47 protein-coding genes, 2 tRNA genes and 1 pseudogene (1 of these 50 running past the window's edge) are annotated in these 56981 nt (G+C 65.0%); 37 read left to right on the forward strand and 13 right to left on the reverse strand.

Features of this window, described 5'->3' with window-relative positions:
- Nucleotides 1-143 precede the first annotated feature (143 nt).
- Both ACTHJ1_RS09370 and ACTHJ1_RS09375 read right to left on the reverse strand, forming a co-directional pair.
- The gene (locus ACTHJ1_RS09370) at nt 144-767 is read right to left on the reverse strand and encodes a response regulator transcription factor (RefSeq protein ID WP_440191092.1); all 624 of its coding nucleotides are present in this window, start codon (nt 765-767) and stop codon (nt 144-146) included.
- Complete coding sequence (locus tag ACTHJ1_RS09375) at nt 764-2515, reverse strand: PAS domain-containing sensor histidine kinase (protein WP_440191095.1); 1752 nt, start codon at nt 2513-2515, stop codon at nt 764-766. The genes ACTHJ1_RS09370 and ACTHJ1_RS09375 overlap by 4 nt, the downstream gene beginning before the upstream one ends.
- Nucleotides 2516-2733: 218 nt before the next feature.
- Between ACTHJ1_RS09375 and aceE the strand changes: the two genes are divergently transcribed.
- The 3 genes from aceE to lpdA are packed head-to-tail and all read left to right on the forward strand — an operon-like array spanning nt 2734 to nt 8869.
- Nucleotides 2734-5418 (forward strand): pyruvate dehydrogenase (acetyl-transferring), homodimeric type, encoded by a 2685-nt coding sequence (gene aceE, locus ACTHJ1_RS09380; RefSeq protein WP_440191098.1) that lies wholly within the window; start codon nt 2734-2736, stop codon nt 5416-5418.
- A gap of 27 nt (nt 5419-5445) precedes the next feature.
- Nucleotides 5446-7098 carry a dihydrolipoyllysine-residue acetyltransferase gene (aceF, locus tag ACTHJ1_RS09385; RefSeq protein WP_440191101.1) on the forward strand — a complete coding sequence of 551 codons (1653 nt, stop codon included), beginning with the start codon at nt 5446-5448 and terminating at the stop codon, nt 7096-7098.
- Nucleotides 7099-7108: 10 nt separating this feature from the next.
- The gene (gene lpdA, locus ACTHJ1_RS09390) at nt 7109-8869 is read left to right on the forward strand and encodes a dihydrolipoyl dehydrogenase (protein ID WP_440191104.1); all 1761 of its coding nucleotides are present in this window, start codon (nt 7109-7111) and stop codon (nt 8867-8869) included.
- 105 nt (nt 8870-8974) lie between these two features.
- Here lpdA and ACTHJ1_RS09395 read toward each other — a convergent pair whose 3' ends face one another.
- Complete coding sequence (locus tag ACTHJ1_RS09395) at nt 8975-9541, reverse strand: DNA-3-methyladenine glycosylase I (RefSeq protein ID WP_440191107.1); 567 nt, start codon at nt 9539-9541, stop codon at nt 8975-8977.
- A gap of 107 nt (nt 9542-9648) precedes the next feature.
- Here ACTHJ1_RS09395 and murI point away from each other — a divergent pair, with 107 nt between their 5' ends.
- Genes murI through ACTHJ1_RS09415 form a run of 4 tightly spaced genes read left to right on the forward strand, consistent with a single transcriptional unit; the run spans nt 9649 to nt 12899 of the window.
- Nucleotides 9649-10461 carry a glutamate racemase gene (murI, locus tag ACTHJ1_RS09400; protein WP_440191110.1) on the forward strand — a complete coding sequence of 271 codons (813 nt, stop codon included), beginning with the start codon at nt 9649-9651 and terminating at the stop codon, nt 10459-10461.
- 59 nt (nt 10462-10520) lie between these two features.
- A complete protein-coding gene (locus tag ACTHJ1_RS09405; RefSeq protein ID WP_440191113.1) occupies nt 10521-11045 on the forward strand; it encodes a hypothetical protein in 525 nt (174 codons plus the stop codon).
- Between the two features lie 2 nt (nt 11046-11047).
- Nucleotides 11048-12298, forward strand: coding sequence for a kynureninase (kynU, locus tag ACTHJ1_RS09410; RefSeq protein WP_440191116.1), 1251 nt, complete (start codon nt 11048-11050; stop codon nt 12296-12298).
- 40 nt (nt 12299-12338) lie between these two features.
- Nucleotides 12339-12899 (forward strand): hypothetical protein, encoded by a 561-nt coding sequence (locus ACTHJ1_RS09415; protein ID WP_440191119.1) that lies wholly within the window; start codon nt 12339-12341, stop codon nt 12897-12899.
- A gap of 22 nt (nt 12900-12921) precedes the next feature.
- On the opposite strand, the gene ACTHJ1_RS09420 is transcribed toward ACTHJ1_RS09415, so the two are convergent.
- The 3 genes from ACTHJ1_RS09420 to ACTHJ1_RS09430 all read right to left on the reverse strand — a co-directional run bounded on the left by ACTHJ1_RS09420 (nt 12922) and on the right by ACTHJ1_RS09430 (nt 14919).
- Entirely contained in the window at nt 12922-14454 is a 1533-nt protein-coding gene (locus ACTHJ1_RS09420; protein WP_440191122.1) for a sensor domain-containing diguanylate cyclase, read from the reverse strand.
- A gap of 278 nt (nt 14455-14732) precedes the next feature.
- Nucleotides 14733-14809 (reverse strand) — tRNA-Val (locus tag ACTHJ1_RS09425).
- A gap of 25 nt (nt 14810-14834) precedes the next feature.
- Nucleotides 14835-14919 (reverse strand) — tRNA-Leu (locus tag ACTHJ1_RS09430).
- A gap of 265 nt (nt 14920-15184) precedes the next feature.
- Here ACTHJ1_RS09430 and rnr point away from each other — a divergent pair.
- Nucleotides 15185-17698, forward strand: a complete 2514-nt coding sequence (rnr, locus tag ACTHJ1_RS09435; RefSeq protein WP_440191125.1) for a ribonuclease R — start codon at nt 15185-15187, stop codon at nt 17696-17698.
- Between the two features lie 56 nt (nt 17699-17754).
- On the opposite strand, the gene ACTHJ1_RS09440 is transcribed toward rnr, so the two are convergent.
- Genes ACTHJ1_RS09440 through ACTHJ1_RS09455 form a run of 4 tightly spaced genes read right to left on the reverse strand, consistent with a single transcriptional unit; the run spans nt 17755 to nt 21644 of the window.
- Nucleotides 17755-18516: a GntR family transcriptional regulator gene (locus tag ACTHJ1_RS09440; protein WP_440191128.1), complete on the reverse strand. Its 762-nt coding sequence runs from the start codon at nt 18514-18516 to the stop codon at nt 17755-17757.
- Nucleotides 18513-19547 (reverse strand): carbon-nitrogen hydrolase family protein, encoded by a 1035-nt coding sequence (locus tag ACTHJ1_RS09445; protein ID WP_440191131.1) that lies wholly within the window; start codon nt 19545-19547, stop codon nt 18513-18515. The genes ACTHJ1_RS09440 and ACTHJ1_RS09445 overlap by 4 nt, the downstream gene beginning before the upstream one ends.
- A 48-nt stretch (nt 19548-19595) precedes the next feature.
- Nucleotides 19596-20507, reverse strand: a complete 912-nt coding sequence (locus ACTHJ1_RS09450) for a fumarylacetoacetate hydrolase family protein (RefSeq protein ID WP_440191134.1) — start codon at nt 20505-20507, stop codon at nt 19596-19598.
- 15 nt (nt 20508-20522) lie between these two features.
- Entirely contained in the window at nt 20523-21644 is a 1122-nt protein-coding gene (locus ACTHJ1_RS09455) for a cupin domain-containing protein (protein WP_440191137.1), read from the reverse strand.
- Between the two features lie 135 nt (nt 21645-21779).
- Here ACTHJ1_RS09455 and pabB point away from each other — a divergent pair, with 135 nt between their 5' ends.
- The 14 genes from pabB to trmD all read left to right on the forward strand — a co-directional run bounded on the left by pabB (nt 21780) and on the right by trmD (nt 37480).
- Nucleotides 21780-23648, forward strand: coding sequence for an aminodeoxychorismate synthase component I (gene pabB / locus ACTHJ1_RS09460; RefSeq protein WP_440191140.1), 1869 nt, complete (start codon nt 21780-21782; stop codon nt 23646-23648).
- An 88-nt stretch (nt 23649-23736) separates the two neighbouring features.
- Nucleotides 23737-24660 carry a TcpQ domain-containing protein gene (locus ACTHJ1_RS09465; RefSeq protein ID WP_440191143.1) on the forward strand — a complete coding sequence of 308 codons (924 nt, stop codon included), beginning with the start codon at nt 23737-23739 and terminating at the stop codon, nt 24658-24660.
- Entirely contained in the window at nt 24657-26252 is a 1596-nt protein-coding gene (locus tag ACTHJ1_RS09470) for a hypothetical protein (protein ID WP_440191146.1), read from the forward strand. The genes ACTHJ1_RS09465 and ACTHJ1_RS09470 overlap by 4 nt, the downstream gene beginning before the upstream one ends.
- An 8-nt stretch (nt 26253-26260) precedes the next feature.
- Nucleotides 26261-27526: a hypothetical protein gene (locus ACTHJ1_RS09475; protein ID WP_440191149.1), complete on the forward strand. Its 1266-nt coding sequence runs from the start codon at nt 26261-26263 to the stop codon at nt 27524-27526.
- The gene (locus ACTHJ1_RS09480; protein ID WP_440191152.1) at nt 27489-28079 is read left to right on the forward strand and encodes a hypothetical protein; all 591 of its coding nucleotides are present in this window, start codon (nt 27489-27491) and stop codon (nt 28077-28079) included. The genes ACTHJ1_RS09475 and ACTHJ1_RS09480 overlap by 38 nt, the downstream gene beginning before the upstream one ends.
- Nucleotides 28072-29826: a GspE/PulE family protein gene (locus ACTHJ1_RS09485; RefSeq protein ID WP_440191155.1), complete on the forward strand. Its 1755-nt coding sequence runs from the start codon at nt 28072-28074 to the stop codon at nt 29824-29826. Before ACTHJ1_RS09480 ends, ACTHJ1_RS09485 begins: the two co-directional genes overlap by 8 nt.
- 20 nt (nt 29827-29846) lie before the next feature.
- Nucleotides 29847-30974, forward strand: coding sequence for a hypothetical protein (locus ACTHJ1_RS09490; RefSeq protein ID WP_440191158.1), 1128 nt, complete (start codon nt 29847-29849; stop codon nt 30972-30974).
- Nucleotides 30975-31022: 48 nt separating this feature from the next.
- Nucleotides 31023-31634 carry a type 4 pilus major pilin gene (locus ACTHJ1_RS09495; RefSeq protein ID WP_440191161.1) on the forward strand — a complete coding sequence of 204 codons (612 nt, stop codon included), beginning with the start codon at nt 31023-31025 and terminating at the stop codon, nt 31632-31634.
- An 18-nt stretch (nt 31635-31652) separates the two neighbouring features.
- Complete coding sequence (gene pilV / locus ACTHJ1_RS09500; RefSeq protein WP_440191164.1) at nt 31653-32684, forward strand: shufflon system plasmid conjugative transfer pilus tip adhesin PilV; 1032 nt, start codon at nt 31653-31655, stop codon at nt 32682-32684.
- 58 nt (nt 32685-32742) lie between these two features.
- Nucleotides 32743-35361 (forward strand): alanine--tRNA ligase, encoded by a 2619-nt coding sequence (gene alaS / locus ACTHJ1_RS09505; RefSeq protein ID WP_440191167.1) that lies wholly within the window; start codon nt 32743-32745, stop codon nt 35359-35361.
- On the forward strand, nt 35348-35617 hold the full coding sequence (locus tag ACTHJ1_RS09510; protein WP_440191170.1) for a sulfurtransferase TusA family protein: 270 nt from the start codon (nt 35348-35350) through the stop codon (nt 35615-35617). Before alaS ends, ACTHJ1_RS09510 begins: the two co-directional genes overlap by 14 nt.
- Before the next feature lie 160 nt (nt 35618-35777).
- Complete coding sequence (gene rpsP / locus ACTHJ1_RS09515; RefSeq protein WP_440191173.1) at nt 35778-36032, forward strand: 30S ribosomal protein S16; 255 nt, start codon at nt 35778-35780, stop codon at nt 36030-36032.
- Nucleotides 36025-36660, forward strand: coding sequence for a ribosome maturation factor RimM (gene rimM, locus ACTHJ1_RS09520; protein ID WP_440191370.1), 636 nt, complete (start codon nt 36025-36027; stop codon nt 36658-36660). The genes rpsP and rimM overlap by 8 nt, the downstream gene beginning before the upstream one ends.
- A gap of 46 nt (nt 36661-36706) precedes the next feature.
- Nucleotides 36707-37480: a tRNA (guanosine(37)-N1)-methyltransferase TrmD gene (gene trmD, locus ACTHJ1_RS09525; RefSeq protein WP_440191176.1), complete on the forward strand. Its 774-nt coding sequence runs from the start codon at nt 36707-36709 to the stop codon at nt 37478-37480.
- A gap of 21 nt (nt 37481-37501) precedes the next feature.
- Here trmD and ACTHJ1_RS09530 read toward each other — a convergent pair whose 3' ends face one another.
- Nucleotides 37502-37756, reverse strand: coding sequence for a hypothetical protein (locus ACTHJ1_RS09530; protein WP_440191179.1), 255 nt, complete (start codon nt 37754-37756; stop codon nt 37502-37504).
- 116 nt (nt 37757-37872) lie between these two features.
- On the opposite strand from ACTHJ1_RS09530, the gene ACTHJ1_RS09535 reads away from it, so the two are divergent.
- The 5 genes from ACTHJ1_RS09535 to ACTHJ1_RS09555 are packed head-to-tail and all read left to right on the forward strand — an operon-like array spanning nt 37873 to nt 42006.
- On the forward strand, nt 37873-38493 hold the full coding sequence (locus ACTHJ1_RS09535) for a helix-turn-helix domain-containing protein (protein WP_440191182.1): 621 nt from the start codon (nt 37873-37875) through the stop codon (nt 38491-38493).
- Between the two features lie 46 nt (nt 38494-38539).
- Nucleotides 38540-39295 carry an ABC transporter substrate-binding protein gene (locus ACTHJ1_RS09540; protein WP_440191185.1) on the forward strand — a complete coding sequence of 252 codons (756 nt, stop codon included), beginning with the start codon at nt 38540-38542 and terminating at the stop codon, nt 39293-39295.
- 15 nt (nt 39296-39310) lie between these two features.
- A complete protein-coding gene (locus ACTHJ1_RS09545) occupies nt 39311-39964 on the forward strand; it encodes an amino acid ABC transporter permease (RefSeq protein ID WP_440191187.1) in 654 nt (217 codons plus the stop codon).
- Nucleotides 39965-39972: 8 nt separating this feature from the next.
- Nucleotides 39973-40704, forward strand: coding sequence for an amino acid ABC transporter ATP-binding protein (locus ACTHJ1_RS09550; protein WP_440191373.1), 732 nt, complete (start codon nt 39973-39975; stop codon nt 40702-40704).
- 9 nt (nt 40705-40713) lie between these two features.
- Complete coding sequence (locus ACTHJ1_RS09555; RefSeq protein WP_440191190.1) at nt 40714-42006, forward strand: NAD(P)/FAD-dependent oxidoreductase; 1293 nt, start codon at nt 40714-40716, stop codon at nt 42004-42006.
- Between the two features lie 15 nt (nt 42007-42021).
- On the opposite strand, the gene ACTHJ1_RS09560 is transcribed toward ACTHJ1_RS09555, so the two are convergent.
- The gene (locus ACTHJ1_RS09560) at nt 42022-43413 is read right to left on the reverse strand and encodes a CoA transferase (RefSeq protein ID WP_440191193.1); all 1392 of its coding nucleotides are present in this window, start codon (nt 43411-43413) and stop codon (nt 42022-42024) included.
- A 124-nt stretch (nt 43414-43537) separates the two neighbouring features.
- Here ACTHJ1_RS09560 and ACTHJ1_RS09565 point away from each other — a divergent pair, with 124 nt between their 5' ends.
- Nucleotides 43538-44683 carry a citrate synthase gene (locus ACTHJ1_RS09565; protein ID WP_440191196.1) on the forward strand — a complete coding sequence of 382 codons (1146 nt, stop codon included), beginning with the start codon at nt 43538-43540 and terminating at the stop codon, nt 44681-44683.
- A 92-nt stretch (nt 44684-44775) separates the two neighbouring features.
- On the opposite strand, the gene ACTHJ1_RS09570 is transcribed toward ACTHJ1_RS09565, so the two are convergent.
- Nucleotides 44776-47682 carry a valine--tRNA ligase gene (locus ACTHJ1_RS09570; RefSeq protein WP_440191199.1) on the reverse strand — a complete coding sequence of 969 codons (2907 nt, stop codon included), beginning with the start codon at nt 47680-47682 and terminating at the stop codon, nt 44776-44778.
- 142 nt (nt 47683-47824) lie between these two features.
- On the opposite strand from ACTHJ1_RS09570, the gene ndk reads away from it, so the two are divergent.
- The 9 genes and pseudogenes from ndk to ACTHJ1_RS09615 form a co-directional block, all read left to right on the forward strand.
- A complete protein-coding gene (ndk, locus tag ACTHJ1_RS09575; protein WP_440191202.1) occupies nt 47825-48250 on the forward strand; it encodes a nucleoside-diphosphate kinase in 426 nt (141 codons plus the stop codon).
- Between the two features lie 62 nt (nt 48251-48312).
- Nucleotides 48313-49473, forward strand: coding sequence for a 23S rRNA (adenine(2503)-C(2))-methyltransferase RlmN (rlmN, locus tag ACTHJ1_RS09580; RefSeq protein WP_440191376.1), 1161 nt, complete (start codon nt 48313-48315; stop codon nt 49471-49473).
- On the forward strand, nt 49470-49955 hold the full coding sequence (locus ACTHJ1_RS09585; protein ID WP_440191205.1) for a helix-turn-helix domain-containing protein: 486 nt from the start codon (nt 49470-49472) through the stop codon (nt 49953-49955). The genes rlmN and ACTHJ1_RS09585 overlap by 4 nt, the downstream gene beginning before the upstream one ends.
- Before the next feature lie 13 nt (nt 49956-49968).
- A pseudogene (ispG, locus tag ACTHJ1_RS09590) lies at nt 49969-51258 on the forward strand (flavodoxin-dependent (E)-4-hydroxy-3-methylbut-2-enyl-diphosphate synthase).
- A 60-nt stretch (nt 51259-51318) separates the two neighbouring features.
- On the forward strand, nt 51319-52629 hold the full coding sequence (gene hisS / locus ACTHJ1_RS09595; RefSeq protein WP_440191208.1) for a histidine--tRNA ligase: 1311 nt from the start codon (nt 51319-51321) through the stop codon (nt 52627-52629).
- A gap of 47 nt (nt 52630-52676) precedes the next feature.
- The gene (locus ACTHJ1_RS09600) at nt 52677-53327 is read left to right on the forward strand and encodes a YfgM family protein (RefSeq protein WP_440191211.1); all 651 of its coding nucleotides are present in this window, start codon (nt 52677-52679) and stop codon (nt 53325-53327) included.
- Nucleotides 53328-53329: 2 nt separating this feature from the next.
- The gene (gene bamB / locus ACTHJ1_RS09605; protein WP_440191214.1) at nt 53330-54484 is read left to right on the forward strand and encodes an outer membrane protein assembly factor BamB; all 1155 of its coding nucleotides are present in this window, start codon (nt 53330-53332) and stop codon (nt 54482-54484) included.
- A 99-nt stretch (nt 54485-54583) separates the two neighbouring features.
- Nucleotides 54584-55954 (forward strand): ribosome biogenesis GTPase Der, encoded by a 1371-nt coding sequence (gene der, locus ACTHJ1_RS09610; protein ID WP_440191217.1) that lies wholly within the window; start codon nt 54584-54586, stop codon nt 55952-55954.
- 11 nt (nt 55955-55965) lie between these two features.
- Nucleotides 55966-56981: the 5' portion of a pyridoxal phosphate-dependent aminotransferase gene (locus ACTHJ1_RS09615; protein ID WP_440191220.1), read on the forward strand. Its footprint extends 58 nt past the window's final position; 1016 of the gene's 1074 nt are visible here — the first part of the coding sequence; its start codon is at nt 55966-55968; its stop codon lies off the right edge, out of view.

Below are 56981 nucleotides of genomic sequence, written 5' to 3' on the forward strand. Positions count from 1 at the left end.
CCCGCAGGGACTTCGGCCGCCTAAGGCGGCGGCCGAACCCAACTCAGCGAAGCGGACACGAGGGCACCCGGACCGCTGCGGACTTGCTGCTCAAGAACCAAAAAAAACAGCGATTTGCGTCGATGCTGCTCAAGAACTCAAAATCAAGCCGTCTCGGGCTTGGCCAGCGCCACCTTCATCAAGTCGGCCACCGTCGTCACCTCGAGCTTTTCCATGATGTTGGCGCGGTGCGCCTCGACGGTCTTGATGCTGATGCCCAGGTCGTCGGCGATCTGCTTGTTCAGGCGGCCCGCGACGATGCGTCCCAGCACCTGCTGCTCGCGCGCCGTGAGGCGCGCCAGCATGGCTTCGTGGTCGCGCTGCGCCTGGTACTGGCTGATGCGCTGCACCGCCTGTTCGAGCATGCGGGCCACGGTGTCGCGCAGATCGGCCTCGTTGAAAGGCTTTTCGAGAAAATCGACTGCGCCTTTCTTGATGGTGGTCACCGCCATGGGCACGTCGCCGTGACCGGTGATGAAGACGATGGGCAGCGGCGCCTTGCGCGCGATCAACTGCTCCTGCAGCTCCAGGCCGCTCATGCCGGGCATGCGCACGTCGGCGATCAGCACACCGATCTGGCCGGGATCGTACTCGTCGAGAAATGTCTCGGCGCTGGCGTAGGGCCGCACCCGGTAGCCATTGGCTTCGAGCAGCCAGCGCAGCGAATCGCGCACGGCCTCGTCGTCGTCGACGATGAAGACGGTACTGGGCGTGGAGGGGGAGGTCATGCGTGCAACTCCTCGGACTGGTCGTTCTGCAGCGGGGTTTTAGGATCGACGGTCGGCAGGGTAAACCTGAAAATCGTGCCGCCGGCCGGGTTCGGGTCCGCCCAGAGGCGGCCATGGTGGGATTCGATAATGGTACGGCAAATATTCAAACCCATGCCCAAGCCCTGGGTTTTGGTGCTGAAGAAGGGTTCGAACAAGCGTTCGGGATCGGAAATGCCGTGGCCGCGGTCGACCACCGCCACCTCGAGTTGCTGCTCGTGCAGGATCACGGCCACCTTGAGTTCGTCCGGCTCCCGGTTCTCCATGGCTTCCATGCCGTTTTTGATCAGGTTGAGCAGCACCTGCTCGATGAGGATCGGGTCGGCGAGCACGTCGGGCGCATCCGAAGGAACGAAGCTCTCGATGCGGATGCGGCGTTTGCGGGCGTCGATCTCGGCAAAGCCGATGGCATTGTCGACGATGCGGCGGATCGGCACGGCCTGGCGGCGCGGTTCGCTGCGCTTTACGAACTCGCGGATGCGGCTGATGATCTTGCCGGCGCGCTCGGCCTGGGCGGCGGCCTTCTCCAGCGCCGGCAGCAGCATGTTGGGGCTGGTATGTCCTGCCTTGACCAGAGCCACCGCGCCCATGCTGTAGTTGTAGATGGCAGTGAGCGGCTGGTTCAGCTCGTGCGCCAGCGACGAGGCCATTTCGCCCATGGTGGTCAGGCGGCTGGTGATCTGGATTTTTTCCTGCTGCACGCGCGAGGCCTCTTCGTGCTTGCGGCGCTCGGTGATGTCGCGCGCCACCTGCATGCGCACGCGACGTCCGTCGGTCCAGGCCAGCATGCGGTGATGCACTTCGAACCACCGCTGCACCGACGGGGCGAACACCTCTACCGATTCGTCGGTGAAACGGCCGCGGCGGCCGGCCAGCAGTTCGTCGTGGCCGCCCGTCTGCGCGCCGAAGATGCGCCGGTACGTGCGGTTGGCAAAGAGCAGTTCCAGACTGTCGTGCGTGTCGGCCGTGACTGAAATGGCGTCGTCCAGACCTTCCAGCACCGTCATGAAGCGCTCGTGCGCGGCGGTCAAGGCCTCGCGGATGCGCTTGGGCTCGGTGATGTCGGTCATGGAGGTCATCCAGCCGATCTGGTTGCCGTTCGGATCCAGCAGCGGCGAGACATAGAGTCGCGCGGCAAAGCGCGAGCCGTCGCGGCGCTGGGCTTCCAGTTCCAGGCCGCTGTTTGGCGCCTTGCCCGACATCAGCAAATCCAGCGTATGCTGGTGCTGCTCATGACGGCCCGGCACCCAATAGGGGAAAGGCGCGGAGCGGCCGACCAGGTCGGCTTCGTTCCAGCCGATCATGCGGCAAAACGCCGGATTGACGTAGGCGATGCGCGCTTCCATATCGAGCACGCGCATGCCGGTGGACATGGAGTTCTCCATGGCGCGGCGAAAAGCGGTCTCGGCGATCAGCGCGGCCTCCGCTTTGGAGCGAAAGCGCGTGTAGCGCCATAGCATCAGCAGGCTCACCACGATCACGCAGGACAGCGCGATCACCACCCACGTCAGGCGCTGCTGGCGCATCTCCTGGTCGATGGTGACGAACATGACGCTGTCGTCGCGGATGCGCTGCAGCCAGAAGAACGCGCCCATCACGCACAGGTACAGTACCAGCACGAGGGCGGGCGTGAGCCAGTACAGGCCGCGTCGGCGCTTGCGGGCCTGATCGTGGAACGGAGTAGGGATGAGGGATTTGGGGTTGGACATGGCGTCTGGCCGGGAATCGCGTGATTTTAATGCGTGCCGGATTCCCGCGGGCCCGCCGCGAGCGTGATCATGACGTGGCGTTGAATTTCATATTGCAAAATGCCGTACCGCAACATGAAATTTTCTGTATCTCGGGGTAAGCTTGCGACCCAGTAAGCTCAAGTCGCCATGTCTAGGCCCTGTCTGGCTCGGCATTTACTTTATAACGGAGACAGCACATGTCCGCTTCGCTTCCCCAAGACGACGATACTCTAGAAACCCAGGAATGGCTTGAGGCTTTGGCGGCGGTCCTCGATCGCGAAGGCCCGGACCGGGCTCATTTCCTCATTGAAAAGCTGATCGACGAAGCGCGCCGCTCCGGGACGCACATCCCGTATTCGCCCAACACGGCCTACGTCAACACGATTCCGACCGCGATGGAGCCGCCGCATCCGGGCAACCTCGAGCTCGAGGCCCGCATTCGCGCCTATATCCGCTGGAACGCCATGGCCATGGTGGTCAAGGCGAACAAGCACAATCCGCCCGACGGCGGCGATCTGGGCGGGCACATTGCCTCCTTCGCTTCGCTGGCCACCATGATCTCGGTGGGCCAGAACCATTTCTGGCACGCCGAAACCGAGGACCACGGCGGCGACCTGGTCTACTTCCAGGGCCACACTTCGCCCGGCATGTATGCGCGCGGCTTCCTGGAAGGGCGCTTCACCGCCGAGCAGCTCGATCACTTCCGCCAGGAAGTCGACGGCAAGGGTCTGTCCTCGTACCCGCATCCCAAGCTGATGCCGGACTTCTGGCAGTTCCCCACCGTGTCCATGGGTCTGGGCCCGCTGATGGCCATCTACCAGGCGCGCTTTCTCAAGTATCTTGAGGCACGCGGCATCGCCAAGACTGCCGGCCGCAAGGTCTGGGTCTTCTGCGGCGACGGCGAGATGGACGAGCCTGAATCCCTGGGCGCCATCGCCCTGGCCGCGCGCGAAAAGCTCGATAATCTGATCTTCGTCGTCAATTGCAATCTGCAGCGCCTGGACGGGCCGGTGCGCGGCAACGGCAAGATCATCCAGGAACTGGAAGGCGATTTCCGCGGCTCGGGCTGGAACGTCATCAAGCTGATCTGGGGCGGCTACTGGGATCCCCTCCTGGCCGCCGACAAGGAAGGCATCCTGCGCAAGGTCATGGAAGAGACCGTCGACGGCGAATACCAGGCCTACAAAGCCAACGACGGCAAGTTCGTGCGCGACCACTTCTTCGGCAAGCATCCCAAACTGCTGGAAATGGTCGCCCGCATGAGCGACGAGGACATCTGGCGCCTGAACCGCGGCGGTCACGATCCGCACAAGGTCTACGCGGCTTTCGACGCGGCCAGCAAGCATGTCGGTCGTCCCACGGTTATCCTGGCCAAGACCATCAAGGGCTACGGCATGGGCCAGGTCGGCCAGGCCAAGAACCCCACCCACCAGCAAAAGAAGATGGAGCTCGAATCCATTCGCGAGTTCCGCGACCGCTTCGGCATTCCCATTCCCGACGACCAGCTCGAAAAGATCCCGTACTTCAAGCCGGCCGAGGATTCGGCCGAGATGAAGTACCTGCACGAGCGCCGCAAGGCCCTGGGCGGCTATCTTCCCCGCCGCCGCATGAAGGCCGACGAGAAACTCACGGTGCCCAAGCTGGACGCCTTCAAGGCCGTGCTCGACCCCACGGCCGAAGGCCGCGAGATCTCGACCACGCAATCCTTCGTGCGCGTGCTCAACCAGCTGCTGCGCGACAAGGAAATCGGTCCGCGCGTGGTGCCGATCCTGGTCGACGAGTCGCGCACCTTCGGCATGGAAGGCCTGTTCCGCCAGATCGGCATCTACGCGCCCGAGGGCCAGAAGTACATCCCGGTCGACAAGGACCAGGTGATGTACTACCGCGAAACGGTCGACGGCCAGTTGCTGCAGGAAGGCATCAACGAAGCGGGCGGCATGAGCTCCTGGATCGCGGCGGCCACGTCGTATTCGAGCAATAACCGCATCATGGTGCCGTTCTACGTCTACTACTCGATGTTCGGCTTCCAGCGCATCGGCGACCTGGCCTGGGCCGCCGGCGACATGCAGGCGCGCGGCTTCCTGCTGGGCGGCACCGCCGGGCGCACCACGCTCAACGGCGAAGGCCTGCAGCACGAAGACGGCCACAGCCACATCCTGGCCGCGACCATTCCGAACTGCGTGGCCTACGACCCGACCTTCGCGCACGAAGTCGCGGTCATCATCCAGCACGGCATGAAGCGCATGGTGGAGGATCAGGAGAACGTCTACTACTACCTGACCCTGATGAACGAGAACTATCCCCAGCCGGGCCTGACCGCCGGCGACGAGGAAGGCATCATCAAAGGTATGTACAAGCTCAAGTCCCACGGCAAGGGCAAGCTGCGCGTGCAGCTCATGGGTTCGGGCACCATCCTGCGCGAAGTCATGGCCGCCCAGGAACTGCTCGAGGCCGACTGGGGCGTGGCCTCCGACATCTGGAGCGTGACCAGCTTTACCGAGTTGCGCCGCGAAGGCCTGGACGTCGAGCGCCACAACCTGCTCAACCCCGAGGCCAAACAGCAGGTGGCCTACGTCACTCGGCAATTGGCGGGCACGGAAGGCCCCATCGTCGCCTCGACCGACTACATGAAGTTGCTGGCCGACCAGATCCGTCCTTACATGCCGGCCGGCCGCACCTATAAGGTGCTGGGCACCGACGGCTTCGGCCGCTCGGACTTCCGCAGCAAGCTGCGCGAGCACTTCGAGATCGACCGCCACTTCGTGGTGCTGGGCGCCCTGCGCGCGCTGGCCGACGAGGGCAAGCTGCCCCTGTCCAAGGTGAGCGAAGCGATCAAGAAGTACGGCATCAATCCGGCCAAGGCCAATCCCCAACACGCCTGAGCCCGGCACAGATAGGATGGTGAGACGATGAGCAATACTGTGGAAATCAAGGTTCCCGATATCGGCGACTTCAAGGAAGTCGAAGTCATCGAAGTGCTGGTGAAGGTGGGCGACACGATCAAGGCCGAACAGAGCCTGATCACGGTCGAATCCGACAAGGCCTCGATGGAGATCCCGGCGTCGCAGGGCGGCGTGGTCAAGTCGATTGCGATCAAGGTGGGCGACAAGGTGTCCGAAGGCGCCGTGGTCCTGGTGGTTGAGGACGCCGGCGCGGGCGCCGCCGCTGCGCCTGCCGCCGCACCCGCACCCACACCGGCTCCCGTGGCGTCGGCGCCTGCGCCCGCTCCCGCCGCTGCCCCGGCCGCAAGCGGCGGTTCGGCCGATCTGCTCGTGCCCGATATCGGCGACTTCAAGGAGGTCGAAGTCATCGAAGTGATGGTCGCCGTGGGCGATACCGTCAAGGCCGAGCAGAGCCTGATCACGGTCGAATCCGACAAGGCTTCGATGGAGATCCCTGCTACGCAGGGCGGCGTCATCACGGCGCTCAAGGTCAAGGTGGGCGACAAGGTATCCAAGGGCTCTCTGGTGGCCGTGGTGCAAGTTGCCGGCGCCGCGCCGGCGGCAGCTTCTGCCCCCGCCGCTTCTGCCCCGGTCGCAGCCGCGCCCGCGCCTGCGCCGGCCGCTGCGCCGGCGATGGCTGCCGCCTCTCAGGCCGCTCAGGCTTCTGCCGTGGTGGAAGATCCGGGCCTGGCTCCCGGCAAGCTGCCGCATGCCTCGCCTTCGGTGCGCAAGTTCGCGCGCGAACTGGGCGTCAACCTCAGCCGCGTCACGGGCACCGGTCCCAAGAGCCGCATCCTGTTCGACGATGTGCGCAATTTCGTCAAACAGGCTCTGGCCGGGGGCGCGGGTTCGCCCGCGGCTTCGTCCGGTTCGGCTGACGGCGCCGCGCTGGGCCTGTTGCCCTGGCCCAAGGTCGATTTCGCCAAGTTGGGTCCGATCGATCCCAAGCCGCTGTCGCGCATCAAGAAGATCTCGGGTGCCAACCTGCATCGCAATTGGGTCATGATCCCGCATGTCACCAACAACGACGAAGCGGACATTACCGACCTGGAAGCGCTGCGCGTCACGCTCAATAAAGAGCACGAGAAGGCGGGCGTCAAGTTCACCATGCTCGCCTTTGTCATCAAGGCCGTGGTCGCCGCGCTGAAAAAATTCCCCGAGTTCAATGCCTCGCTCGACGGCGACACCCTGGTCTACAAGCAGTACTACAACGTCGGCTTCGCGGCGGACACGCCCAACGGGCTGGTGGTGCCGGTGCTCAAAGACGCCGACAAGAAGGGCATCATCGACATCGCCAAGGAAATGAGCGAACTGGCCAAGAAGGCGCGCGACGGCAAGCTTTCGCCCGCCGAAATGCAGGGCGGCTGCTTCTCGATCTCGTCCCTGGGCGGCATCGGCGGCACGCACTTCACGCCCATCATCAATGCGCCCGAAGTGGCCATCCTGGGCCTGTCGCGCTCATACCAGAAGCCTGTATGGGACGGCAAGCAATTCGTGCCGCGCCTGACCATGCCCATGTCGCTGTCGTACGACCGCCGCGTCATCGACGGCGCCTCGGCCGCGCGCTTCAACGCCTACCTGGCCGCGCTGTTGGCCGATTTCCGCCGCGTCGCGCTGTAAGGGAGCCGCCATGAGCAATGTGCAAATCAAGGTTCCCGACATCGGCGACTTCAAGGAAGTCGAGGTCATCGAAGTGCTGGTGAAGGTGGGCGACACGATCAAGGCCGAGCAGAGCCTGATCACGGTCGAATCCGACAAGGCGTCGATGGAGATTCCCGCCTCGCAGGGCGGGGTGGTCAAGTCGATCGCGATCAAGGTCGGCGACAAGGTGTCCGAGGGCAGCGTCGTTCTCGAGGTCGAAGCCGCGGCAGCAGGCGCTGCCCCTGTTGCGGCAGCGCCTGCTGCCGCGCCGACGCCTGCCGTCGCGGCAGTCGCGGTGCCGGCGCCTCAGGCCGCCAATTACTCGGGCTCGGCCGATCTCGAATGCGACGTGCTGGTGCTGGGCGCCGGCCCCGGCGGCTATTCGGCCGCCTTCCGCGCTGCCGACCTGGGCTTGAACACCGTGCTGGTCGAGCGCTATTCGACGCTGGGCGGCGTGTGCCTGAACGTAGGCTGCATTCCGTCCAAGGCGTTGCTGCACAACGCCGCCGTGATCGACGAGGCCAAGGCCTTGGCCGCGCATGGCGTGGACTTCGGCACGCCCAAGATCGACCTGGACAAGTTGCGCGGCTACAAGGACAGCGTGGTGGGCAAGCTCACCGGCGGCCTGGCCGGCATGGCCAAGGCGCGCAAGGTCACCGTGGCGACGGGCGTGGGCGAGTTCGCCGACCCCAACCATATGACGGTCAAGTCGGCCGACGGCAAGACGCAAACCATCCGTTTCAAGAACGCCATCATCGCCGCCGGCAGCCAGTCGGCCAGGCTGCCGTTCCTGCCCGCCGACGAACGCATCGTCGACTCGACCGGCGCGCTGGAACTGAAAAGCGTGCCCAAGAGAATGCTGCTCATCGGCGGCGGCATCATCGGCCTGGAAATGGGCACGGTGTATTCCACGCTGGGCGCCCGTCTGGATGTGGTCGAGATGCTGGACGGCCTGATGCAGGGCGCGGACCGCGACCTGGTCAAGGTATGGCAGAAGGTCAACGCCCACCGCTTCGACAACATCATGCTCAATACCAAGACGGTGGCGGCCGAGGCCAAGCCCGACGGTATTTACGTGACCTTCGAAGGCGAGGGCGCGCCGAAGGAGCCGCAGCGCTACGACCTGGTGCTGCAGGCTGTGGGCCGCACGCCCAACGGCAAGAAGATCGGCGCCGACAAGGCCGGCGTGGCCGTGTCCGACCGCGGCTTCATCGCGGTGGACAAGCAGATGCGCACCAATGTGCCGCACATCTATGCCATCGGCGACATCGTGGGCCAGCCCATGCTGGCCCATAAGGCCGTGCACGAAGGGCACGTGGCCGCCGAAGCCATCGCCGGCGAAAAATCTTTCTTCGACGCACGCGTCATCCCGGGCGTCGCCTACACCGATCCCGAAGTGGCCTGGGTGGGCCTGACCGAAGACGAAGCCAAGAAGCAGGGCGTCAAGATCGAAAAAGGCGTGTTTCCCTGGGCGGCCTCGGGCCGGGCTATCGCCAACGGTCGCGACGAGGGCTTTACCAAGCTGATCTTCGATGCCGAGACCCATCGTATCCTGGGCGGCGGCATCGTCGGCACGCATGCCGGCGACATGATCAGCGAAGTGGTGCTGGCCATCGAAATGGGCGCCGATATGGTCGACATCGCCAAGACTATCCACCCGCATCCCACGCTGGGCGAATCGGTCGGCATGGCGGCCGAGGTGGCCGAGGGCGTGTGCACCGATCTGCCGCCGGTGCGACGCAAGAAGTAACAGGTCGTCCGGCGCGCTGCAAAAAGCGGCCGTTCAATCGAACGGCCGCTTTTTTTGCGCAATGCGGATGACGCGGCGCACACCGGCCCGCGCCGGCGCTGGCGATCAGCCTGCCTCGCAGACGTCGCGGCGAAAGCAGTCCGCCGCGTGGTCGTTGACCATGCCTATGGCTTGCATCCATGCATAGGCGATGGTCGGACCGACGAATTTGAAGCCGCGGCGCTTGAGCTCTTTTGAAATCTGTTCGGACAGCGGTGTGCTGACCACGCGCGCATGACCGTCGTTGCGCAACACCTTGCCTTGCGTGAACGACCAGCAGAAATCGCTGAATTTTTCTCCACGCGCTTGCATCTCGCAATAGATTTGCGCGCCGCGCAGAGTCGCCTCGATCTTGGCGCGCGAGCGGATGATGCCGGGATCTTGCAGCAGGCGCAGCACGTCGTCCTCGCCATATCGGGCTACCGCCTGCGGATCGAAATCGGCAAAGGCGGCGCGCAGGGCCTGGCGTTTGCGCAGCACCACCAGCCACGACAGGCCCGCCTGGAAGCTCTCGAGCATCAAGCATTCCCACAAGGCGCGGCTGTCGCGCATGGGCACGCCCCATTCGCGGTCGTGATAGTCGCGCATGAGCGGGTCGTCGCCAGCCCATGCGCAGCGGTGTATTTCGGCCATGCCAGTCTCCGTGTAAGCGATGCACGGGATATTGGACCATAATGGAATCCTGCCGGGCCGCAGCCCGGTGCTCCCACCGTCACCTCCCAGCACCAGCACACAGACTCATGTTCAACGGGACCGCGCCCATCGGTGTTTTCGATTCAGGCCTGGGGGGCATGTCCGTGGCCGCCGCCATCCGCAAACGCCTGCCGGACGAAGCCATCCTCTACGTCGCCGATTCCGGGTTCGCACCCTATGGCGAAAAGACAGACGCCTTTATCAAGGCGCGTAGCCGCCTGTTGGCGCACTGGCTGCTGCAGCGCGGCGCAAAAGCGCTGGTCGTCGCATGCAACACGGCGACGACGCACGCCATTACGCAGCTTCGGGGCGAGTTCGCCGTTCCGGTCATCGGCGTCGAGCCCGGCGTCAAGCCCGCGGTGCAATTCTCAAAGGCAAAAGTCGTCGGCGTGCTGGCCACGGCCGCGACGCTGCGCAGTAAACGGCTGCAAGAACTGTTGACTCATCACGGCCAGGACTGCCGCTTCGTATGCCAGGCCGGGCATGGTCTGGTGGAGCTGATCGAGCAGGGCATCGTAGCGGGGGCGTCCGTCTACGCGCTGCTCGAAAAAGCCCTCAGGCCCATGGCGGACGCGGGCGCAGATACCCTGGTGCTAGGGTCGACCCATTACGCGTTTCTCATGCCGAGCATTGCGCGTCTGTTCGGCGAACGATTCCAGGTGATCGAAACCGGCGGCGCCGTTGCCCGTCGGGTCGACGACAGACTGACCGCATGCGGATTGCGTGCCCAGACGCAGAGCGCCGATCCGGCGCTGCATCTTTATTCGACCGCCGCTCACACGTACCCCTTGCAGCGCCTGGCTCAGGCGCTGTCGTTGACCGCAAGCCAGGTCGCCACTGTCAGCGTGGCGTTGTCGTGACTGCGCCTGCCGGCGAGCGGCTGCAAACGGCGACAACCAGAAAGAACGGAGACCAGACCATGCCGCATCCGCCTAGACACGACAATCATCTCATCCGGTTGGGAACGTGCCTGCTGGCTGGCATGGCGCTGGTTCTGGCTTGCCAGTGCGCGAGCGCCGCGTCCGGTGACATGCGGCAGTGCGGGGCCTCCGGTGGCGCCTTGCTGGTCGGGCAAGTCGTGTCCGCGCCCAAGTTCAAACATGGCATGCATCGCAAGGGAGTCGAGCTCTCGCATACGCACCTGAAGGTCAGGGGTGGAGATGGGAAAATCTACGATGTTGCGATAGACAATGTCTTCGCATCGGGCTATCGGCCGGGCATCAAGGCCGTGCCTGCTCCGCTGGACGCCATCGCCGTGGGCGACAAGATCGAGGCATGCGGCATTCCGTATCGCGGCGGTATGCATTGGGTGCACAATAATTGCGGCGACACGCCTACCCGCTCGGACCCCGACGGCTGGCTCAAGGTGATCCAGCCCGACGGCCGCATCGGCCGGAATCTCGAAGCCAACCAAACCTACTGCCACCTTTGGCCGAGACGCTGACCATGCAAACCCGTGAATCCTGCCTGCAAGCCGATCGATGCGATTCGCTGGCGCGGCTCAAGGCGCTTTTCTCATTGCCGCCGGGGGTGATCTACCTGGACGGCAACTCGCTGGGCGCGATGCCCAAGTCCGCCCATGCCCGAGGCACCCAGGTCATCGAACAGGAATGGGGCACAGGCCTGATCCGCAGCTGGAACACCGCCAACTGGTTCGACCTGCCCGTGCGCCTGGGCAACAAGCTGGGCCGGCTGATCGGCGCGGGCGACGACGAGGTGGTCGTCACCGATACGACCTCGCTGAACCTCTTCAAGTCGCTGGCGGCCTCCCTGCGCATCCAGAGCCAGGCCCAACCCGGACGCCGCGTGATCGTGTCCGAGCGCGACAATTTTCCGACCGATCTCTACATGATCCAGGGCATGATCGATCTGCTGCAGCAAGGCTATGCGCTGCGGCTGATCGACGAACCGACCCAGCTGGAGCCGTCGCTCGACGACGATGTCGCCGTGCTGTTGCTGTCCCACGTCAACTACCGCACCGGCCATATGCACGCCATGGCCGAGGTCACCGCGACGGCTCGCCGGCGCGGCATCCTGACAATTTGGGATCTGGCGCATTCCGTGGGTGCGGTCCCGGTCGATCTGACCGGTGCGCAGGCCGACTTCGCGGTGGGCTGCACCTATAAATATTTGAACGGCGGCCCTGGCGCGCCGGCCTTCATCTGGGTCGCGCCGCAGCATCGGGATCGTTTCTGGCAGCCGCTGTCGGGCTGGTGGGGGCATAGCCGCCCTTTCGACATGGCGGCCGAATATCAGCCGGCCGAGGGCATACGCCGTTATCTCTGCGGCACGCAGCCTGTGGTGTCGATGGCGCTGGTCGAATGCGGTCTGGATATCGCGCTGCAGGCCGACATGAACCACGTGCGTGCAAAATCGCTGGCGCTGACGGATTTGTTCATCGACCTGGTCGAGGCGCGTTGCGCGGGCCACCCGCTCACGCTGGTCACGCCCCGCGACCATCGCGTGCGCGGCAGCCACGTCAGCTTCAGCCATCCGCAAGGCTACGCCGTGATGCAGGCGCTGATTGCCCGCGGGGTTATCGGCGACTACCGTGAGCCCGACGTGCTGCGCTTTGGCATCACGCCTTTGTACCTGGGCTTTGCCGATATCTGGGATGCCGTCGAAATCCTGAAAGACATCCTGGACGCCGGTTCCTGGGATCAGCCTGTCTTTCATCAACGTACTGCGGTCACGTAAATCGCCGTATGCTGTGCCGTGTACGAAGCCGAAAGGTCGCATGATGTTTAAAAGAATCGCGTCGATTCTGGGATTGACGATGGGATTGTGCCTCGGGCATGCCGCCGTGGCGGCTGATGCGGCGGCCACGGTCCCGGATCAGCCCGACCCTGCGTTCGCCCAGCAAGGCGCAGCGCTCCTGGACCGCATGATGCCGCCGGAGTTCAAAGCCCTATGGCTGGAGAACACCGCAGGCGTGGCGTCGCTGCATACCTGCGAGGCCTATGTGTCTTCTGCGGCGCTTCAGGCATGGCCCGGTCTGATCGATTTTCCGTACACCACACAACCCGCGGCGATCGTGGCCTATCTGCCGAGCGATACGCCGTACGGCCAGGATGTCTTCCAGGCCGTGCGGCAGGACGACGGCAAGTGGAAGGTGACCCGCGCCCGCGGTTCCATCGCGACGGCAGCCCCGTTCGCCGATGGCCTGGCGAACATGATCCAATCCTGTCTGGCGCATTTTGGCGCGATCGCCCCGAAGCTGGTGTACCCGACCGTGTATCCGCCGCAAATCTGGCCGCCGCCGCAGCAGCAGCGCATGACGCAAGCGGCGGCGCAATAAAGGCAATCGCGAGACTGCCTGCTCAGGCGTGCGCCGCGAGGTCTCTCATGTTGCAGACGCGATTGCGGCCCTTATTCTTCGCCAGATAGAGCGCTTCATCGGCTGTCGTCAACAAGCGGTCCAGCGCATCGGTTTCCCGAGCAGGGGTCAGCGCGCTGACCCCTGCGCTAAGCGTGACGATGCCCACTGGATTGACCGCGTGCGCGATGGCCAGTTCCCGCACTGCGGCGAGGGCCCGCTCGGCAACCTTGACGGCGCCTTTCATATCGGTGCCTGGCAATATCACCGAAAACTCTTCTCCGCCATATCGGGCGACGACGTCGCCGGGCCGCAGGGCCGCCACCGAGTCGATCGCGTGCGCGACGCGCTTGAGGCATTCGTCGCCGGCAAGGTGGCCATAGCGATCGTTGTATTGCTTGAAATAATCGATATCGAACATGATGACGGCCAGCGCGTAGCCATGTCGCTTCGCCAGGCTGAATTTTTCCGCGGCGGCAATGTCGAAATACCGACGATTCGAAATGCCCGTCAGGCCGTCGTGCATCGCCATGTTCTCCAGCCGCTGGTTGGCCTGGTGCAGCTCGATTTCGATCCGATCGCGCAGCGCGATCTGTTGCATCAGCCGCACGCCGAACCAGCTGATCAGCGAGGCGACCAGCAGGTAAAACACCGCATGTGCGAGTGTGTCGCTCCACCACGTGGCGTAGGCTTCCCCTACAGAGGAGCCCACCAGCACATAGATCGGATAAGCGCCGAGTTTACGGATGCTGTAGTGCCGAACCACGCCATCGATCGGCGATCCGATCGTCATGGATCCCTGGTCGCCTAGCCGCAGAACGGCTGCGAACAGCGCCGACCTGGAGAAGTCCTTGCCGTAGGCCTGGGTCGAGGCCGGCCAGCGCAACAGCAACGTTCCGTCGCCGAGAAATACATCGATGGCGCTGTCGGCCCAGAGGTTCAGGCGGCTGTAGAACTCCGCCAAAAAGTCGTAATTGACGTCGACCTCGGCAACCCCGGCAAAACTGCCGTCCGGACGATTGATGCGCAGGGTCACGGGCAGGACCCAGCGATGCGATATGGGGCTGAACAAGGGGGTATCGATACGTATGCCCGGATCGGGATGGGTCTGGTGATAAGCGAAGTATTCGCGGTCGGCGATATCGATTCCGTACCCAGGCTGTTTGATCGACTGAGCCACCAGACTGCCCAGATCGTCGAAAAGCACCAGATTATCCAGTTGGGGCAGGGCGACATCCTCGATGCGTATCTCCTGGGTGATCTCCTGGATCAGGCGAGCGTTCATGGTGTGGCTGGCCGCCTGGTTGCGCATGATCTGCACGGTCACGCCGGCCACCTGCACGGTGTCCTGCAATTGCTGAGCTACGATATCCGCCGCGTTGGCCGTGGTTTGTGCCAGCGTCTGCGTCTGATGCTGGTAGGTGTTCCAGCTATACCAAGCGCCCAGGCCTATCAGGGCCGCCCAGATCGAAAATATGGGAAGTGCGATACGCCAGTTAAGCGAGCGCCAGAGTCGATCAACCCGTATCTTCAGCATCGCTTTACCGTTCTTGTCGATTGATGACTGTTCTTATTGAACGTAAGGCATAGGCATAAAGCCTGATACTTGCTTTGAATCCCTCGATTAATGGTGTTCCTGAGCCCCGCCCATTGTCAATGGCGACCGGCCATTGCGCCGGCTGCCGATGCCGGCTCGTCGGGCCGGCTTTTGCCGTAAAAGGCAGGCAAGGGGCGATACAAAAAAGCCCCAGGCGATCAGGCCTGGGGCTTTTTGCGTCTCGAGTAGCCCGAAGGCGTCTCGCAGACTGTATTTGCTGGTAGGCAGTATTGGATTCGAACCAACGACCCCCACCATGTCAAGGTGGTGCTCTAACCAACTGAGCTAACTGCCTAGGGTCTGGAAAACCAGAGTTTCTGTGGTGCCCAGGAGAGGACTCGAACCTCCACACCTTGCGGCACATGGACCTGAACCATGCGCGTCTACCAATTCCGCCACCTGGGCACTGCTAGTACGTTACGCCGAGTTGTCTGATACAGGTTGTGTGATACGCTTCGCAGCATTCACGGCCGGTAAAAAACGGTCTTTATCAGCGGTACATCTATTCAGTGTCTAGCCTTGGGCTGGCCACAGAAGCTGCGCATTATATACGGGATTTCTAGCTTTGGCAAAACGACCGAACAGCGGTACACACAAACCATCCCTTCTTTTGGGTGGTCTAAGAAATCCGCCTGAGGGTCAGCACACCCAGCCCGACGGCACGGACGACATGGACGACGAGGCGACGCCGCAGGCGCGTCCCGAGCAGCGGGGCACCCCATCGAAAGCCGCTGCGCCCCGTGCCGGCAAGGCATCCGGACCCAAGGTCGTACCGCAGACGCCGCCCGAATTCGATCCCGATGTGCCTTCGCGCGAAGCGATCCTGACCGCGCTGCGTTCGGCCACCGCGCCCTTGTCCCCCGACGAGCTCGCGCAGCGCATGAACGTGGAGCGCGACGCCACGCGCGTGGGCTTCGACCGCCGGCTCTCGGCCATGGAGCGCGACGGCCAGCTCATGCCCAACCGCAAGGGCCTGCTGCTGCTGGCTAACAAGCTCGATTTCGTGGCGGGTAAGGTGCAAGGGCACCGCGACGGCTTCGGTTTCCTGCTGCGCGACGATGGCGGGCCGGACATTTTTCTCGCCCCGCGCGAGATGCTCAAGGTGCTGCATGGCGACCGCGTGCTGGTCAAGCCCGGCGGCGACTACCGCGGCAAGCCGGAAGGCGCCATCGTCGAAGTCATCGAGCGGCGCACCAACAAGCTGGTGGGCCGCTTCCTGCACGAGCACGGCCTGTCGATCGTGGTGCCGGAAGATCAGCGCATCAAGCACGACATTCTCATCCCCCCCGGCGACACCAACGGTGCGCAGCACGGCCAGGTGGTGTCGGTGCAGATCATCGAACAGCCCACGCGCCATACCCAGCCACTGGGTCGCGTATGCGAAGTGCTGGGCGAGATCGACGATCCCGGCATGGAGATCGAGATCGCGGTGCGCAAATTCGACGTGCCGGTCGATTTTTCCGACGCCGCGCAAAAGCAGGCGTCACGCCTGCCCGACGTGGTACGCAAGACCGACCTCAAGGGCAGGGTCGACCTGCGCGACGTGCCGCTCATCACCATAGACGGCGAAGACGCGCGCGACTTCGACGATGCGGTGTACTGCGAACCGGTGGACCTGGGCTCGGGCCAACGCAAGCGGCCGGGCTGGCGCCTGCTGGTGGCCATCGCCGACGTCAGTCATTACGTCGAACCGGGTAACCCGCTGGACGACGATGCGCTCGAGCGCGGCACCAGCGTGTACTTTCCGCGCCGGGTCATTCCCATGCTGCCCGAGTCGCTGTCCAACGGCTTGTGCTCGCTGAACCCGCACGTCGATCGGCTGGTGCTGGTGTGCGACATGATCATCCCGGCCACGGGTGCCAAGGCCGGCACGGTCACGGCCTACCAGTTCTACAACGCGGTCATGTATTCGCATGCGCGCACGACCTACACCAATGTGTGGGCGGCGTTGCAGCAGCCCGGCGGTCCGTCCGCCAATGCGCTGCAGGGCGTGCTGCCGCAGATCCGCAATCTGAACGAGCTGTATCTGCTGTTGGCCGAATCGCGCAAGAAGCGCGGCGCCATCGATTTCGAGACGGTCGAGACCAAGATCGTCTGCAACCAGCTCGGCCGCATCGAGCAGATCGTGGGCCTGGTGCGCAACGACGCGCACAAGCTCATCGAAGAGTGCATGCTGGCGGCCAATACCTGCGCTGCCGACTTCATGGCGCGAAGCAAGCATCCGGGCCTGTTCCGCATACACGAAGGCCCCACGCCGGAGCGCCTGCAATCCTTGCGCGAGTTCCTGCGCACCATGGGGCTGTCCATGGGCGGAGGCGACGAACCCACCGCGGCCGACTACGGCAAGTTCATCGACTCGGTGCGCGGCCGACCCGACTTTCCGCTGCTGCAGACCATGTGCCTGCGTTCCATGCAGCAAGCCATCTACAGCCCGGACAACGTCGGCCACTTCGGCCTGGCGTATCCGGGCTACGCGCATTTCACTTCGCCTATCCGGCGCTATCCCGATCTGCTGACTCACCGCGTCATCAAGGCCCTGCTCGATGGCCAGCGCTATGTGCCGCAACTCGAGGGCCAGTCCGTCATCAAGGGCGAGTCGCAGCGCGAACAAGAGCACGCGGTCTGGGAGAAGCTGGGCCTCATTCTCTCGGCCACCGAGCGTCGGGCCGACGAGGCGTCGCGCGACGTCGAGGCCTGGCTCAAGTGCTGGTTCGTCAAGGAACGCGTGGGCGAAGATTTCAGCGGCACCGTCACGGGCGTGGCGAGCTTCGGCATCTTCGTCACGCTCGACACGCTGCATGTCGAGGGCCTGGTCCACGTGTCCGAGCTAGGCGGCGAGTACTTCCAGTTCAACGATGCCCTGCACGAGCTGCGCGGCGAGCGCACCGGCATGCGTTACCGCCTGACCGACAAGGTGCAGGTGCAGGTGTCGCGCGTGGACCTTGAAGCGCGCCGCATCGAGTTCCGCCTGGTCAAGGGCACCAGCTTCGAAACCCTGCGCAAAGAGGCGACGCGCCGCCCCGACGAACCGCGCAAGGTCAAGCGAGCCGCAGCGCCCAAGCCTGCGGCCTTGAAAGGCCAGACCGCCAAGCAGCGCCGGGCCGAAGCCAAGAAGGCCGGCAAGCCTGTGCAGCCGGTCAAGAATCCGACCCGGGCGGGGAAGAAGCCGGCGCGGTCGCGCTGATCGTCGCAATGAAAAGGCCGGCATCGTGAAAGATGCCGGCCTTTTCATTGCGGCAGTTATTCGTCGTCGAAAGAGGCGATGCCCTCGATGAGCTCGACCGTCTTGCGATAGTGTTCGGACAGCAAGGCCACCGCGCGTTCGGCGTCGCGCGCCAGGGCGGCGTCCATCAGGGCCTGGTGCTCCCTGCCCACGTCGCGGTCCATGCCGTCCAGGCCGGGGCGCAGGCGCAGCGTCGGGCGGCGGTAGCGTTCGGTATGGGTGTACATCTGCAGCGACAGCTCCATCAGCCAGCGCGAACCGCAAGCGCTGATGAGTGCGCGGTGGAATGCCAGATGGCGCCGTTCAAGCAACTCGCTGCCGCGATCGCCCGTCTCATCCTCGGGCGGGTCCTGGCGCCGCCTGGCCGCCAGAGTCAGGGCGTGAAACGCCGTGACTAGGGCGGTTTCCCAGGCGTCGTCGCCGTTCTTGAGCGAACGTCGCATGGCATCGCAATCGATGAGAATGCGGGTCTCGACGGCGTCCCGCATTTCCTTGCGCGAAAACGCGGCCGCGCGAAAACCGCGCGAGGTGGTCGACACCACCATTCGCTCGCTTTGAAGGCGGTTGAGCGCCTCGCGGATGGGCGAAAAACTGCTGCCGTAGCGCTGTTTGAGAAACTCCAGTCGCAGCGACTGGCCTGGCGCGATCTCGCCCGCGATGAGGTCGCGCCGCAACAGCCGGTAGACGCGCTCGGCGAAGGTGATGTCCTCGACCTCGACGTCGGACGCCTCGTGAAGCGGCTCGGCATCTTGCCGAACGACCTTCAATCGCGGTTTCAAGCCTGCTCCTCCTTTCTTGGGTTGGACGGGGCAGGCAGTGTATCGAACTCGTCTTCGGTCGCGGGTTCGTCGTCCAGGAACCGGGCCGGGCTCAGCGTGCGCCGGTTGACCCGCAATTCGAAGACGTCGAAGCGGTTGTAGTGCCCGGTAATGTCGTGCATCTGGCGCGGCTGGATGCAGCGGCTCAGGTCGATATCGGCGTAGACGATGCCTTCGCGGTCGATGATAGGCTCGCCGATCACCCGGCCGTCCGGTCCGATGACGCCCGAGAACGCGCTGTTTGGACGGCGCAGCATGTCGCGGGACTGCGGGTGCGTGGCGCTCATGGCTTGCACGATCTCGTCGGATATCGTGGAGCACGACACGATGGTGTAGACCTTGCCTTCGAAAGAATGGGCCGCCGAGCGCACGCGTATGGCCTCGGTCATGTCGTAGTCGGCCGGCGCCACAGGTAGCGAGATATAGGCGGCCACGTGTACGAGTTCGCCCTGCGCCAACAGCGAAAATCGCGCCAGGGTATTGGTGTTCTCGCCGCAGGCCAGGGCGCCGAGCGGGCCGATGGCCGTGTCGTGCACGCGCAGCGAGGAGCCGTCGCCGTTGGCCCAGGTGAGCTTCTCGGCCCAGGTGGGCACCAGCTTGCGGTGCCGGCCCAGCAGGCGGCCGTCGGGGCCGAGGGTCACCAGGGTGTTGTAGAGCGTGCCGATGCCCACGCGGGAACGCTCGTTCACGCCCACCACCACATGCACTTGGTGGGCCCGCGCGGCGGCGGCGATGCGCTGGATCTCCGGGCCCGGAATTTCGATGGCGCTGCGGCACAGCTTTTCGAACCAGGGGCTGCCTTCGACGGGATTCATGATCCAGTTCCAGTAGGGGTAGCCCGCCACGAAGACTTCGGGGAACGCGATGAGCGTCGCGCCGTTGGACGCGGCCTCTTCGATCAGCGCGCACACTTTGTCGACGGTGGCATCGGTGTCCAGAAAGACGGGAGCGGCCTGCACCGCAGCCGCCTTGAAACGGGGGAGGTTCAACATCGTCGGGCTCCTCGCAAAAAAACGGTCTGGGTTGCTGGGCAATCGCAGTCAGACCGCGACGACCGGGTGGCGCAGATCGCCTATCTTTTCCACCGTGGCCACCACCACGTCGCCCGGCCAGAGCCATTCTTGCGGCGTGCGGCCCGCGCCCACGCCCTCCGGCGTGCCGGTGGCGATGATGTCGCCCGCTTCCAGGGTCATGGCGGCGCTGATGTCGGCGATCAGATGCGGCACCTTGAACAACATGTGGCGTGTGTTGGAGCTTTGCTTGGTGACGCCGTTGACGGTCAAGGACAGGTCGAGCACGTGCGGATCGGGGATCTCGTCCGCGGTGACAATGCACGGGCCGAAGGGGCCGTAGGTGTCCTGGCCCTTGGAGTAGATCCATTGGCCGGCGCGGCGGCAGTCGCGCGCGCTGACGTCGATCATCACGCTGTAGCCGAACACGTAGTTCAGCGCGTCGGCTTCGGCGATGCGGTGCGCGCGCCGGCCCATGACCACGGCGAGCTCGACTTCCCAGTCGAGCTGCTGGGTGATCTCTTTGTTGTGCTCGATGGCCTCGCCCGGCCCGATCACGCAGGTCGGCGGCTTGGAGAAGATCACCGGCTTGGTGGGCAGGTCTTTGGCGGTATCCAGCGTGCGATTCGACTCGGCCACGTGCTCGACGTAGTTCAGGCCGATGCCGAAGATGTTCTTGCGCGGGCGCGGGATCGGCGCCAGCAGGCGGGCGTTCTCGAACGGAATCGCCGTGCCCACGGGCCACTTGCCTTCATAGGCCTTGAGCAATTGTGTCGCGGCGGACACCGCATCAGGGCCGAGGTCGATGAAGGCCAGCATGTCCTCGGGCAGCGGTACGCCGGCCACGGAACCCAGGCGGGCCAGGTCCACCACCCGGTCGCCCGTCACGGCGCCCAGGCGGGCTTGTCCGGTGGGCGTAGTACGGTAAGTCACGAGACGCATTTTTTCTCCTAAATCCTAGTCGATGATCGGTTGATGGCCGCCGTTGTCCGCCAGCGCTTCCTCGCGATAGAGCTTGAGCGCCTGCATGACCGGCAAGTCGTGAAAACAGAACAGGCAGGCATCGTCGCCGGCCGAGCCGTTGACGTGTTCATGGAAGGCCCACGACGGCACGCAGAAAATGTCGCGTTCGCGCCATTCGTAGCGCTTGCCGTTGATGATGGAATGGCCGCTGCCCTTGGCCACCTGGTAGAGAAAGCTGCCCACCTGGCGATGCGCCTTGGTGTGCTCGCCCGGGCGCAGCAGCTGCATGCTGGCGCCTATCGTGGGCATGACCGAGCCGCCGGTGGCCGGGTTGACGTAGTCCATGAGCACGCCGTCGTAGGGGCTGCCGTCGGTGGCCTTGGCGTAGCGCTGCAGCGCGTCGTAGGTGGGCGTCCATTCGTATTTGAGCAGCGGCGAATAGGGCTTGGACCAGGCGCCGGTGCTTGGGCGCAGCGCCGCGTTGCCCCATTCGCGGGTGGAGTCGTTCACCGGAAACGTCACGGCCTGCTGCAGCTCGGGGTGCACCTGGTAGAAGCCGGCTTCCAGCGCGTTGATCAGGGGGATGTCCAGGCCGTCCTGCCAGATGCAGGGCGAGCCGTCCGCGCTGACGCCGTGCTCGTGCCACGTGCCGTTGGGCGTGAGCACGAAGTCGTTGGCGCCCAGCGTCATCTTGTGGCCGTCGACCACGGTATAGGCGCCGCGGCCTTCCATGATGAAGCGCAGCGCCGAAGCGGAATGCCGATGGGCCGATGCGGCCTCGCCGGGGTTCATGACCTGCAGGCCCGAGTAGAGCCAGCCGACGGCGGCGGCGACCTCGCGCCTGCCCGGGTTGTTCAGGTAAATGACGCGGCGGCCCGCCTGCTCCGGTGTGACCAGGTCGATCGAGCGCAGCACGTGCTCGCGCAGATCTTGGTATCGCCAGACGACCGGCACCGACTCGGACTTGGGCTGCCAGGGCTCGATCTTGTTGGCTACCGTCCAGAGCGCCGCGGTCTCGAAGCGCTCCAGTTCCTTGTAATAGGCCACCAGCTCCGGGGTATCGCCCACGTTGGCGCGCCCAATGATCTCTTCTCGATAGGCATCGTGCCGGGTCATGGCAGGTTCTCCCGTGGCTAAGCAAGTTTTATAAAATATGAATATTTTTCGAAATATTAGGCGGGTAGACCATCGAGAACAAGCCACGGTGAGCAAGGGTTTACCCTGGTCGAATGCCTTATTGCAAAATACGGCATGACCCACATGGTGAACGCCCCCTTCGCGCTGCTCGACGATGCCTCGTCGACCGGCGCGGTGCCGACCAGCCGCCTCTACACAGCGTTCGCGAAAGCGCTGCGTTGCAGCGATCCCGAAACCCTCGATGATGTCTGGAGACAGGCCGAAGACGCGATGCGCGCGGGCCTGCACTGCGTCTTCATGGCCGATTACGAGTGGGGCGCCAAGCTGCTGCGCGCCGGGCACGGCAAGCTTGCGGCCGACGACGTCAGCGCGCTGCGTATCCTGCTTTTCCGCAAAATGGAGCGCCTATCGTGCAACGAGGTCTCGGCATGGCTGGCTGCGACGGAGGGGCGGACCGACCCGGCACCCGCGGGCGTTTTGCGTCTGCGGCCTTCCGTCGATCGCGCCGCCTTTGACCGCTCGATCGACCGCGTGCGCGAACTGATACGGGCCGGAGAGACTTACCAGGTCAATTACACCTATCGGCTGAACGGCGATGTGCTGGGCTCGCCTCTGGCCTTATATCGCCGCCTGCGCACGCACCAGCCCGTGCCTTTCGGCGCACTGATGGCGCTGCCTGCGGATGACGCCGGCGCTGGTGATCGTTGGGTGCTCTCGTGCTCGCCGGAACTCTTCCTTGCGCATTGCGACGGCGGCCTTGGCGCGCGTCCGATGAAGGGAACCGCCGGCCGCGAAGCCGACGCCGCGCTCGACGCACAAGCGGCCGCCTGGCTGGCGCAGGACGAGAAGAACCGCGCCGAAAACCTCATGATCGTCGATCTGCTGCGCAACGACCTGGGCATGGTCTCGGTCACGGGCTCGGTCAAGGTGCCCAAGCTCTTCGCGGTGGAGACCTACCGCACAGTGCATCAGATGACGTCGGTGATCGAATCCGAAATCGATCCGCAGATCCCGTTTCCGGACATCCTGCGCGCGCTGTTTCCCTGCGGCTCCATCACGGGCGCGCCCAAGCATCGGACCATGCAGTTGATCGCGCAGCTGGAGACCACGCCGCGCGGGATCTATACCGGCGCGATCGGCTGGATGGATGCGCCCAAGGCGGGACGCCGCTGCGGCGACTTCGGCCTGTCGGTGGCCATACGCACGCTGGCGATCGGCCCGTCGCGCAAGGGCCTGCGCTCGGCGGAACTGGGCGTGGGCGGCGGCATCGTGATCGACTCGTCTTCGCAGTCCGAATATGAAGAGACCCGCTTGAAAGCGCAGTTCGTCGAAAGCATGGACCCGGGCTTCACCTTGTTCGAGACCTTACGGGTTCGGCCGGGATGCAGGCCTCTGCGGCTCGACGCACATCTGGCGCGTTTGCGCGAGAGCGCCGCAGCGCTGGGGTTTCGCTGCGACAAGTCGGATATCCGACGGCAGGTGATCGAGCATGTGCTAAGCCTGGCGCTCGACGGCACGTATCGCGTTCGCGTGGACTTGGCGCACGACGGTGCTTGCCGCGTGGCGTCGTCGCCGACGCAATCGTTCAAACGCGGCGGCAGCGTCGGGCTTGTGCTGGCTCGGACGCCTGTGCCAGGCGAAGAAATCGCGCTGTTGCATCACAAGACTTCTCTGCGCAGCCATTACGATGCCGCCATACACGAAGCCGACGCCCTGGGCGCTTTCGATACCGTGTTCTTCAACCAGCGGGGAGACATGACTGAAGGGGCCAGAAGCAATGTCTTCATCAAGTGCGGCGGCCGCTGGCACACACCATCGCTCGCAAGCGGTTTGCTGCCGGGCGTGATGCGTGCCCGGCTCCTGCGCCGGTTGGGCGCGGTCGAACGCGCGCTGTCGCGCAGCGATCTGCTGGCGGCAGATGAGCTACTCGTATGCAGTTCGCTGCGTGGTGTGTCGCGCGCCTATCTCATGCCGGCGCCTTGATCGTGTCTTCGGGCGGAGCGCTCGTTCGAGTGACCAAACCATCCATGCGCAGATGTACGTCTAGTCGCTGATCGCCGCGCAGCCGATCATGCCCCTTGATGTCATTTCGATCGAGGTTTGCATGGTGCGCATCATGAGTCTGCTATGCCTGGCCTTGCTGGCCGGCTGCGCTTTGCCGGGCGGCGCGGCGTTCGAGCAGAGCGGGGCGGGGCAATACGATTTCAACTGGCGCCTGTCCGGCGATCCGGCAGTCGGACCGCTGCAGGTGTTCGGCACGGGCCGGCAGATATGGCTGCAGTTCGCGGCCGGGCAGCAGGTGCCCGCGATTTTCGCCAGTACGCCGCAAGGCGACGTCCCTTTGGCGTATCGCCGCCAGGATCCTTACGTGATCATCGAAGGGACTTGGCAGTCTCTGGTGTTGCGCGGCGGCCGCTATACGGCGCGTGCTGCGCGGCAGAATGGGGCCGCAGTCGCGGCGACGCAAGCGCCGCAGGCCTCGGTAGAGGCGCCGAAAGCGCAGCATGATGCGTCGTCAGCGCAATCCGGCGCCGAGAAAAGCACGCAAGACAGATCGCCATCCAGGCCGATCCTGGGTAGGCATGCGCCGCTGACCGAAATAGCCCTGGCGCCGCCTTCCCGCGTCCCGCCTTCCCCTTCGCCGCAAGCCGCGTTCACACAAGCTCCCACGCCTAAGTCCCCTCATGCTCCCATGCCGACGGCATTGCGCGCCGGACCGCCCGACTCGACGCTGCGCGGCGTGCTGTCGCGCTGGGCGGCTTCATCGGGCTGGACCTTCGAGCCGCAACACTGGGCGGTCGACGTCGATATTCCCCTGGCCGGGACCGCCCAATTTCCAGGTGATTTCAAGGAGGCGGTCCGGGCGCTCCTTGCGGCTACCGAACTATCCGAACGTCCGGTGCAGCCTTGCTTCTATGCCAACCAGGTCCTGCGCGTCGTGGCCTACACGCAAATGTGCGACCGATCGAGCGTCCCGGCCGGAGCCTCGTCATGAGCCGCCGCGTCGTTTTCGCTCTGCTGAGCATTGCAGGCGTACTCAATGGCTGTGCGCTACCGCAGAAGATAGCGGCCTTGCAGGCCAAGGCCGGTGATGCCCAGCAGAGACTCGACACCCAGCAGCGTCGCTTCAAGCAGGGACTGGTCGATGTCGAGGCGCGCAAGTCCGCACAGGAGGTGGCCAGACCTTGGCTGGCCGGGCCGGCGCAGCCTTTGGCGCGAGAGGTGCTGCTGCCGCCTGCTTTGCGGGCCAATGTCGACATTACGCTGCTTTTCGCCGGGCGCATGGACCTTCCCGGCATTGCCGAGCGCTTGTATCGGGCCACGGGTATCGCGGTTCGGGTTCATCCCGATGCCTTGCTGCCGTACGAGATGTTCCTGCCCCGATTGGCAGAGAAGGCCCCATTGGTTGTTTCCGGTGCCACGCGCGTCGAGGTGCAGAGCGGTCCACGCCCCTTGGCCGACACGCTCGACGCGTTGGCCGCGCAGCTCTACCTGCATTGGCGCTATCGCCAGGGCGCCATCGAATTCTATCGAACGCAGACCCGCGTTTTCGACGTGCGCGCCATGACGCTGGCCAGCCGGGTCGATGCCCGCCTGGGGCGCACGGCCAATCCGCAGAGCGGAGGTTTCGAGAGCAGCTCCAGCACTGCGTTCAGTTCGGGCGAGCAACAAGCCCTGCAGGCCGTGCGTCATCGGCTCGAGCCGTTTTTGACGCGGTCGGGCGTGATCGCCGAGGTAGATAAGGGCGGGACGGCGCTGGTGGTCACCGACACGCCCGACGTGCTGGATCGAATCGCCGAATTCATCGAGCGCGAGAATCGCGTCCTGACGCGCCGGGTGCGATTGGTGTTCGAAGAGATCACCCTGGCGGCCAAAGACACCTCCGAAGCCGGCCTGGACTGGTCGGCCGTCTATGCGAGTCTGCGCAGCGCGGTCGAAGGCGGCATGTCGTCGGGCGCGGGTGCGATCGCGGCTGCCGGGGGCGTACAGGCCGGCGTCGCTTCAGGTCCGTTCCAGGGTTCGCGCGCCATCGTTTCCGCATTGAGCGAGCGCGGCGCAGTGCTGCGGCACGCCAGCATTCCGTTGCTCACGCTCAACCGCCGCCCCGTTACTCATGCCGTACGCTCGACGTTCACGTACATCGACCAAGTACAGAGCGTAGCTGTAGCGTCGGCTTCCAGCGGCGTGACGGCCGCTTTGCCGTCGGTTTCCATTTCGCAGAAGCAGGAGACCGTAGGCACTTTGCTGACGCTGATCCCCGATGCGCAGGACGACGGCAGCATTCTGCTGTCGGTGTCATACGACAACACGGTGGCGCAGCCGCTCAAATCGATTTCTTTCGGCGAGAAAGACAACCAATTGCAGGTGCAGCAGCTCAATGTGGACGGCAGCGGCGTGGTGCAGCAGGTCGAGTTGCGTCCCGGCGTGCCGGTCATATTGTCCGGCTTCGACCGCCGCGATGACGAATTCGAACGCCGTCGCCTAGCACCGGATGCGCCCTTGCTGACGGGAGGACTGGACAAGGGAGGCAAGGAGCGCCTGACGACGGTGGTGCTCATCACTGCCCAGGTCGAGGACGGCCTATGAGGGGCGCCGTGAAGCAAGCGCCCGATCAGACGTGCATTCTGCGGCGCGAAGAATCGGGACCGACGCTGGTATTCGGTCTGACCTGGTTTGCTCTGGTGGGCAGTCACGTGGCCGCCATGGCGCGCGCTCGCGCGCGCCAGCTCAAGGCCACGCATTATGTGGCGGGTGGGCTGCGCGCGGCGGCAGGAGGATGCATCCGTCTTGGGCGAGGCATGCCGCGGGGCGATTTACACGCCGCAGCCCAGGCCTACGCTCAATTGCATGCAGAAGGATCCGTCTGCAGCGTGCTGGCCCTGCCGGACGGTCGGCACTGGCTGGTCGCCGCTCAGGACGGCGCGGTCATGTCGCGCGGCGATCATCTCTATCCCAGCCGAGAGGCCGCCGAGCAGGCCTTGCGTGCGTTGCAGACGCAGCGACCGGCGCTGCGTCTGATCGAAGACGGCACCCTGCTCGATCTCATCTTGCGATCGCTCGACGCGGGGTCGCGGCTTCTTCCCATGAACACGCGCTGGGGCAGTCTGCCCTGGCCCGTGCGCGCCAGCGTCCTGGGTGCTGCGTTGTTCCTGCTTGCGCCCCAAGCCTGGGAGCGCTGGCGCATCTTTCGCGCGTCGGTGCCTTCTGCCTCGGATCCGACCGCTGCGCGGCAGGCAGCCATCGACGCCTGGCGCGACAGCGTGCGCATTCATACGCCCGCAGATCTGAAGCGCCTCACGGAATCGATGCATCGCATTCCACTTGCCTTGCGCGGTTGGAGCTTGCAGCGCATCAGCTGCGTACCGCAGGGTCAGGATTGGCAGTGCGCCGCGCACTATGCGCGCGCGCAATCCCAGGCAACCTTCGAGGCCTTCGCGGCCGCGGCACCCCAAGGCTTGAACCCGGGATTCGAAGCCTTGGATCACAGCGTCCTGCGGTGGCGGTTGCAGGGTGCGAGCACGACGTTGGCCAAAGTGACGCTGCCCAGGCGCGCGCCGCAGGCATTTCTGGGCAATCTTCAGCGCATCTATCCCGCTTTTTCGGAGGTCAGGCTGGGTTTGCCGGTGGAGCCCGCTGTAACGGCGAATCGAACCGTGCCCAATGCGGGGAACCTGCCTGGCTTGCGCACGCGCGCGCTGTCGGTGTCCGGACCCTTGCGTTCGTTTGGCGTGCTGGCTTTGCACAGCACGGTGGCCTCCTGGTCTTCCTTCACGCTGCGTATCGACGCAGGTCGCCCGTCCGCGCTTGCCGCAAGCGTGCTGCTTGCCCAACTACAAGGGACTGTTTATGAATTGCATTGAGTTGCGCCGGGACGCGCGGTGGATCTGCCTTGCCGCGTTTCTTTTGGCGAATTGGCCGGGGCCGGCGCATGCAGCCGAAAAAAGAGCCGAGCGGACGGTTGCAAAGGCCGAGTCGTCCAACCTCGAGCCCGCGGAGACGCCCTGGCCGGAGTCCGACACCGTGCTGGACTTGCTGAGAGCCGATGCGCAAGCGGCGGCGGGAAAGCGGTTGGAGCGGGCCCAAGACTGGCTCGCCGTTCCGCGGGGCCTCGCGCCGCCTCCCGCATCGTCCGATACCGTGCCGGCTGTCCGAACCGCGCCTTCCGGCGACGCGCACGATCGTCTGGATGTTGTGGCGATCTATGGCGTGGGACAGTCGCTGTACGCCGACATTGCGGTCAATGGAGAACTGTGGCGCTACCGCCAAGGCCGGCGCTGGCCGCAAGGCATCGATGACGCAACCGGCGAGCCGCGCTATAGCCTGGTGCGCATCGAGCAGCCGTGCGTGCGCCTGAGCTGGCGGGAAACGCAGCGTACCGCTTGCCTGCACAGAGCGGAGGCAAGCCATGACTGAACCGCGTGTCGCCGAATCGGTCGATGGACGCCTGCATGGAACCGTGCGACCGGTCGCGCCGGCGTGGCCCGTGCTGGAATCGCCCGACGATCTCGCCGCGTTGACGCCGCGCTTTGCGCGCTCGCTGGGTGCCGATTTCGATCTGGCGGCACTATCAGGTCGCGTCTGCCCGGTTCTGTTCGAGGACGGCCGTGCCGCCCTGTTCGCGCTGGCAGACTACGTGGATGGCGATCAGGCCGACGAACTCGGGCGCATGCTGCTGCGGCGCGGGTTGCGCATGGCGCAGCCGCATCGATATATCGTCGCGCCTTCGTTGTTGCTCACGGTAGCGCGCGGCCAGTTCCGCGGGGCGTCCACCGATCGCGCAGGCGTGCCGGCATCGCCTGCGCGGCGTTCCGCGCTGGCTTCGATGTTTGCCGAGTTCGTGCGTTGGGGGGTGCGCGCAGGGGCGAGCGATCTGCATGTCAATGTAAACGAGCGAGGCGGGGCCTCGCAGGTGCGCTACACCATCAACGGCGCCTATGTGGCGCCAGAGTGCTTCGAAGGTATCGCAGCCTCGACGCTGCACGAGGTGCTGGCCGTGGCATGGATGGACGTGCGCGGCGGCAACGGCGCCGTGTTCGATCCGCGCATCGAGCAGCAAGGGCGCATCGCCATGCAAGTGGACGGCGCGGCGTTTACGTTGCGCTGGGCTTCGCTGGCGGCCGATGCGGGGCCATCTGTCTGCTTGCGTCTGCTGCGGCTGGACACGCCGGACGGCGGCTCCACGCTCTCGCAGCTGGGGTATCTGCCGTCCCAGGAGCGCGCGCTGGAGGCCGCGCGCGAACGCGAAGGCGGCGCCATCGTCATTGCCGGCATCGTCGGGTCGGGCAAGTCTACGACGCTGGCCACCTTGATGCGCGGGATCGATCCGGCGCGCAAGGTCATCACGCTCGAAGACCCGGTCGAATACCTGATCGGCAATGCCTTGCAAAATACCGTGGGCCGTTCGTTGAGCGCCGAGCCGCAACATCCCTTCGACGCCAAGCTGCGGACCATCAAACGCTCGGCCATGAACGACCTGCTGATCGGCGAAGTGCGCGATCACGAGACCGGCCGTGCCTTCATGGATCTGGCCGGCAGCGGCGCCAGCGTCTACACGACGACCCATACCGGATCGGCGCTGATGATCCCCGAACGCCTGGCCTCGGATTTCATCGGCATATCGCGGGATTTTCTCGCCACCCCAGGCGTGCTCAAGCTGCTGGTCTATCAGACGCTTCTGCCGCGTCTGTGCCCGGCTTGCGCACTGCCTATCGATGCCCTGTGGCGAGATGCCTGCTCGCGCAGAGAACCCCTGCGCGAAGCGATCCCGGCGTGGCGCGCCTGGGCCGACGAATTCGGTCGCGTTTTCGGCGCGGAGCCGCGCCGGTTGCGTGTGCGCAATCCGGCAGGTTGTCCGGCATGCAATCGCCCGGGCTTAGAGCGCATGGCGTTGTCGGGGTGTGCCGGCCGTACGGTAGTAGCCGAAATGTTCGAGCCTGCCGACGATGCAATTTTGCTCGACTGCATACGCCGCCGCGACAACCCGTCCCTGATGCGTCATCTTGCCGGCCTGCCGCGCACGCCGGCGGACGATTCCGACATGACAGGCAAGGCCGTCAGCCTTTGCGCGGTCTACAAGGCTTTGCAAGGCGAGATAGACGCCCGCGCGTTGGCCCGTCAGTTCGGTCTGTGCGGTTGGGCGCGCAGGCGAGTGCCGTCATGAGGTCGTCGATCGGCGCAGGGATGACGGCATCGATTGCGATCTGGTCGCGCTGGATGCTGCGCAATCAGGCTCGACGGGATGCCTGGCAGTTCAGGGCCGCTCGCGCGGATTACTACGCTTATCTGGCCGAAATGCTGGGCGCCTTGCAGGGGCGCAAGACCCTGCTCGATCACTTCGAGGACGACGCTTTGCGCTACGGTCCCTCGTCGGTGCGCGGCCGTCTCTCGAAACATTGGGCGCGACGCTATCAGGAAACCGGCGGCGACCTGGCCGCGGCCTGGACGGGGGTGCTGCCTGACGACGAATGTCTGCTTGTCGCCGCGGGACAGCAAGCGGGCGGCGAGGCGCTCATCGAGGTATTGCGGGATCTGGCTCATGTAACGCGTCTGATGCGCGGCCTGCGAGCCGAGTTGATCGCCACGACGGCTGCTGGCCTGGTTGCCGCGTGCGTGGCCTGCGCGCTGCTTTGCGCCATACCGCTTTATACAGTGCCGCGTCTGCAGCAGGTATTCCAAAGCTTGCCGGAGGACTACCTCGGGCCGGTGACGCGCAGACTCTACTCCCTGGCCCAGGGTGTGCGACGCACCTTCGCTGCATGGGCTTTCGGCCTGCCGGCCGGCGCGGCGCTGGGCTTATGGAGTCTGCCCAATCTGACAGGGCGATTGCGCGCACGCCTGGATCGCCTTCTGGTCTGGCGGCTGTACCGCGATTTCCATGCGATCCGCTTTCTGGCCATGCTCGGGGTGTTGCTGCACAGGCGCGGCAATATCGATACCCGATTGCGCGAGGCGCTTTCCAGCCTGGCCTGGAACGCGCGCCCGTGGCTGGCCTCGCACGTCGCATCGATGCTGGCGCGCATCGATGCTGGCATTGTCGGCGTCGATAGCCTGGATACGGGCATGCTGGACCGCGAGCTCTGGTGGTTTCTGGCCGACATGAGCGCTGCGCACGGCCTGGTCGACGGCCTGCAGCAGACCCGCTTGCGTGTCGAGTCATATGCTTGTGCGCGGTTGCGCCGACAGGCGCAGGTCTTGCGATGGCTGTGTTTGCTGGGTTCGGCAGGCGCCGTGATCGGGTTGACCTTGTGGCACTACGCGGCCATAGACGAGCTCAGGCGCGCCTTGATGCAGTTCCATGCCGTCGGCTAGATCGCGCGCGCGGCCCATCCTTTTATCGCAGTTCGTCAGGAGCTCTCCATGCCCATCGCCATTTCCCGCCAGGTTTCGCGCCAATGCGGCTTTTCCTTGATCGAAGTGTCTATCGTGGCGGCCATCATTCTGCTGGCCGCCATTATCGGCATTCCGGCCATAGGCAACTACGTAATCGAGAACAAAGTGCCCGAGGTGGGTCGTGAGCTGCAGCGTTTCGTAGCGCGCACCAAGACCAATGCGCAAGGGGCGGGAACCACGCCTTATGCCGAGGTCGATACCGGCACGCTGGCCAATGCCGTGCGCGATTCCAGCGTGCTGTCGGTCAGCGGCACCGGGGCTGCCGCCCTGGTGGCGCATGGACTGGGTGGAGCGGGAACCTCCGGCAACGGCGTGATCACTGTCGAACCGGTGTCCTTTGCGTCGGGCGGCGCCGGATCGGGGTTTGCCGTCACACTCAACCGAGTCAGCCATGCCGCCTGTCCCAGTCTGGCCTCGGTCATGCAGCGTTCGGCCGAAATCATCGCCGTGCAGGGGCAGAGCGGTTCGGTGCTGGTCAAGGACAGCACGGCCACGCCGCCCCTGACTTACGTGGCGGCGCGCGCGGAGGCGCAGTGTGCGCAGGGCGACAGCAATACCTTTGTCTTCACGGTGCGCTGAAGCATGCGCGCCGTGGCGATGTCTGGCCGTCGATACGCACGGCAATCCGCGCGGCAGCGCGGTTTCGCCCTGCTCGAACTGTCCGTTGCCCTGCTGATCGGAACTTTGATGCTGATATGGGGGGCGGCGGCCCTGATGCGTCAGGCCGATGACGCGACGGCCCGTGCGACGGGAGCATGGATGCAGGAGATACGCAACGCCGCCTATCGCATGCTGGAGCGCCATTTCGATGTCTTGTCCGAGGGCAGACCGCCCGTCGGGCCGGACGGCGGACCGATATATGCCGATGTGCACGCACCGACGCTGGCCGAGTTCAAAGCCCAAGGTCTGCTGCCTCAGGGTTTTCCGGAGTTGTCCCCGATGGGCGGAACGGCCCAGGTGCGCCTGGCCGCGCCGTCGGCCTGCCCGGGCGAAGCCTGCCGGGTCGATGCGCTGATTTACGCATCTACGCCCTTGTCCGATAGGCAAGGCAGGCCCGACCTGATGCGCATGGCGGTGTTTGCCGAGGCTGCCGGGGGCTATGGCGGTCATGCGACGGCGGGGAATGCAAGCCGGCTGCGCGGCAGGACATTCGACTTTCCCAATCCCTATGCTTCGGAAAGCGACCCCTTGCCGGCAGGCACGCCCGTCTTGTGGGCCGGCATGGATATGGCCACGGCCGCTCAGTACGTGCGGCGCTTCGACGAGCGCGATCCGCAACTCAAGGCGGGGCTGACTGTAGCGGGATCGGTGACGGGCAAACGCCTGCAGGCCAACGAATATTTGCAGATAGCGGGCCAGGCCGCTCCGGGCGGCGCCTGCAGCCCTAACGGCCTTGTGGGGCGCACACCCGAAGGGCTATTGCTTTCTTGCCAGTCGGGGGTATGGACCGGCTTCGGAGGATCGACGACTTTTTATACCGTTCCGACATTCGGCGGAGGATGCGTTTCTCCCAATGCGGCCACGGGTTCCTGCTCGTGCCCGCCCAGAACCAGGTATGTGAGCCTGTCGGGACAGGCTTCGTCCAACGGTTATTCATTCGACCGGACTGTTTACGCCTGCATTCCTTGACAGGAATGCACGCTGTTAGAATGAAAGATTCGCTTAAATTCTCTTTCCTTCGTCGACGATGAAAGTCTCCGAGATTCGCCAGAAATTCCTGCAATTCTTCCAGTCCAAGGGCCACACCGTCGTGCCGTCCTCCTCGCTGGTGCCGGGCAACGACCCCACGCTGCTCTTCACCAACTCGGGCATGGTCCAGTTCAAGGACGTCTTCACCGGCAAGGAATCGCGCAGCTACTCGCGCGCCACCACGGCGCAGCGCAGCGTGCGCGCCGGCGGCAAGCACAACGACCTGGAAAACGTCGGCTACACCGCGCGCCACCACACTTTCTTCGAGATGCTGGGCAATTTCAGCTTCGGCGACTACTTCAAGAAAGATGCCATCCACTATGCTTGGGAGCTGCTGACCGAGGTCTACAAGCTGCCCAAGGACAAGCTGTGGGTCACCGTCTATCAAGAAGACGACGAGGCCTACGACATCTGGGCCAAGGAAATCGGCGTGCCCGCCGAGCGCATCATCCGCATCGGCGACAACAAGGGCGCGCGTTATGCGTCCGACAATTTCTGGCAGATGGCTGATACCGGCCCCTGCGGCCCCTGTTCGGAAATCTTCTTCGACCATGGCCCGGAAATCTGGGGCGGCCCCCCGGGGTCGCCCGAAGAAGACGGCGACCGCTACATCGAGATCTGGAACCTGGTGTTCATGCAGTTCGAGCGTGATGCGGCCGGCAACATGCCGCGCTTGCCCAAGCCCTGCGTCGATACCGGCATGGGCCTGGAGCGCATCGCCGCCGTGCTGCAGCACGTGCACTCCAACTACGAGATCGATCTCTTCCAGAGCCTGATCCAGGCCGCCGCGCGCGAAACCCAAACCGCGGATCTGACCGAGAACTCGCTCAAGGTCATCGCCGACCACATCCGCGCCTGCTCGTTCCTGGTGGTAGACGGCGTCATTCCCAGCAATGAAGGCCGCGGCTACGTCCTGCGCCGCATCATCCGCCGCGCGCTGCGCCACGGCTACAAGCTGGGCCAGACCAAGCCTTTCTTCCATCGCCTGGTGGCAGATCTGGTCAAGGAGATGGGCGCGGCCTATCCCGAACTGGCCCAGGCTGCCTCCCGCGTGGCCCAGGTGCTCAAGCAAGAAGAAGAGCGCTTCGGCGAAACGCTGGAAAACGGCATGAAGATCCTCGACGTGGCCCTGGCGGGCATGGCCAAGGGCGGCCAGCTCGACGGCAACACGCTCTTCACGCTGTACGACACCTACGGCTTCCCGGTCGACCTCACGGCCGACATCTGCCGCGAGCGTGAAGTCGAGGTCGACATGGCGGGCTTCGAAGCCGCCATGGAAAACCAGCGCAAGCAAGCCCGCGCCGCCGGCAAGTTCAAGATGGCCGAAGGCCTGTCCTATGAAGGCTCGCAGACGCGCTTCGAGGGCTACGACCATCTGGAGCTCTCCGGCGTCAAGGTCACGGCGCTGTACGTGGACGGTACGCAGGTCGATGCGGTCGCGGCCGGCCAAAACGCGGTGGTGGTGCTCGATGCCACGCCGTTCTACGCCGAATCCGGCGGCCAGGTGGGCGACACGGGCCTGCTGGAAGGCGGCAATGTGCGCTTCGCCGTTGCCGATACGCTCAAGATCCAGGCCGGCGTGTTCGGCCATCACGGCACGCTCGAATCGGGCGCGCTCAAGGTCGGCGACACCCTGCTGGCCAAGGTCGACGCCGTGCGCCGCGCGCGCACCGTGCGCAACCATTCGGCCACTCACCTCATGCACAAGGCGCTGCGCCAGGTGCTGGGCGCCCATGTGCAGCAGCGCGGTTCGCTGGTCGATCCCGACAAGACCCGCTTCGACTTCGCGCACGACGCGCCCATGACGGCCGAACAGATCGCCCGGGTCGAGGAAATCGTCAACGCCGAAGTCCTGGCCAACCAGGCCACCCAGGCCCGTGTCATGGCCTTCGACGATGCGGTGCAGGAAGGCGCCATGGCGCTCTTCGGCGAAAAATACGGCGACACCGTGCGTGTGCTCGACATCGGTTTTTCGCGCGAACTGTGCGGCGGCACGCATGTGCAGCGCACCGGCGACATCGGTCTCTTCAAGATCCTGTCCGAATCGGGCGTGGCCGCCGGCGTGCGCCGCGTCGAAGCCATCACGGGCGACAACGCCCTGCACTGGGCTCAGGGGCAGAACGCGCTGCTGGCCAAGGTTGCGGGCCAGCTGCGCACCCCCGTCCCCGAACTGTCCGAGCGCATCACGCAGGTACAGGACCAGATCAAGGCCCTGGAAAAAGACCTGGAGCAGGCCCGCGGCAAGCTGGCAGCCAGCGCCGGCAACGACCTGGCCGGCAATGCCGCCGACGTCAAGGGCGTCAAGCTTGTGGCTGCCAGCCTGGGCGAAGTCGATCCCAAGGCCCTGCGCGGCATGATCGACAGTCTTAAAGACAAGCTCAAGTCCGCCGTGGTGGTGCTGGCCGCGGGCGGCGAGGGCAAGATCAGTCTGGCCGCCGGCGTCACCAACGACCTCACCGGCAAGATCAAGGCCGGCGACCTGCTGGGCTTCGTGGCCGGCCAGGTGGGCGGCAAGGGCGGCGGCCGCCCCGACATGGCCATGGGCGGCGGCACTGACGCGCGTGCCCTGCCGGCAGCCATCGCCAGCGTGCAGAAGTGGGTCGATGAGCGCCTCTGATCTCTCCGATGCCACCCAGACCGGCCTGCCGGTCTGGCAGCACGAGGTGGACGCCACCGGTCTGAACTGCCCGCTGCCCATCCTGCGCGCCAAGAAAACTCTGGCCCAGATGATCAGCGGCGAAGTACTCTGTGTGATCACGACCGATCCCAGCGCCGTGCGGGATTTCCAGGCCTTTTGCCGGCAGACCGGAAACGAACTGCTGGCCCAGCAGCAGCAAGAGGGCAGTACCCGCCACTTCCTGAAGCGGCGGTAAAGGCAGCACAAGCCGGGTGTGTTGTAAGCCCGACGCATGAGGCCGTTGCGAGCCGTGGACCCCGGAGCAATCTGAAGGTTTTAAAGTGCCACATTGCAGAGCAGCATCAAAAACTGCTAGAATCTTGGGTTTCCCAAACTAATTCATAGGATTACCTACCATGGTGGTCATTCGTCTGGCTCGGGGCGGCTCCAAGAAGCGCCCGTTCTACAACCTGGTTGCTACCGATTCGCGTAACCGCCGCGACGGCCGTTTCATCGAACGCGTGGGTTTCTACAACCCCGTGGGCAACGAAGGTTCTGAAAACCTGCGCATCTCCCTGGATCGCGTTCAATACTGGACCGGCAACGGTGCCCAGCTGTCGCCCTCCGTGGAACGCCTGGTCAAGGAATACTCGGCCAAGATCGCTGCCTGATCCGGGCACAATGAGTTCCGCACCGACCGACCTGGTCGAGCTGGGCCGCATTACTGGGGCCTACGGCATCAAGGGCTGGGTCAAGGTGCAGCCGCACTCGGCGCAGGCCGACGTGCTGCGTTCGGCCAAGGCGTGGTGGCTGGTACGCCCCGCGGCGCCGCTACTGAACGACAGGGGCAGCAAGACCGCCGCTCCCGCGCCGATCGCCTATCCTGTCGTACAAGCGCGTGCCCAGGGCGCCGCGGTCGTGGCGCAATTGCAGGGTGTGGCTGATCGCAATCAGGCCGAGGCCATGCGCGGTTATGTCATCATGGCTTCGCGCAGCGCCTTTCCCGCTGCAGCCGAAGGCGAGTACTACTGGGTCGACCTGATAGGCTGCGACGTCTACACCTCCGAACAGGGTGCCGAGCCCCAACTGCTGGGCCCGGTGGTCGAGGTGTTGGACAACGGAGCGCACGCCATCTTGCGCGTACAGCGCAAGGCAGCCGATGTTTCCGGCGTCTTGCAGCTCGTGCCCGACGCCAAGGGGCGCCCGCAGGAATTGTTGATACCCTTCGTTCAGGCCCATATCCAGGCCGTCGATCTGGCCGCGCGCCGCATCGACAGCGACTGGCCCGCCGATTACTGAGGTCGCGTCGGCCGCCGGCCGGCTTCCAGAACCGAGGTCCGCGATCATGCGCTTTGACGCCGTCACCCTGTTTCCCGATATGTTCGGTCTGGTCCGCGACCAGGGTGTGACCGGCCGCGCGCATGCGCAGGGCATCTGGTCGCTCAAGGCCTGGAATCCGCGCGATTTCACGCACGATGCGCATCGTACCGTGGACGACCGGCCTTATGGCGGCGGCCCGGGTATGGTGATGCTGGCCGCGCCGCTCGAGGCCGCGGTCGATGCCGCTCAGGCCGAGCGCGACGCGCAAGGGCTGCGCGAAGCGCCCGTCGTGCTGCTCGCGCCTACGGGCCGGCGTTATGGCCAGCGCGAAGCGCAGGAGCTGGCCTCGACAAGGCAGGGCGCCATTTTCATCTGCGGCCGCTACGAAGGCGTGGACCAGCGTTTCATCGATCGGCGCGTCACGCAGGAGTGGTCGCTGGGCGACTTCGTGTTGTCAGGCGGCGAAATTGCGGCGCTAGCCATGATCGACGCCGCAGTGCGCCTTTTGCCCGGCGTGCTCAACGACGACGATTCCGCCTTGCAGGACTCGTTCAATCCCGCGCTGGACGGCCTGCTCGACAGCCCGCATTACACACGCCCCGAAGTCTACGAGGGCGTGCCCGTTCCCGAGCCGCTGCTCAGCGGTCACCATGCTCGCATCGCCCGCTGGCGGCGCGAGCAGTCTCTCTCGCTCACCGCCGAGCGCCGCCCCGATTTGATCGAGCAGGCGCGCGCAGCAGGTCGGCTCGCACGCGAAGACGAGCGCTTTCTGGCATCGCTGCCCAAGCGCTCCTCCTGAAGTCTGCGAGATATCGCGGTTTCATCGGCCGTTCGCGGCGTCTATGGCGTCGTTCAGAAACCAGGGCAGATTCAAGGGCTCATCGGCATAGCGGGTGCCGACGGCAATCCGCGGTCCCTGCGACGCCGAGCTCGCGGATTTGACGCCTTCGGCTAGGAGCGGGCCGAAAGTGCCGGACGCCACGGGCCGGCTGGCCGGCAGGCTCGCATGAGGGGACGTGGATGCGCAGCCGGCGAGGCATGCGGCAAAAAGTGCGGCAAAACACAGGGACTTCATAGCGGCGGGTTCCAGCAAGGTTTCTTGTCTATTTTAGGGAATTCCCCAGCTTGTTGCCGCACTGTGCACGAACCTAGGATTGAAAATTCCATATTTATGAAATTTTCATTGTGCCGATGGCGAGCGCCGCACCCATACATGCCAAAAGCCTGGTCGATCTCTGGCTGGGAGAGCAGCTGCGCCATCTGCGCAAGCAGCGCCGCCGTTCGCTGGCCGACGTGGCGGGGGCTTGCGGCATCTCACTGGGCCTGCTGAGCCAGGTCGAACGCGGCCTGAGTTCGCCCTCGATCAAAGTGCTGCAATCCCTGGCGCGCGAATACGGCGTGCCGGCCGAGCATCTGCTGCGCGACGCTGTCCCCGGCAACGACGACATCGACGGGCATGTGCGCCGCGCCGGCGGCCACCGCCGCGTCGACAACCCCGAACGCGGGGTCTACAAAGAGATGCTCAGCCCGCCTGCTTCCCGTCGCCTGGACTTGTGCCGCGCCGTACTCGCACCCGGCGGCTCCAGCGGCGACGAGCTGTTCGTGACCGATACCGACGAACAGGTCGGCGTGGTCCTGCGCGGCGAGCTCGAGCTGTGGCTCGAGCAACGCGTGGTGTTGCTCAAGGCGGGTGACAGTTTCTGTTATGCGGGCAATGAGCGGCGCCGCTGGCGCAATCCTGGCACGACGGAAACCGAAGTGATCTGGGGCATCGGCCGTTCGATGCCCGGCGCAGGCACGCCCCGGCCTTGATCGGGGCAGTTTTTTGCATTTTCAATCAACCAGCAAAGGGGTAGACATGAAGCTCAAGTTCCTGACGATCGCGGCCGTGATGACTGCTGCCGCCCTGACCAGCGGCAGCGCTTACGCGGAGAAAGTGTTCAAGGTGGGCTCCACGCCCACGGGCAGCCCGTTCACCTTTCTGGATGCCAAGACCAACACCATCCAGGGCGTGATGGTCGACATCATCGACGCCATCGGCAAGGACGATGGTTTTGCGGTCAAGATCGAGCCCATGCAGTTTTCGGCGCTGATCTCGTCGCTGACGACCAAGCGCATCGACATTATCTCTGCCGCCATGTTCGCCACCGACGAGCGCAAGAAGGTGATCAGCTTTTCCGAGCCCGTCTATTCCTATGGCGAAGGCCTGGTGGTACCCAAGACGGACGACAAGCCCTACGTGAGCTTTGCCGATATGAAAGGTATGACGGTGGGCGTGCAAGTAGGCACGGCTTTCGTCAAACCGCTGCAGGACAGCGGCATGTTCAAGGAGATCAAGCTCTACGACACCACGGCCGATCTCATGGCGGACATCAACGCGGGCCGCATCCAGGCGGGTTTCCTGGATTTTCCCATTGCCGCTTATGCGATCGGGCAGGGCAAGTTTCCCAAGCTGAAGCTGGACCGGTCTTACAAACCCGTCGTTGTCAATGGCGTGGCCATCGCGACGCGTAAAGACGACACGGCGCTGCTGGCCGAGATCAACAAGTCGCTCGCCAAGCTCCAGGCTAACGGCACCATTCCCGCCATTCTCAAGAAGTGGGGCCTGGATTAAGTCCGGCAACTCGACATGATGGAGTTCTTCCACAACGCGGCAGAGTACCTGCCCATACTGCTCCAGGGAGTCAAGCTCACCATCGCGGTGGCGCTGGGCTCTCTGGCGTTTTCGACGGTGCTGGGCCTGGTATGGGCCCTGATGCGGGTCTCGAACTGGCCCTGGCTGGTCAAGATCAGCGCAGGCATCATCAATGTGCTGCGCGGCATTCCCATCATTGTCCTGCTGTTCTACATCTACTTCGTGATGCCGGATATCGGCATCGAGTTGTCGGCCCTGCAGGCGTCCATCATCGGCCTGGGCATCGCGTATTCGGCGTACCAGGCCGAGAACTTCCGCGCAGCCATTCAGGCCATCGATCATGGCCAGATCGAGGCCGCCATGTCCATGGGCATGGGCTGGGGGCTGACCATGCGCCGGGTGATCCTGCCGCAGGCGTTCAAGATCGCGCTACCGCCCTACGGCAACATCATGATCATGATGCTCAAGGATTCCTCCCAGGCCTCGACCATCACGGTGGCCGAGCTTGCCTTGCAAGGCAAGCTGATCGCAGTGTCTACCTTCAACAACGCCACTGTGTTCAATCTCGTGGCCATGCTTTATCTCATCATGTGCATCCCGCTCATCCTCATCGTGCGCCATTTCGAAAAACAGGGGGCGCGCAGATGAGCGAAGCCATGATCCAACTGCGGGGTGTGCACAAGAACTTCGGCAAGCTGGAAGTGCTCAAAGGCATCGACGCCAAGGTCGAGCGCGGCGAAGTGGTCTGCGTGATCGGTCCGTCGGGCTCGGGCAAGTCCACGCTCCTGCGCTGCATCAATGGCCTGGAACGCTACAACCAGGGCGAGATCTTCGTCGACGGCACCAAGGTCGATTGCGACGCGCCATCCATCGTGTCCATCCGCACCCAGGTGGCGATGGTGTTCCAGCGCTTTAACCTCTTTCCGCACCGCACCGCCCTGGAAAACGTCATCGAGGCGCCGATCTACGTCAAGAAGGAGCCGCGTGCCCAGGTCGTCGAGCGCGGCCGCGACCTGCTGGCCAAGGTGGGCCTGGCCGACAAGATCGACGTGCATCCCGGGCAGTTGTCGGGCGGGCAGCAGCAGCGCGTGGCCATCGCCCGCGCCCTGGCCATGCAACCCAAGGCCATTCTGTTCGACGAACCCACCTCGGCGCTCGATCCCGAACTGGTGGGCGACGTGCTGGGCGTGATGCGGCAGTTGGCCGACACAGGCATGACCATGATGGTCGTTACGCACGAAATCGGCTTCGCCCGCGAGGTCGCCGACCGCGTCCTGTTCTGCGACGGCGGCGTTGTCGTCGAGCAAGGCCCGGCCCGAGATGTGCTGAACCACCCGCAGCATGCCCGCACGCAGGACTTCCTGCGCCGCGTGCTGCATCCGATGTAAGGAGCCGGCATGGCGCAGGACGTCTTGTTTCCCCTGTCGAAATCGCTTTGGGCGGCCACGGCCGCGCCCGCGCCGCAGACGCAAGCCTTGACCGCGTCGACCAAGGCCGATGTGCTCGTCGTCGGCGCGGGCTACGCCGGCCTGAGCACCGCGCTGCATCTGGCCGAGCAGGGCGTGAGCGTCGTGGTGCTGGAGGCGCGCGAGATCGGCTTCGGCGGATCGGGCCGCAACGGCGGGCAGGTCATTCCCGGTTTGAAATACGACCCGGACGAACTGATGGCCATGTATGGCCCCGAGCGCGGCCCTCGGCTGCTGCAGTTCGTCGGCGGCACGGCCGACGCGGTTTTCGACCTCATCGACAAGCACGGCATGGACGTGCCGCGCCGACGCGCGGGCTGGATCCAGGGCGCGCACACGGCCGACGCGGTGAAGCTGACCGAGGGGCGTGCGCGGCAATGGGAGCGTCTGGGCGTCAAGGTTCAGGTGCTCGACCGCGCCAGCGCGCAAGCGCTGATCGGCACGGACCGCTACCAGGGCGGCTGGGTCGACACGCGCGCCGGCGGCATCCAGCCCCTGTCCTATGTGCGAGGCCTGGCCAGGGCGGCGCTGGCCGCGGGCGCGCGCGTTCATACCGACAGTCCTGTGGCCGCCTTGAGCCGCGAGGGGGCGCAATGGGTGGCCCGCACCGCCAGCGGCGCGCAGGTCGCCGCCGACCGCGTGGTGATGTGCACCAATGCCTATGTGGGCAAGCTTTTGCCGGGACTGCAGGAATCCATCATCGATGCCTGTACCTACCAGGTGGCCACGCGGCCGCTGCCTCCCGCGATTCGCGACACCATCCTTGCGCAGGGGCATGTGGTGTCCGATACGCGCAATCTGCTGCTGTACTTCCGGCTCGACCACGAAGGGCGCCTGCTGATGGGCGGCCGCGGGCCCTTCCGTGAACCCAGGGGGCCGGCCGATTGGGCGCACCTGGAGCGCGTGCTGGTCAAGATGTTTCCTCAGGCTGCAGGCCAGCCCATCGAACACCGTTGGTGCGGCCGGGTGGCGATCACGCGCGACTATCTGCCGCATCTGCACGAGCCGGCGCCCGGCTTGCTAGCCGATATCGGCTGCCAGGGGCGCGGTGTCGGCTTGCAGACCGCCATGGGCCGCGCGTTCGCGCAGTATCTGGTCGGCGGCGACGCCAGATCGCTGCCCGTGCCGATCACGCCGATCCAGGGGCTGCCGCTATATGCTTTGCGGCGCTTGTATGTCGGCGCGATGATCAACTACTACCGCATGGTCGACGGCGGCTTGTAGTCGATCGTCGATCGCTCAACGCGCTTCGGTTTCCCATTGCGCGAGCGCCGAACCCAGCGCGCTGGCGGGATGCTGCCAGCTTGCCGGGCAACCCGGCAGGGCAATGGGCCAGTTGATGCGTCGGGCCTCGCCCCATATCGTGCGTTCGATCGTGGCGGCCAGATCGTCGGCGGATTCGGGCGGGAGAGCGGGTTCCTGGAGGTTGTCCGTGCCCTGATCGAGCAGAAGTTTGGCGGTTTGGGCCAATGATGTGCGAGCCTGCAGCGCGCCCGCGCCAGTCAGGCGCAGCGTGACCCCGCGCACCGCGGCGGCGGCCAGCAAATAGCCCGCGGCGTAATCCAGCGCCTGCACCGGCAGCGGAAAAGGCTTGTCGGTCTGTTGCCAGAGCATGCCCGCGTGCGCGATGCCGCTGCTCATTTGCACCAGGCTGTCGAAACCGCGGCGCGCGGCCCAAGGGCCGCTCCAGCCGTAGGCGTCCAGACTCACGTCGATAAGGCCGGGATTGCGGGATCGCCGCCAGTCGGCGCCGTATCCCAGCCGCTCGAGCGCGTCCGACCGATAGCCGTGCAGGATGATGTCCGCGTCGGCCAGCAGTTGCTCGAACACGGCGCGATCCTGCGGCCTGTGCAAGTTCAGGCGCGCGCAGCGTTTGCCCAGCGTCATCTCGGGTACGAGACCTGGCTCGTCCCAGCCCGGCGGATCGATGCGCAGCACCTGCGCGCCGTAGGCCGCCAGAAAGCGCGTGGCGGTGGGGCCGGCCAGCACGCGCGTGAGGTCGAGCACTTTCAATCCGTGCAGCGGCCTGGTCGGATCGAAGGCTGCGGCGTGTTGCGCACGGCCGGATGCCGAATGCGTTTGCATATGGATCAGCGGTTCGGCGGCTACGGCCTGGCCCTGCGGATGGCTGGCCCATTCGCGGGCGCTGCGCATTTGCGCCGCGCAGCCGCCGGCCTGGACGATGGCGGTCTCCAGTTCCAGCGCATCCCAGGCCGAGACCGCCGCGGCCACGCCGGCGCGGTCGGCATGGCTGCCCAGCACCTGCTCGGCGGCGGCGCGGTGATGCGGCGCGTTGGTGTGCAGGCGTATCCAGCCGTCGCGGGTCGCATAGTTGCCGGCGATGGGATCCCATAGCGGCGGTACGCGCCAGCCCTGCGGCCGCAGCGAGCTCGAAAACCAGAGCGAAGCCAGGCGTCGGTCTACGGCGAGGCGGGAAGCGTCATGGCCGGCCGCCTGCCTGAGCTCATCCACGGCCAGACCTGCCGCCGCCATGGACGAGGCCGCCAGGTCGGTAACCGGAAAGGCCGAGGGCAGGGCGCCTTGTGCGGTGATTTCGACCCGTTGTGTCTGGTCTGCCCTGCCGCCCAGCGAAGTCCATATCGTATGGAGCAGCGTCGAAGTGACGTCCATGTCCGTTCTCCTGCATTGATGAAGGATTGAATCCGGAGCTACGATACTTCCGTTGAAATTGACGTCAATCTTGATGTCAATCATCAATATTGACCAAGAACCATCAACGCGCCAGGAGAACGCGATGTCGTGGATACCGGCCCGAGCAGCGCTCGCCCTGCTCGGCGTTCAGCCCCAGACGCTGTACGCCAATGTCAGCCGCGGCCGCATACGCGCCAAACCGGATCCGAGCGATCCTCGCCGCAGTCTCTATCATCGCGCCGATATCGATCGCATGGCTGTTCGGCGAACGGGACGCAGGAGCGCGGCTGCGGTTGCCCAGCAGGCCATGGAGTGGGGCGATCCGGTGCTGGCCTCCGGTATTTCCACCGTGGAGCACGGTCGGCTGTGGTATCGCGGGTGCGATGCGGTCGAGCTTTCCGACACGTGGACGCTGGAACAGACAGCCGGCCTGCTGTGGGGCGCGGAGGACATCGTTTTCGGACCAGGCCGCAGGCGGGCGCAAGCGCGCAACGCCTCGCTCCTATCGAATGCTTTATCCGTCCTCGCCACGCGGGTCGACGTCGATCCGCCGTCGCGCGGCCGCGCACGCCAGGTGCTGGTTCCGGAGGCAATGCGCTTGCTCGAAGACGTCATGGCGGCAATGCTGGGCCCCGCGCCAGAGCCCGGCGCTCCTGCGCATCGGCGCATGGCCCTCTGCTGGAAGAGACCCAGGGCTCAGGATTTTCTGCGCCGTGCCCTGGTGCTTTTGGCCGACCATGAACTCAATGCCTCGACCTTTGCCACGCGCGTGGCCGTTTCGACGGGAACCTCGTTGGCTGCCGGTCTGATGGCCGGTCTGGCAACTCTGGCCGGGCCTCTGCATGGCGGGTCGACGCTGAGCGTCAAAGAGCTACACGCTGCGGCGCAGCGCGACGGGGCGGCCGCCAGCGTGCGGGAATACAGCGCACGCGGCTACGCGCTGCCCGCGTTCGGGCATCCCTTGTATCCCAACGGCGACTCCAGGGCTGCGGCGCTGTTGACGCGCTTCAAGATCGGCAAAGTCTATGCGGCGGTGTGCCAGGAAGGTGTCGCGCTAACGGGCGAACGGCCCAATATCGATTTCGCCTTGGCATCGATCTGCGAGGCGTTCAAGCTGCCGCCCGAGGCGCCGTTCGTAATCTTTGCTCTGGCCCGATCCGTCGGTTGGATGGCCCACGCGTTCGAGCAGATCGAAACGGGGCATCTCATACGGCCCCGGGCGCGATACACGGGCGTTGCCCTGCCCTGAGGGTTTCAGGCGCCGGGCAGCGCGCCTGAACCGATCGGCGGGGTGGGCCGGGCTGGCTATGCCCACCCCGGCCTGTTCGAGAACTCAGGCGATCAAGCCAGTTTCGTGCGCTGAGCGCGCACCTTTTCCAGCGTCTCGACGAAAGCCGCCATACGCTGCTTTTCCTGCTCGACCACCGCGGCCGGCGCGCGCTCGACGAAGCTGGCATTGCCCAGCTTGCCTTGCGCCTTGGCGATCTCGCCTTCGAGACGGGCGATTTCCTTGTCCAGGCGCGCGCGCTCGGCCGCCACGTCGATCTCGACGTGCAGCATCAGCCGAACCTTGCCCACGACTTGCACCGGCGCGCCGGCATCGGGCAGGGCCGACACGATGTCCACCTGGCTCAGCTTGGCCAGCGCAGCCAGATAGGGCGCGTTGCGGCCCAGCAGCTGCGCATCGCCCTCTGCGAACAAGGGCACTTTCTGTGCAGGCGACAGACCCATTTCCCCGCGCAGCGCGCGCACGGCTTCAATCTGCGCCTTCAGTTCGGCCACCGCGCCTTCGGCTGCGGCATCGATGGCCGAGGGATGGGCAACGGGGTAGGGCTGTACGCTCACGCTGTCCGATTCGCTTGCCTGGCGCTTGCCCGCCACCACCGACACCTTCTGCCACAGTTCTTCGGTGATGAAGGGAATGATGGGGTGCGCCAGGCGCAGCACCACCTCCAGCACGCGGATCAGCGTGCGGCGCGTGCCCAGCTGCTGCGCCGGTTCGCCCGACTGGATCTGCACCTTGGCCAGTTCCAGATACCAATCGCAGTACTCGTCCCACACGAAGCGGTAGAGCGCGTTGGCCACGTTGTCGAAGCGATAGTCGGCGAAACCCTTGGCGACGTCGGTCTCCAGGCGCTGCAGCAGGCTCACGATCCACCGGTCGGCCAAGGACAGTTCTGCCGCGTGATTCGCGTCGTGCAAATCATGGCCTTCGGTATTCATCAGCACGAAGCGCGTGGCGTTCCACAGCTTGTTGCAGAAATTGCGGTAGCCTTCGCAGCGCTTGAGGTCGAAGTTGATGTTGCGGCCCAGCGTGGCGTAGGCCGCCATGGTGAAGCGCAGCGCGTCGGTGCCGAAAGCCGGGATGCCGTCGGGGTACTGGCGGCGCGTGGTCTTCTCGATCGCACCGGCCTGCTTGGGATTCATCAGGCCGAAGGTGCGTTTTTGCACCAGCGTATCCAGGTCGATGCCGTCGATCAGATCCACCGGGTCCAGCGTGTTGCCCTTGGATTTGCTCATCTTCTGGCCGTCCGCGTCGCGGATCAGGCCGTGCACATAGACGTGCTTGAAAGGGATCTTGCCGGTCATGTGCATGGTCATCATCACCATGCGCGCGACCCAGAAGAAAATAATGTCGAAGCCCGTGACCAGCACGCTGGAGGGCAGGTATTTCTGATAATCGGGCGTGTTCTCGGGCCAGCCCAGGGTGGTGAAAGGCACCATGGCCGACGAGAACCAGGTGTCGAGCACGTCTTCGTCGCGCCTGAGCGGGCCGGTCACGCCGGCGGCGCGCGCCTGCGCGATGGCGTCGGCCTCGGTCATCGCCACGAAAATCCGGCCGTCCTCCGAATACCAGGCCGGGATCTGATGCCCCCACCACAGCTGGCGCGAGATGCACCAGTCCTGGATGTTTTCCAGCCATTGGTTGTAGATCGTGGTCCAGTTCTCGGGATAGAAGGTGATGCGGCCGTCGGCCACGGCGTCCAGCGCCACCTGAGTGATGCTTTTGCCGGGATTGAGGGTGCCTTCGGGGGCAGGCTTGCTCATGGCGACGAACCACTGGTCGGTCAGCATGGGCTCGATCACCACGCCGGTGCGGTCGCCCTTGGGCTGCATCATCTTGTGCGGCACCGTCTTGACCAGAAAGCCTTCTGCTTCGAGCGCGGCCACCACGGCCTTGCGCGCCTGATCTCGGTCCAGGCCCTGGAAGCGCTTGGGGCCGTTCTCGTTGATGTGCGCATCGAGCGTGAAGATGGTGATGAGCGGCAGGCCGTGGCGCTGCGAGCAGGCGTAATCGTTGAAGTCGTGCGCGCCGGTGATCTTCAGGCAGCCGGTGCCGAATTCCATGTCGACGAAATCGTCGGCGATGATGGGAATGTTGCGGTCGCACAGCGGCAGCTCCACCAGCTTGCCCACCAGGTGCTTGTAGCGCTCGTCGTCGGGGTGCACGCACAGCGCGCCGTCGGCCAGCATGGTCTCGGGGCGCGTGGTGGCGATGGTCATGCCGCGCAGGGTGACGGTGTTACCTTCTTTATCGACGATGGTCTGCGGCCCGTCGACGAAGGGGTATTCGATGTGCCAGAGGAAGCCGTCGACTTCCTCGGAAACGACCTCGAGGTCGCTCACGGCGGTCAGCAGCTTGGGATCCCAGTTGACCAGGCGCTTGCCGCGGTAGATGAGGCCCTGCTGGTAAAGTTTGACGAAGGTCTCGACCACGCCGCGCGACATGCGCTCGTCCATGGTGAAGTATTCGCGCGGCCAGTCCGCCGAGGCGCCCAGGCGCCGCACCTGGCCGGTGATGGTGTTGCCCGATTGCTCCTTCCACTCCCAGACTTTTTCCACGAACTTTTCACGGCCCAGGTCGTGGCGGGAGATCTTTTGCGCGTCGAGCTGGCGCTCGACCACGATCTGCGTGGCGATGCCGGCGTGGTCGGTGCCCGGCACGAATACCGTGTCGTCGCCCGACATGCGGTGGTAGCGCACCAGGCCGTCCATGATGGTCTGGTTGAACGCATGGCCCATGTGCAGCGTGCCGGTGACGTTGGGCGGGGGAAACTGGATGCAGTAGGACGCGGCACCCGAGTCCGGCCGGTCGCCGGCCGCCACGTGCCGGCCGGCCTGGAAATAGCCGCGCTGTTCCCACAGGTCGTACCAACGGGATTCGATCTCTGCGGGCTCGAAACTCTTGGCGAGCTCGGGGCTTTCGGGGGCGGCGGCAGTCAGGTTGGGCTCGGCGGCTTGGGTCATTGCGATAGGTTTCCGGCAAAACGGGGCCCGAATACACGGTCGGGCAAACCGATAATTTTAAGATGTATTGGATTCTTCTCGGCATGTTAAGATGTCGGGTTACCGTAACCGCATAGAAGTGCCTGTTTTTATTGGAGTTTCCATGGCTATTGAACGTACCCTCTCGATCATCAAGCCCGACGCCGTCGCCAAGAACGTCATCGGCCAGATCGTCGCCCGCTTCGAAGGCGCCAATCTCAAGGTTATCGCCGCGCAAATGCGCCAGCTCTCTCGCGCCGACGCCGAGCGTTTCTACGCCGTGCACAGCGCCCGTCCTTTCTTCAAGGACCTGGTCGACTTCATGGTCTCGGGCCCGGTCTTCGTGCAAGTGCTCGAAGGCGAGAATGCCATCCTGAAAAATCGCGACCTGATGGGCGCCACCGACCCCAAGAAGGCTGAAAAGGGCACCATCCGCGCCGACTTCGCCGACAGCATCGACGCCAACGCCGTGCACGGCTCCGACGCACCCGAGACCGCCGCCGTCGAAATCGCTTTCTTCTTCCCCGAAATCAACGTCTACAGCCGCTGATTTTCCAGGGCATGGCCGCGCGTTCCATCGCCGCGGCCATGTGCCATGGAGACAACCGCGCCATGGAAAACGAACGCATCAATCTGCTGGGCCTGGATGCCGCCGCTTTGTCCGACCTGGTCGGACAATGGGGCGGCAAGCCCTTTCGCGCCCGGCAGTTGCAGCGCTGGGTGCATCAGCGCGGCGTCGATGCGTTCGACGATATGACCGATCTGGCGCGCGATTTCCGCGCCCAATTGTCCGAACGTGCCAGCGTCCAGGCGTTGCCGGTCAGCACCGAGCAGATCTCGTCCGACGGCACGCGCAAGTGGCTGTTCGACGTGGGGCAGGGCAATGCCATCGAAACGGTGTTCATCCCCGAGGACGATCGCGGTACGCTGTGCGTGTCGAGCCAGGCGGGGTGCGCGGTCAATTGCCGCTTCTGCTCCACCGGGCATCAGGGCTTCAACCGCAACCTGAGCACGGCCGAGATCGTCGGGCAGCTCTGGTGGGCGCGCCGCGTGCTCGAAGCGGACGCGGGCTCGGCCCGCCTGCCCGGCGCGACCGCGAAAGCCGCCGAAGACACCCGCGTCATCAGCAACGTGGTCATGATGGGCATGGGCGAACCCCTGCTCAACTATGACCAGTTGGTGCCGGCGCTGCGCCTCATGCTCGACGACAACGCTTACGGCTTGTCGCGTCGTCGTGTCACGGTGTCCACGTCGGGCGTGGTGCCCATGATGGACCGGCTGTCTCAAGATTGCCCCGTGGCGTTGGCCGTGTCGTTGCACGCGCCCAACGACGCCTTGCGCGACGAGCTCGTGCCGCTCAACAAAAAATATCCGCTGGACGAACTGCTCGCGGCCTGCAACCGCTACCTCGAGTTCGCGCCGCGCGATTTCATCACCTTCGAATACTGCAGGCTCGACGGCATCAACGATACCGACCAGCATGCCAGGGAGCTCATCCAGATTGCGCGGCGGGTGCGTTGCAAGCTCAATCTGATCCCGTTCAACCCCTTTCCGGAGTCCGGCCTGAAGCGATCGCCGCACGCGCGCGTGCGGGTGTTCGCCCAAAGGCTGATGGATGCCGGCATCATCACTACGGTGCGCAAAACGCGCGGCGACGACATTGCCGCCGCATGCGGCCAGTTGGCCGGCGAGGTGCAGGACAGGACTCGCGTGGCCGAACGCCGCATGGGCGTCAAAACCCGCACCATACCCATTGCAAAGGTGAGTGCATGAACCAGCAGGATTCCACGACCGCTGTCGAACCGTCGTCCCAGGCCCTGAACGTGGGCCGTTTCTTGCGCGATGCGCGCGTCGGTCGCGGCATCTCGCTCGAAGACGCGTCTTCCCGCCTCAAGTATTCGGCGCGCCAGCTTCAGGCGCTCGAAGAAGAGCGCTGGGAACAACTGCCCACCGGCGTGTCCTTGCGCGGCATGATCCGCAACTACGCCAGGCTGGTCGGCGTCGACATGGAACCCATCATTGCAGCCATGTCCGGCCACGCCGCGGTCGCGGATCGCCCTGCCGGCCGCGATCTGGGCGCCAGCGCCGCCGTGGGCGGTGAAAATTCGCCCAACGTGCCGTCGTCCGTGCCCTGGGGCTGGCTGCTGACTATTCTGGTGGTCGTCATCGCCGTGGCGGCCTACGCCTTCTGGCGCGGCTGGCTGCCCAGAGAGCTGCTCACGTTGAGCGGCATCAAGCACTATTTCCATCGCTAGGCCGGTATTCATCATGCAAGACGCCTCTTCCCCGCCCTGTCAGGACGCGCCCCCTACCGTCGGGCCGGCCGCGCGGCGCGTCACGCGCGCCGTCGATGTCCGCTGGGGCGATCGCGTGGTCACGGTGGGCGGCGGCGCGCCGGTCGTAGTGCAGTCCATGACCAATACCGATACGGCCGACGCTATTGCCACGGCGGTGCAAGTTAAGGAACTGGCCCTGGCCGGATCCGAGGTAGTGCGCATCACGGTCAACACGCCCGAAGCCGCGCGCGAAGTGCCTGCCATTCGCGAGCAGCTCGACCGCATGGGCATGTCGGTGCCGCTGGTGGGCGACTTCCACTACAACGGCCACAAATTGCTCACGCAGTTTCCCGAGTGTGCGCAGGCTCTGTCCAAATACCGCATCAACCCCGGCAATATGGGCGGGGGCAAGCGCCGCGACGACAACTTTGCGCAGATGATCGAAGTCGCCTGCCGCTACGACAAGCCGGTGCGCATCGGCGTGAACTGGGGCAGCCTTGATCACGAGCTGATGGCCCGCATGATGGACGACAACGGCCGCCGCGCCCAGCCTTGGGAAGCCCAGGCCGTGATGCGCGAGGCGCTGGTGGTGTCGGCGATCAGCAATGCGCGCCGCGCCGAAGAACTCGGCCTGCGCGGCGACGCCATCATCCTGTCGTGCAAGGTCAGTCACGTGCAGGATCTCATCGCCGTTTACCGCGACCTGTCCTCGCGCTGCGACTAACCCCTGCATCTGGGCCAGACCGAGGCCGGTAAGGGCAGCAAAGGCATTGTGGCTTCCACGGCTGCGCTGAGCGTGCTGCTGCAAGAGGGCATCGGCGACACGATCCGCATCTCGCTTACGCCCGAACCGGGTGGCGATCGCAGCCGGGAGGTCGTTGTCGCGCAGGAAATTTTGCAGACCATGGGTTTGCGAGCCTTCACGCCCATGGTGGTGGCCTGCCCGGGATGCGGGCGCACCAGCAGTACCGTCTTCCAGGAGCTGGCCGACAGCATCCAGGGCTATTTGCGCCGCCAGATGCCCGAATGGCGCCTGCAGTATCCCGGCGTCGAAAACATGCAAGTGGCCGTCATGGGCTGCGTGGTCAACGGCCCGGGCGAGAGCCGTCACGCCGACATCGGCATCAGTCTGCCGGGCACGGGCGAGGTGCCGGCCGCGCCGGTGTTCGTCGACGGCGAACGCACGGTCACGCTCAAGGGCGATCGCATCGCCGAAGAATTCCAGACCATCGTCGAAGATTACGTGGCGCGCCGCTACGGCAGTGCCGGGGCCCGCCATTAAAAGAAACCAGGATCAGGCCCGAGCCAGGCGCCACGGCGCGCAGCTTGGGCCGCATGAGAAATGACGCAAGCTTTTCAGAAAGTCTCCGCCATCCGCGGCATGAACGATCTTCTGCCCGGCGACAGCGCGCGCTGGGAGCAGTTCGAGGACATCGTGCGCGACTGGCTGCGCGGCTACGGCTACCGCAACGTGCGCACCCCGGTGCTCGAACATACGCGCCTGTTCACGCGCGGCATCGGCGAAGTCACCGATATCGTCGAAAAAGAGATGTACACCTTCACCGATTCGCTCAATGGCGAGTCGCTTACGCTGCGCCCCGAGATGACGGCCGGCATTGTGCGCGCCAGTATCGAGCACAATCTGCTCTACGATCGCCCGCACCGTGTCTACTCCATCGGGCCTGTGTTCCGTCACGAGCGTCCGCAGCGCGGCCGCTACCGCCAGTTTCACCAGATTGACGTCGAGGCCTTGGGTCTGGCCGGTCCTGACGTCGACGCCGAGCTCATCGTGATGCTGGCGCGCCTGTGGAAGCGCCTGGGCCTGGCCGACGTACGCCTGGAGCTGAACTCGCTGGGTCAGCCGGCCGAGCGTGCCGCACACCGCGCTGCACTGATCGCCCACCTGGAAAAGCACCAGGACATCCTCGACGAGGACGGCAAGCGCCGCCTCTACACCAACCCGCTGCGCGTGCTGGATACCAAGAACCCGGCCATGCAAGAGATGGCCGACAGCGCGCCGCGTCTGTTCGACTTCCTGGGCGACGAGTCGCGCGCGCATTTCGACGGCGTCTGCCGGCGCCTGTCCGATGCCGGAATCGAGTACCGTCTGAATCCGCGCCTGGTGCGCGGCCTGGACTACTACAACCTCACGGTGTTCGAGTGGGTGACCGATCGCCTGGGGTCGCAGGGCACGGTCTGCGGCGGCGGTCGTTATGACGGCCTGATCGAGTTGCTGGGCGGCAAGGCCGCGCCCGCCGTGGGGTTCGCCATCGGCATGGAGCGCCTGCTCGACCTGTGGGAGCAGACCCTGGCCGCCCATGGCATGCAGCCGTCGCCCGTGCCCGAGTGCGACGTCTATGTCGTGCACCAGGGCGACGAGGCCCAGCGCCTGGCGGCCCAGGTTGCCGAGACCCTGCGCGATGCCGGCTTTGCGGTCGTCGTGCACGCGGGCTCGAGCGGCTTCAAGTCGCAGTTCAAGCGTGCCGACGCCAGCGGCGCGCGGGTTGCGGTTATCCTTGGCGGCGACGAAGTCGCCAGCCGGACGGCCGGCGTCAAGTTTCTGCGCGGCGCCGCCGAGCAGGAGGGCGGCCAGCAGCAAACGCCGCTGGACCGCCTGGCCGAGGTGGTCGGCGCGGTATTGAACACGAAATAACCACGCAAGAGCAAAGACGCTAAGTCAGGAACGGATACACAGCAGCGATGGCATACGATCTCGAAGAACAGGAAAAACTCGAAGCGCTCAAGGCCTGGTGGGAGCGCTATGGCACCCTGGTTACGACGGCAGTGGTGGTTGCCGCGCTGGCGGTGGCGGGCTGGTCGGGCTGGCGCGCCTACCAGGGCTACCACGCCAATCAGGCCATGGGCTATTTCGAAGCGCTGGAAGACGCCGCGCGCGGCGTCAACGGTCCGGGTGGCGCGGATGCCGCCGCGCGCATCAAGGCGGCGTGCGACACACTGCGCAATGAATACGCCGGCACAGCCTATGCATCCCGCGGCGTGCTGATCGCCGCGCAGGCCCTGGAAGAAAAGAAGGATTACGCCGGCGCGCAGCGCGAACTCGAATGGCTGGTCTCCCGCAAGGATCAATCGACGTTGCAGCCGGTGGCCCGCCTGCGTCTGGCCGGCCTGCTGCTCGATCAGAAGCAGTACGACCAGGCGCTGGCCCAATTGAATAATCCGCCGGCGGCTTTCGCGGCCCTGTTCGCCGATCGCCGCGGCGACATTCTGGCGGCCCAGGGCAAGCGTGGCGATGCGCGCGCAGCCTGGCAAAGCGCCTTGGCGGCTATGCCGGCCAACGATGCCTTGAAGCAGATCGTCCAACTGAAACTCGATGCCTTGAGCGGAGCCTGATAGTGATGCGCCTTTCCCGTAGCCGCATGTTGCGCGGCGCCATGATTGCCTGCCTCGCTGCCCTGGGCGGCTGTTCGTTGTTTTCGTCGCAGGATCACCGCTACGATCCCGTGCCGCTGACGCAGTATGCGCCGGGTCTGGCGGTGCGCTCCGTTTGGCAAACTTCGATCGGAAGCGGGTCCGGCCTGGGCTTCACGCCCACCGTGGTGGGCGATTCCGTCTACGCGGCCACACCCGACGGATCGGTCGCCAAGGTAGACATCGCCACCGGCCGCACGATATGGCGCGGCTCGGCCGGCACCAAGCTGACAGCCGGCGTCGGCAGCGACGGCAACGTCTCGGTGGTGGCGACGGAATCGGGCCAGGTAATTGCATTCGACGATACGGGCAAGATCAAATGGAAGGCACAGGCCACCAGCGACGTGCGCTTTCCGCCGGCGGTGGGCGCCGGCATCGTCGCGGTGCGCAGTGGCGACTACCGCATCCAGGCCTTCGACGAAAACTCGGGTGAGCGCATCTGGAGCGTGCAGCGTCCCGGCCCCTCGCTGGCCCTGCGCACCACGGCCCAGATGATCGTGTCCAGCCGCTGGGTCGTCGCGGGCATGCCGGGCGGAAGGCTGATGGTCATCGGCGCCAAGGACGGGCTGGTGAAATGGGAAGGCTCGGTCGCCACGCCCAAGGGCACGACCGACCTCGAACGCCTGACCGACGTGGTCGGCCGGCCGGTGGTCTCGGGCCCGCTCCTGTGCGCCGTGGCTTACCAGGGCCGTGTCACGTGCTTCAACGTGAGCGAAGACATGCGCGTGGTCTGGGCCAAGGATTTCGACGGCTCCACCGGCATGACCGCGGATGCGAACGCCATCTATGCACCCAGCATTCACTCGCTGGTGCGTGCCTTCTCGCTGCAGGACGGCGCGACGCGCTGGACCCAGACGGCACTGAAAAACCGCGGCCTGACCGCTCCTGCGGTCGTGGGCAACGCCATCGCGCTGGGTGACTACGAGGGTTATGTGCACTTCCTGTCCACGACCGACGGCCACCTGCTGGCCCGTCTTTCGGTGGGCGGCGGCGAAATGCTGTCCACGCCTCAGGCCGTCCCGCAGGGCGTACTGGTGCAGACTGGCGGCGGAAATCTCGTTCTCATCAGCGCCCGATGATGAGCCTCCTCGCCACGCCTTCGGCTTGCTGCCTCCTTGCGGGGCAGTACCTGCCTTGGCGCGGCCCGGCGGCAAATTGATCGTTTTATCGGAATATTCGTGTCGTTCAAGCCTGTCATAGCCCTTGTCGGCCGTCCCAATGTGGGAAAGTCGACGCTCTTCAACCGCCTGACGCGCTCGCGCGCGGCGATCGTGGCCGACTATTCGGGCCTTACGCGCGATCGTCATTACGGCGAGGGCAGGGTGGGCGAGACGCCCTTCATCGTCATCGACACCGGCGGTTTCGAACCGGTGGCCAAGAGCGGCATCATGGCCGAGATGGCGCGCCAGACGCGCCAGGCCATCGCCGAGGCCGACGTGGTGATCTTCCTGGTCGATGCCCGCGCCGGCCTCAATGCGCACGATCACGAAATCGCCCGCCTCCTGCGCAAGTCGGGCCAGCAGCGGGTGCTGCTTGCGGTAAACAAGGCCGAAGGCATGGGCTCGGGCAAGGCCGAGGTGCAGTTCTATGAGCTGGGCCTGGGCGAGCCGCATCCGATCTCGGCAGCGCACGGCGACGGCATCGCCGATCTGGTCGACCTGGCGCTCGTGGGTCTGGTGCCCCCCGTCGAGCCCGAACCGGAAGCCACCGAAGGCGACGACGGTGAGCACGATCATCGTATCAAGCTGGCCATCGTGGGCCGTCCCAACGTGGGCAAGTCCACCCTCATCAACACCCTCATGGGCGAAGAACGCGTCATCGCCTTCGACATGCCGGGCACCACGCGCGACGCCATCGAGATCGACTTCGAGCGCGACGGCAGGCGCTATACGCTGATCGACACCGCAGGCTTGCGCAAGCGCGGCAAGGTGTTCGAGGCCGTCGAAAAATTCTCGGTCATCAAGACCTTGCAGGCCATCGAAGCTTGCAACGTGGTGGTGCTGGTGCTCGACGCGCAGACCGAAGTGTCCGAGCAGGACGCCCACATCGCCGGCTTCGTGCTCGAGACCGGGCGCGCGGTGGTGGTGGCCATCAACAAGTGGGACGGCCTGGACAGCGAGAAGCGCGAATGGATCGAGCGCGAATTCCAGCGCAAGCTGCGCTTCCTGTCGTTCGCCAAGATGCACACGATCTCCGCCCTGAAGGGACAGGGCATCAAGCCGCTGCTCAAGTCCGTTAACGCCGCGCACGCAGCGGCCTTCGCCAAGCTGTCCACGCCCCGACTCACGCGCGAGCTGCAGGACGCCGTCGAGCAGCAACAGCCGCCGCGCAAGGGCATCTTCCGGCCCAAGATGCGCTATGCGCACCAGGGCGGACAAAATCCGCCTCTGGTTATCATTCACGGCAACGCCCTGGACGCCATACCGGATTCCTATCGCCGCTATCTCGAGACGCGGTTTCGCAATGCCTTCGACCTGGCCGGGACGCCGTTGCGCATTGAGTTCAAATCGTCGCGCAACCCCTACGCTGACGAAGAAGGCAAGAAGTAGACGAGCACACCATGACGAGCAAATACTGGAGCCCGGTCGTCAGCCGGCTCAGCCCTTACACGCCGGGCGAGCAGCCCAAGCAGAAAGTCATCAAGCTCAACACCAACGAGAGTCCCTACGGTCCGTCGCCCAAGGCGCTGCAGGCCATGCGCGACGCCTGCGGCGACGCGCTGCGACTGTACCCCTCGTTCACGGCGGACCGTGTGCGGCGCGTCGTGTCGGTCAATCTGGGCGTAGCCATGGATCAGGTGTTCGTGGGCAATGGCTCCGACGAGGTGCTGGCGCACGCTTTCAACGCGTTCTTTCAGCAGTCCCGGCCGTTGCTGTTTCCGGACATCTCCTACAGCTTTTATCCGACCTACTGCGGCCTGTACGGCATTGCGTTTCAGTCCGTGCCGGTTACGGAAGATTTCCGCATCGAACCCGACGACTATCTCCCCGGCGGCCCGCACGGCCCGGCGGGCGGGATCATTCTGCCCACTCCCAATGCGCCCACCGGCCGGGCTCTGAGCCTGGCCGAGATCGAGCGCATCGTGGCCGGCAACCCGCAATGCGCGGTCGTGATCGACGAGGCCTATGTGGATTTCGGCGCAGAATCGGCCGTACCGCTGACATCCAAGTACGACAATCTGCTGGTCGTTCAGACCCTGTCCAAGTCGCGCGCTCTGGCCGGCCTGCGCGTGGGTTTCGCCGTCGGCAGCCCGGAACTGATCGAAGGCTTGAACCGCGTCAAGGACAGCTTCAATTCCTACCCCGTCGACTCCCTGGCCGAGATCGGCGCCGCGGCGGCGATCGAAGACGTCGAGCACTTCGAAAAGACCCGTCTGGCCGTCATGAAAACCCGCGACGAGCTGGATGCGTCCCTGCGCAAGCTGGGTTTCGAAGCGCCCAGATCGCTGACCAACTTCATCTTTGCCCGTCACCCCGGTCACGACGCCGTCAAACTGGCAGCCGGCCTGCGCGAGCGGGGCATCCTGGTGCGCCATTTCCGCCTGCCGCGTATCGACCAGTATCTGCGCATCAGCAT

It is taken from the genome of Bordetella sp., assembly GCF_051960075.1.
GTDB lineage: Bacteria > Pseudomonadota > Gammaproteobacteria > Burkholderiales > Burkholderiaceae_B > Bordetella.

Bases quoted from the DNA above. Each gene is read 5' to 3' on its own strand.
- alaS (WP_440191167.1), top strand. From the start codon at position 32,743: ATGAAAGTCTCCGAGATTCGCCAGAAATTCCTGCAATTCTTCCAGTCC.
- ACTHJ1_RS09600 (WP_440191211.1), top strand. From the start codon at position 52,677: ATGGCATACGATCTCGAAGAACAGGAAAAACTCGAAGCGCTCAAGGCC.
- ACTHJ1_RS09465 (WP_440191143.1), top strand. From the start codon at position 23,737: ATGCCCCTTGATGTCATTTCGATCGAGGTTTGCATGGTGCGCATCATG.
- ACTHJ1_RS09470 (WP_440191146.1), top strand. From the start codon at position 24,657: ATGAGCCGCCGCGTCGTTTTCGCTCTGCTGAGCATTGCAGGCGTACTC.
- ACTHJ1_RS09405 (WP_440191113.1), top strand. From the start codon at position 10,521: ATGCCGCATCCGCCTAGACACGACAATCATCTCATCCGGTTGGGAACG.
- ACTHJ1_RS09545 (WP_440191187.1), top strand. From the start codon at position 39,311: ATGATGGAGTTCTTCCACAACGCGGCAGAGTACCTGCCCATACTGCTC.
- ACTHJ1_RS09420 (WP_440191122.1), bottom strand. From the start codon at position 14,454: ATGCTGAAGATACGGGTTGATCGACTCTGGCGCTCGCTTAACTGGCGT.
- ACTHJ1_RS09495 (WP_440191161.1), top strand. From the start codon at position 31,023: ATGCCCATCGCCATTTCCCGCCAGGTTTCGCGCCAATGCGGCTTTTCC.
- ACTHJ1_RS09565 (WP_440191196.1), top strand. From the start codon at position 43,538: ATGTCGTGGATACCGGCCCGAGCAGCGCTCGCCCTGCTCGGCGTTCAG.
- ACTHJ1_RS09485 (WP_440191155.1), top strand. From the start codon at position 28,072: ATGACTGAACCGCGTGTCGCCGAATCGGTCGATGGACGCCTGCATGGA.
- ACTHJ1_RS09415 (WP_440191119.1), top strand. From the start codon at position 12,339: ATGATGTTTAAAAGAATCGCGTCGATTCTGGGATTGACGATGGGATTG.
- rnr (WP_440191125.1), top strand. From the start codon at position 15,185: ATGGACGACGAGGCGACGCCGCAGGCGCGTCCCGAGCAGCGGGGCACC.
- ACTHJ1_RS09395 (WP_440191107.1), bottom strand. From the start codon at position 9,541: ATGGCCGAAATACACCGCTGCGCATGGGCTGGCGACGACCCGCTCATG.
- ACTHJ1_RS09510 (WP_440191170.1), top strand. From the start codon at position 35,348: ATGAGCGCCTCTGATCTCTCCGATGCCACCCAGACCGGCCTGCCGGTC.
- ACTHJ1_RS09455 (WP_440191137.1), bottom strand. From the start codon at position 21,644: ATGACCCGGCACGATGCCTATCGAGAAGAGATCATTGGGCGCGCCAAC.
- ACTHJ1_RS09535 (WP_440191182.1), top strand. From the start codon at position 37,873: ATGGCGAGCGCCGCACCCATACATGCCAAAAGCCTGGTCGATCTCTGG.
- ACTHJ1_RS09585 (WP_440191205.1), top strand. From the start codon at position 49,470: ATGAACCAGCAGGATTCCACGACCGCTGTCGAACCGTCGTCCCAGGCC.
- pabB (WP_440191140.1), top strand. From the start codon at position 21,780: ATGACCCACATGGTGAACGCCCCCTTCGCGCTGCTCGACGATGCCTCG.
- rpsP (WP_440191173.1), top strand. From the start codon at position 35,778: ATGGTGGTCATTCGTCTGGCTCGGGGCGGCTCCAAGAAGCGCCCGTTC.
- ACTHJ1_RS09530 (WP_440191179.1), bottom strand. From the start codon at position 37,756: ATGAAGTCCCTGTGTTTTGCCGCACTTTTTGCCGCATGCCTCGCCGGC.
- ndk (WP_440191202.1), top strand. From the start codon at position 47,825: ATGGCTATTGAACGTACCCTCTCGATCATCAAGCCCGACGCCGTCGCC.
- pilV (WP_440191164.1), top strand. From the start codon at position 31,653: ATGTCTGGCCGTCGATACGCACGGCAATCCGCGCGGCAGCGCGGTTTC.
- hisS (WP_440191208.1), top strand. From the start codon at position 51,319: ATGACGCAAGCTTTTCAGAAAGTCTCCGCCATCCGCGGCATGAACGAT.
- aceE (WP_440191098.1), top strand. From the start codon at position 2,734: ATGTCCGCTTCGCTTCCCCAAGACGACGATACTCTAGAAACCCAGGAA.
- lpdA (WP_440191104.1), top strand. From the start codon at position 7,109: ATGAGCAATGTGCAAATCAAGGTTCCCGACATCGGCGACTTCAAGGAA.
- ACTHJ1_RS09570 (WP_440191199.1), bottom strand. From the start codon at position 47,682: ATGACCCAAGCCGCCGAGCCCAACCTGACTGCCGCCGCCCCCGAAAGC.
- murI (WP_440191110.1), top strand. From the start codon at position 9,649: ATGTTCAACGGGACCGCGCCCATCGGTGTTTTCGATTCAGGCCTGGGG.
- ACTHJ1_RS09450 (WP_440191134.1), bottom strand. From the start codon at position 20,507: ATGCGTCTCGTGACTTACCGTACTACGCCCACCGGACAAGCCCGCCTG.
- aceF (WP_440191101.1), top strand. From the start codon at position 5,446: ATGAGCAATACTGTGGAAATCAAGGTTCCCGATATCGGCGACTTCAAG.
- ACTHJ1_RS09445 (WP_440191131.1), bottom strand. From the start codon at position 19,547: ATGTTGAACCTCCCCCGTTTCAAGGCGGCTGCGGTGCAGGCCGCTCCC.
- trmD (WP_440191176.1), top strand. From the start codon at position 36,707: ATGCGCTTTGACGCCGTCACCCTGTTTCCCGATATGTTCGGTCTGGTC.
- ACTHJ1_RS09375 (WP_440191095.1), bottom strand. From the start codon at position 2,515: ATGTCCAACCCCAAATCCCTCATCCCTACTCCGTTCCACGATCAGGCC.
- rlmN (WP_440191376.1), top strand. From the start codon at position 48,313: ATGGAAAACGAACGCATCAATCTGCTGGGCCTGGATGCCGCCGCTTTG.
- ACTHJ1_RS09550 (WP_440191373.1), top strand. From the start codon at position 39,973: ATGATCCAACTGCGGGGTGTGCACAAGAACTTCGGCAAGCTGGAAGTG.
- ACTHJ1_RS09540 (WP_440191185.1), top strand. From the start codon at position 38,540: ATGAAGCTCAAGTTCCTGACGATCGCGGCCGTGATGACTGCTGCCGCC.
- ACTHJ1_RS09560 (WP_440191193.1), bottom strand. From the start codon at position 43,413: ATGGACGTCACTTCGACGCTGCTCCATACGATATGGACTTCGCTGGGC.
- ACTHJ1_RS09555 (WP_440191190.1), top strand. From the start codon at position 40,714: ATGGCGCAGGACGTCTTGTTTCCCCTGTCGAAATCGCTTTGGGCGGCC.
- ACTHJ1_RS09490 (WP_440191158.1), top strand. From the start codon at position 29,847: ATGACGGCATCGATTGCGATCTGGTCGCGCTGGATGCTGCGCAATCAG.
- kynU (WP_440191116.1), top strand. From the start codon at position 11,048: ATGCAAACCCGTGAATCCTGCCTGCAAGCCGATCGATGCGATTCGCTG.
- ACTHJ1_RS09370 (WP_440191092.1), bottom strand. From the start codon at position 767: ATGACCTCCCCCTCCACGCCCAGTACCGTCTTCATCGTCGACGACGAC.